Below are 50,905 nucleotides of genomic sequence, written 5' to 3'. Positions count from 1 at the left end.
TCTCCTTCTTTTGGGACAAATGGAAATTCAAGAATATTTGGAAGTTCTAATGGAAGTACTTATTGGGATTTATCGACGGGGAATTTGGAATTTAGAGATGGCACTACAAATAGATTTACTTTTGGTAGAACTACAGGGAATATTATTTGGACTGGAATTGCTTCAGGCAACGGATCAGGAATAACAAACGTCAACGCTGATTTATTAGATGGAATCAATTCTACAAACTTCGCTAGAACTGATATATCAAATGAAACATTCTCAGGCACAATTACAGCTACAAACTTCATCCTTTCAAGTGATAAACGATTAAAAGAAAACATAGAGTCGATAGGTAACGGTTACTATACGTTTAATTACAAATCTGATAGCACTAAAACTAAACGTTACGGAGTTATTGCGCAAGAAGTTGAGAAATATGCTCCTAGCTTAGTAGTAGATGGAGAGGATGGATATAAGAAAGTAGCATACATTGATTTATTAATTCTTAAACAGGCTAAACTAGAAAAAAGAGTAGCTATGTTAGAAGCTGAAAAGAATAGTGATTATTATATGTATGGCGTTATTGTGTTATTATTTGGATTTATAATTTATTCAAAATTGAAGAAATGAAAAAGTATTTATTAATATTATTTTGCATTCCGTTATTTGGGCAAGTACCAAATACTAATACGTTTTCATTGCAGGATGTTAAGACAGAGGTGGAGAAGGGTTGCGAATGTGACATAGAATCATTAATTGGGTCTTTTGAAGTTTCTTTTGAAGATGGGTTTGATCCCACATACAAAGGTAGTAAGGATAGACAAAATAACTTTAGAAATTATGAATCTCCAGAATTTACAGCTATACCAAAAATTCATGGCTGGCCATATCAAGATTTGTATGAAGTAGAAGATTGTAATGGAGATGGAATTGACGAATCACCGCAAGGGGATGTGTATTGGATATGCTCAACAGTATGCGAAGGTACTATTTATGTAAAAAATGGAGAAACTTTTTTAAGTGCTGACAAAATATATGTAAAATCTCCAGTTGTAAATGGAACTGGAGATAAATTTATAGCGTATAAAGGATATTTATCAGATGAAAATGTTATAAGACACTTTGATTCTAATGGTGATTTTGTAGAAAATTTTAATTGCGGAGAACCAAAAACATCTATAGATTTAGGTTTTTCGGGAACAGAGTCAGGTGCTTGTAGTGATTTCTCAACAAATCCTAATCAATTGTATATAAACAATGGGGCTACTTTTGTTGGAGCTACAGAACTATTTATTAATGAATATGGTTCAACATATGCGGATTCTGGTTATTATTCAGACGGAAATAGAGTTAGATTTTGGAATGGAACAGCATTTACTTCATCAGTATTTTGCTCTACTTTATAAATTTATAAATATAAATAACTATGCTAAAAGAAAAATCAAAAGCAGACAAGATTGAAATACTAATAAGATGGTCGGCTTATGCGGTTGTATTACTATATGTAATATTTAGAATTGGTGTGCCAGTTGTAAAAGGAGATCCTATTTACCTAGATAAGAATGACGGTTATGTTATGGGTGGATCTTTAGCTTTGGCTTTAGTAATGGAAAGTGTGAAAGCCTATTTAAAAAAGAAAACTGAAAAGTAAAAAAATGCATAATGAAGCTATGATAAAATTAGTAGCCCCAACGCTGTTTACATTTTACACAGCGATATCTTTTACGTCAATACTTAGCTTTATACCTATTATTCTTGCTTCGTTCTACTGGGTATATTTAATTAAAAAAAATATCGTTAACAGACATCATAAAAGAAGTTGGAAGCGATTTATTAAATCGATTAAAAAAGATTTATTGACATGAAACCAACACTAACAGATAACGACTACCAATGGGCAGCCGATAAAATAGGCTGCGAGCTTGCCGTAATAAAGGCAGTAGCGCACGTGGAAAGTGCTAAGACTGGTTTTTTATCAGATGGAAGCCCTAAGATTCTTTTTGAAGGCCATATATTCCATCAAGAAACTGAAGGGAAGTATTCCAAAAGAGAGATTTACAAAGATATTTCGTATAAAAATTGGACTACTAAATATTACGGAAATGGTTTCGAGGAATATGAACGTTTTAAACGTGCCTTTGAATTAGATACTATTGCCGCTATAAAATCGGCTAGTTGGGGGAAGTTTCAAATTATGGGTTTCAATTATAAGCGCGCAGGATTTGATACTCCTGAAGCTTTTATGTTTGCTATGGATATATCGGAGAGAAAGCACCTAGAAGCTTTTGTAAACTTTATCTTTTCCGTAGGCTTAGACGATGAATTAAGAAGAAAAGACTGGCAAGGTTTTGCTCGTGGATATAATGGTCCAGGTTATGCAAAAAACCGTTATGATGAAAAGATGCTGAAAGCATATAAAATGTATTCGAGATGAAAAAAATAATCTTAATCGTTTTGCTGATATCGGGAATATGTTCCTGCGGCTCAAAAAAGAAAACCGTTGACCTACAAAAAGAAGAAACTGCTTTTTCTGAAAAAAAAGACGTTGACACCAATATTAAAAATGATATAACTTCTAATGTGCTCACAACAAAAAAAGGCGTAAAAACAACGATTGAGCCTAAGGACGCAAGTAAGGAATCACATTACAACGGCATACCATTTAAAAACGCTAGAATAACGGAAGAGGAAACCGAGGAAGCTACGGAAAGAGCTTTACAAGATAATTCCGAAATAAACCTTTCTGATAATTCCGAAACCGATTTTAAGAGTGAAAAGCAGTCTAAAAACTTAAATCTAGACAAAGACACCTCTTTTAATTTATTCGATTGGCTGTGGTTATTTCTAGCTATTGCAGTAGTATTATTTATTATTAGGCTATGCGTTAAGAAGATAAACCCGATTACATGGCTTAAAAATCGAGTTGTAAAGTAATACTTGATAACTGAAATTGTAAAAAATTTAACTATATTCGCGCACGATTTTTACATTAAAAACGTTATATTAGAACAGAAAAAAGGAGGAAAACTCCCTTTCCTCCTTTAATCGAGTTGCTACTTGCTTACTCTCGTTGTAACTCTAACACGTCTAGTAATGGTAATCCTTGTAGGGATTCTTACCGTTCTAGTACGGCGAGTTATTCTAACAGCCATATATAATGGTTTTTAAGTAGAGAGATAATATTAAAAAGCACGTCTCTCTATCGTGTTAAAAAAAGGGCGCTCTAACCAGCACCCTTTTTCTATTTTAAAGCCTAATTTCTTTTAAATTATTCATAAGTAAAGTTTCCACCATATTCGAAAAATTTCGATTTTGTTGTTGAGCCATTTTTTCCACCTTATCAATCACTTCAGTGTTGAGGGTGATTGTTTTTGGTTTTGATGTTTTTTCACTCATATCTTTATATATTAAATTGGTTTATTATAAAATTATGTAAATTAAGTGATTATATGATAACATAATTCAATTATTATCAACAAAGTTTTTAACAATTAAATGAATATCAGATTGTTAAATAAAATTTAACTATCTTTATATTCGTTAATCTTCTTTTATAGTAGAATAATACTGAAACTTAAAAAGCCAACTCCTTAAAGTTGGCTTTTTCTATGTCCTTTTTTTCGTTCCTATTTACTGCCAAATTGCACAAAACAATTTAGCAATGAGGTTAAACGTTAAGGTACCAGATAATTGGAATGATCTTTCTAAAAAACAATTAGAAAATATTTCGGTGGCTATTTATAACAACCACCTACTGGTTAAAGACCTCGAAGATGAGCAAAAGCATCTGGAGGCAAATACAACCTTATATTATCAAGTAGCTAAAGAACTACTACGTGGAAATAATTTTTATAAAACATACCTCGCTTTAAAGCACATTCCAGTCCGAGCGTATATTCCATTTTCCAAATTTATTTTTGAAGGTATATCTCGTACCAAATTTATACCAAAGTATAAAATTGGCAGGAAGCACTACTACGCACCTCATTTTAGATTAAAAAATTGCACTATTGGCGAGTTTGCATTTGCCGATAGCGTTTACTACCAATGGAAAGAAACGAACAACGAAGTGTTTTTAAGCTTGCTTTGCTCTATTCTATATAGGGAGAAAGCCGACGTTCCCTCCGAAATAGACATCCGCAAACCTTTTAATAAAATCACCGCCGAAAAAGCAACCGACCAATGGCAAAAAGTATCTGTAAAAAAGAAACTCGCTATTGCCTATACGTTTGAAGGTTGCCGAAATCATATAGTATCTATTTACCCAAACATATTTCCGAAGCCGCCAAAACAAACAGGGAAGAAAAAATATAAAGCACGGTATGTGCCTTTTGGTGAGTTAATTTCTGCTAAAATAGATTACGACCCAAGTAAACTACACCTCGTACAAAACTTATTAGTAAATGAGTTTTTCAGCATTTATGAGCGTGAACTTATAGAAATTAAAAAACGCCCACGAAAATGAATATAACACACAAAGTAATAGCCGATTATATGGAGCAACTCCACGCGGCAAACGTACACACACAATCGTTTTTTAGATTCAATATTTCCGAAATACAAGGTAGTATACGTAGCAATATTGCCTATCCTGCAATGGCTTTAGAAAGTCCCGAAGGAAACTTTTCTGGCAGCTCTTCCAACAATTCTATAGATAATAAAGATTTTGCATTCTCAATACTTCAGAAACCAATCCAAGGCGATTATACCGATGAAGACACCAAGCTAGACGAATGCGAACGCATAGGTAAAGAATTTCTAGCACGTATGCGCTACGATGCCCGTTTACAGAACTCGGTATTGTACAATTTATTTCATATAGAGAATGTGCAATATCATAAAGTAGGTCCTATTTACACAGATAGACTTTTTGGATATCGGTTTGAAATTAAACTGAACAACATAAAAACTAACATGCAGCCTAATCCAGACAATTGGAACGATATCTCCTCCCCTTGCCCATAATAAAACCATAGTTGATTGCTTATTGGTTTTACCCACGCCCCGTAAGGCGTGGTTTTTTTGTGGTTACTCCTGTCAAATTCCGTGTCCTTTTTTTCATCCCTATTTCCCGCCAAATTGCATATAAATATATGCACCATGAGACTTGGAGATAACAATCGAAATCTTACCGAATTAGAAAAAAAAGCAGGTCAAAATGCTGCTAGAACCTTACGTAGAGATTTAAGAAAAGTATTAAAAGCATCCATCACTTCGCAAACAGGACAAATGATTAAGAGTGTTGGCGCAAGTGTACGCATGAGATACGATGCTTTAGATGCGATTGTTTTGAAAGCATCCAAAGCAACATTTATTCAACACTATGGCTTTGAAGGAATTAAAAAGAATAGAGTAGCAATGACTTTAAAATCTTACGGACACTTTGATGCACTGTTTGATAAAACAAATGCAATAGAAAAACTAGCTACCGAAGTAGCTGAATTACGAGGCGAAGAAGTAGAAACTAATGTTACCAATATAATTTCCGTTACCGATGGCAGACAAGGCAATAACTAGAAGGTTACATATTTATGTAAATGGTAAAGAGGTAGAGCGCACCCTTACCAATTTGCGAAAAGAATATGCAAAAGCGAAAGCACAAATGAATCGTGCTCCCATAGGTAGCGACGAATGGAAAGCAGCTTATAAACAAGTAGAACGCTTAGGCAAGGAGCTTGATTACGCACGTAAGGAGCAAACCGAATTTCTAGATAGTACCAAAAAAACAAATAAAGTCTTAGAGGAAGGGTCGTCCTCTTTAAATGAATATTCCGAAAGTATTTCTAATATCATCGGCGGTTTTAAAAGCGGAGATTTACTAGCAGTACAGGCAGGTTTTATAGGAATAAGCGCTGGTATTAAGAGTGCCGCTAGATCAGCTTTAGCATTTATAGCAACACCTATCGGCGCTACTATAGCTGCACTAGCTGCTGTTGGTGGAGTTACAAAATTATGGCTTAATTACAATAAAAGTATAGCTGAATCTACACGTCTAACTAAACAGTTAACAAGTTTAGAAGGGAGGGATTTAGAACAATATAGGGCGTCCGTTCAGGCTACTGCAGAAACTTTCGACAAAGAATTCAATGAAGTTTTAAGAGCATCAAATGCACTTTCTAAACAAATGAAAATTAGTCAACAGGAAGCGTTAGAATTAATAAATGATGGTTTTACAAGAGGAGCAGATGTTGGAGGTGATTTTCTCGATAAAGTAAAAGAATATCCTGTACAGTTTAAAAACGCAGGATTTAGCGCACAAGATTTTATTGATATCGCTACGCAAGAAGCAACAGGCGGCATTTATAACGACAAGTTATTAGATACTTTAAAAGAAGCTGACCTTGCTTTAAAGGAGATGACCAAAACACAACGGGATGCCTTAGAAAACGCCTTTGGCGAAAAGTTTGCAGAAGAAATCGCAGAAGGAGTAAAAACGGGAGAGGTAACGACTAAAGAAGCTATTTCTAGAATAATAGATGAGTCTAAAAAAATAGGGCTTAATTACCAACAGCAACAACAAATTGTTGCGGATGTTTTTAAAGGAGCGGGAGAAGATGCAGGTGGTTTTTCAGAAATAATACTACAATTAAATGAGGCTTTATCAGAAGAAAATAAGGTTTTAAATGATAACGAAAGAGCTACTAAAAGACTCTCGGATGCAAATACTGAATATGAGCAATCTTTAGCTGATTTATTTGATGCTTCAAGTAGTGGATTTCCTGCTATGCTTACAAATTTAAAAGCAATATCTACAGAAATCTTTACCAATGTACTTCGTGGTGTTAGAATTTTATTTACCTCTATCAATCAATTAAAACAAGAAGCAGCTGGAGAAGGTCAAAAGAAAGCATTCGAAACGGTTACAGAATATGCAAAATCTACTGGGAGAAGCGTAAAAGAAGAAGCCGATTTTTTAATACAATCCACGGAGAAGAATATTGAAAGACTTCAAGAAAAAATAAATAACACTGGAGCTTTCGGGAATATATTTGGAACTAAAGATGCGTTAGAAACAAAACTTGCTGAGAATGAAGCTTATTTAAAAGAATTACAACTCATTGCCAAGGGAGAGAGTGATGCTTTCGTTAAATATCAAGAAACATTAAAGAATGCTTCTTTAATAGAAAATAAGGAAAATGGGAATGGAGAAGGCAACGAATCTGATGCAGATTCTAAAGTAGATAATGAAGCTCAAAAGCGGATAGAAAAAGAAAAGGCTATTCGAGATAAAGTTAATCAAGCCTTGGATGAGTTTGAAAAGGAACGAGAAATCCAAGAAGAGTTAAACCGCTTTGAAAAAGATCAGCAAAAAGAAGAAGAGGAAGTTCTACGATTAGAAGAAAAGTTTGCCAAACTTGAAGAGCAAGCAGGAGAAGAAACTGCCTTACTATCTAGACTTGAAGAAGAAAAAGAGCTTCAAATACAGGACATTAGAGATAAATATGCAGAGGAAAGATTAGAAAAGGAAAAAGCTGCCGAGGCAAAGCGGATAGAAGAAAAGAAAAAGTTTCAATTAAAAGAATTCCAAGAGAAGAAGAAGTTTCAAAATGACCTTATTAATTCTAGCATCGATTTTGTTGGAAGAGAAAGTAGATTAGGGCAAGCTTTATTAGCCTATAAAGGTGTTTTAGCGGCTAAAGAATCATTACTTCAAATTGGAATAATAAAAAACAAAGTAATCGCAGATACTGCTAAGTCTACTTCTGATATTGCGGCTGGAACTGCAGCAACTGCGGCAGTTGGATTTCCTCAAAACATCCCTTTATTATTAGGATTTGCTGCTCAAGTAGCGGGAATAATTTCAGCAGTAAAAGGAGCTATAGGTATAGGTAGTGAAATAAAACCTCCTTCTGTAGATGTTCCCTCCTTCGCAACAGGAGGAGAAACGGGACGAGGCGATTTAGGACTCGGTAGAAATTCTGGGGGTTTTGTGCGTGGAACTATTGAAGAAGACGAATATGTTATTCCAAAATTTGTCCGTACAGACCCAGAAGTTCCGCAAGTAATAGATTACCTCGAAACGAAACGTCAAGAAAAACTATCTGGAATTCCTAGTGCCAATACCTCCAGTCAATCGAGTGTAGATGCAAATGCCATGTATGCATTTTCAAATGCTATATATGAACTTATAGATAAAGGTGTTTATGCAAAAAACATCTGGAACAACAGAGAACTCGATAAGTTTGATAAAGAGTATAACAAGCTTCAAAAAACAAAACAAACCGCTAAAATTAATTCGTAATGGCTTTATCTCCTACTAATCTTTCAAAAACATATAAGAAGAGTGTTTTAATTCCTTCAGACAATATAATTGTTACGCCAGCAGATACTTCTAATGGTCCGTTTGGAGATGGCCCTTGGGTAGAATCAAAACCAAATTGGCTAAAAGTAATATACGTATCTAAGCAACCTTATGGAGGTGGCAATCCAGACAGAGTAACTTATAATGTAACTATTAATGAATCGGTTGCCACAGGAATGGCTCCTGGTAATTATAGTGGTCAGATTATATTCAAGCATGCTGGGATTGTTGGTAAATTAAAGCGTCAATATTTTACGTATAATTTAGAAATTCAAGAAACGGTTACTCTTAAAGTCTCTCCCAATCCTTTAAATTTTAATAGTTATACCATTGGAGGTAATATTCCGCCTACTAAATTTTTAAGTATAACAACCGAGGGAAATTGGACAGCCAACACAGGCGAGAGTTGGATTGTTTTAGGAGAAACAAGTGGCAGTCAAAACGGACAATTGGAAGTTAATGCAGACGTTACAGGTTTGCCTCCTGGTAATCATACAGGAAAAATAATTATAACGGATAGTGCTGGTAACTCAGAAACCGTTAACGTATTACTCCCTGTGCAAGGAGAAGTAACTCCTACAGAATACTTAACCGTTACGCCAGCAGCCTTTGAGGTTTCCGAAAAATACCAAGAAACCCCCACCAAACAACGCGCTTTAAAAATAGATAGTTCGGAAGCATTTACTATTACCGATAGCGTTGGTTGGTTGTTGTACTCGGCAACCTCGGGAAGTGCTGGAATAACAAATATTACAGTAAGCACTGTCAGTACCGAGACCTTGCCAATTGGTGCTTATCCTGCTACGATTACCATAACAACTAATTCTTCTGTAAAAACAGTAAGTGTACTATTACGTATTACACGTGCCGAAGTAGTAGGTATTGCTAGTAATGGTTTTTATTATGCCGACGATCGTAATTTGTTAACCGTAACCAATGATCAAGACAACTCTGAAATTGTAGTAAACTTTAATACAGAAGCTTCCTCCGGAACGATTAAACCTTACACAAAAAAAGCGCCGTATGTAGAGAATATTGCATCAGTATTAATGGGGTTAGAAACCGTACGTTTATTACGTCCTAATCCATTTGTTTCAAACATAAATTCTCGTTTATTCTCTCCGATTACACCCTTAAAAATGGATTTTATTATTTATGATAAAATAATAGGGCAATCGGCACTAACACAACGATCTAATTTTAGCAATGTTCAATTTATAAATGGAAAAACGCCAAAAATTGCCAATAGGCTAACGTACATTCCAACAGAAATAACAACCGTAAAAGATGGTGTTGTTTCTTTTTCTTTTAAAACGGATACGGTTCCAACAGAAATAACAATTACTGGAGCAATAGAAGCCACTATTCCAGCTTCTGGATTGGCGGGAAATATATTTACTGCCTTTGTTAATTTAGCCGACTATTCCCTGTCTGTTGGAGATAAAATTACTATTTCATGCGATATAATATCAATAGATGTTTTCATCAAAAAAAGCGAAGCAGAACGCTCTCAACTTATTTGGCTTAACGAATGGCAACTGCCAGAAATATTTGATTTAACAGGGGTTTTGCAAATAGTAAAACCTCGAGAAGCCGAAGAAACTGTTATAAATCAAGAAGGAAAGCGATACACCAAGGTGCTTAAAACATCTCAACCATTAACGTATGCTGTAAACACAGGAAATGTTTATAGCCAAGAAGAGATCGATTGGTTGCTTACGGTTTTAGATGCTAAACAAATATTTTTAAAAGTGCGTGGAGAAACGTTTGAGGTAGTATGCACCAATAAGAATTTAACGCTTTACGAAACTAGAAATTACAACTTAAACAGAACCTTAACCTTTAAAAAAGCTATTCAGTAATGGTATACTTTCAAACAAGTAATTACAGAATCGATTTGAATAGTTATAAAATAACTTTCATTGAAAAGAGCAATCGATTTAACGATAGCATGGAAAAAAACTACTCATTGCCATTAAACATTTCGTTTGATGATATTGTTGTAGAAAAACTAGGTTTACCGAACATAGACAATGTAACCTCTTATGTAAGTAATGACTCTGGTATATTATACATGGACGACCGATATTTTTCGGCAGTATTATTGTTGGGAGATGTTGGAAGTAATAGCATAGAAATTACTATTTATTATGGAGACGAAACGCTCCCCGTTTACGACATAAATTTACAAGATCTTCCATGGCCAGTAACGGTTACGGACAGTTTTGCATCATTAGCCAAATCGATGTTAAACAAATCATGGCCAGAAGTATCGCACAACTGGCCTACTGTTTTTCGTAGAGAACTATCTGGCGATGGTAATTATGATGCTTTTTTAGGTTTGATTAATAATTATGACGGCACCAACTTTATTGAAAATGAAATAGTAAATGAAGAAGGCACTAATGTTGCTAAAAATTACAACGTTATGGCTCCATTTACCTATATGTTAGAAATTGTAAAGTTTGGTTTTGAAACGGAAGGCAAAAAAGTGAGAGGTAGTTTTTTTGAGCATGAAAAACTTAAAAAAACGGTGTATATCCCCGATAATTTTATTGAAAGCTTTAAAGGCAACACCTACGACTTTCATTCCTTTTCCACTCCAACGAGTAACTACCTACAAGGAAGTACTCGATTTGGAGTATATGAGCGAACTTATTTACCTACTGTAGAAGGGAGTTATAAAATAGAACTGAAATTAAACCTTCCGCCTGCTTACACGAAGTATTTCAAGCTTGAAATATATCAACAGGACACAACTACTGAAGTGAAGACTTACTATTACAATCAAACTTCTACTGCAGGAAACCGAGTGATTATATCGGAAAGCATGACTATAAATGTTGACGACCAGAATGTGGGAGATCGTATTTATGTAAAAATGACGCTCCGATACCTAACCACCGATTTAAGCGAATATAATTCTCTCGAATATTCGTTAAGCGGCGGTCAATTAAACACCTTCCCAATAAGCTATTCTTTAAACAAATACCTTCCAGACATGACGTTTGGTAATTATATAAACAACTTAAAGAACTGGCTTAATATAGATATATCAATAGAAGACGAATGGGTAACTATAAATTTTTTAGAAGAAATAATTCATAATTTCATTCCCGATAATCATACGCATCTGGAAGATCCAGACAAAGTTAAACGATCAAATAAGAATAAAGTATACAAACTTATCTATGAAGATGGAGCTAGTATTTTAATAGGCAGTAACGGACAATTATTTTCAGAAATTGACGGGAAAAATAAGGATGTTGTTGAGATAGAAATGCCGATCAGAAATATTTTAATTGAGCAAAACAACAACATTATTACAGGCTCTTACCCAGAGGAGCGCCCCGATTTGCTATTCGGACTGTATAACGGATTAAAAGAAGGAAGAAACCCTTGTGTACAATCAATAAACAATAGTAGCTTGTCTTTACAAGATACGTTTAATGATTTTTGGCAAACGTGGATAGGTATCCGTACTAACAACTTTACGTTTGAAGATACTTTTGAGGCACACATAACCGAGCCTTTAAGCTTAAACACCGTATCTTATAAGTACAATGAATTACATTTAATAAAAGAGATAAAGCGTACCCGACTGTCTGTTGACTATTGGGAAGTAGAAGTTGAGAGTGAGACGTTATAACACAATCGAATCCATTAACTGCACTTCATTATTTAAAATGGATTGCACCGTGTGTACATAGATCATTGTTGTTTTTATCTCTGCGTGCCCCATAAGCTTCTGTAGATTTTCTACTTTACCTCCAGAAATTAAATAGTTGGTTGCAAAAGTATGTCTGCTACTATGGTAGTAAACTCTCTTTTTAATTCCACATGCTTTTGCAATCAGTTTTAATTCTCTATTAATATACTCTCGGGAGTAGTATTCATTAAACATGGTATTCCCTTCAGAGATTAGATTTAAAGCTGTTTTATTGAGCTTAATTTTAATAAATGTGTTGGTTTTTACCATTGTAAAAGCCAATGTATCTCCTATAACATTATCCTTAGAAATACTTTCTATATCACTAATGCGCAAACCAGTAAAGCATGAAAATAAATAACGCTGCAAAATATTCTTCCAAGTAGGGTTAATATATTTATTGTTGTAGTATTCAAACAAAGCTTTCACTTCTTCAGGTAATAAAAAGGTAAAATTACCCTTCATGCTTCCCACTTTAATGTCGGAGTAGTCAACCTTTGTAATGATGCCACGCTTGTTTGCTGCATGAAGATATTTCTTAAAGTTTTTTAAAGTGCCATTTACGGTAGGTGTGGAATTCTTCAGTTTTGTTTTTAAATACAAAACAAACTCATCTATCAAAGAATTATCAATTTCCGAAAAGTAAAGAGGATCTTTAAATCTTTTAATTTTATTTAGAGCTCCATTTTGTTGCCTGTAAGTAGAAGGCTTTAATATTTCCTTCTGAGAATCTAAGTAGTTTTTAGCGAAAACATTAAAATCAATCCGTAAACTAGGTCGCTTTAAATCTTGAATAACCTTATCTAAGGTCATTATTTCATTTGCAAGTCTATAATTTACTTCGATAGCATTGATGTCTGCAAGTACTTTTTCAATCAATAAATTATAATCCTTACTATACTTATAACTTTTTTTAACCCGCTGCTTATTCTTATCAAAATGAATTTTAGCAACAGAAAGTCCCATAGGTAGTTTTTTTCTTTTGCTTTCTAAAGAGATATCCAAATACAAAGCACATGTGCCATCAGATCTAGTGTACTCATCTTTAATCCTAATCTTGTAACTTAATTTCCCATTCATATTTTGTGAGACAAATTGTGGGACAAAATCTTGAAAACTATTATTCACTATCATTTTAAAGAATTTAATGAAGTAGGTATAAAATACTAATGGCGAACAACTTACGGTGATTTCTCACTGTAAGCTATTCGCCTATTGTATCTCTACTTCTATGTTAGTGACCTCGCCAGGATTCAAACCTGGAACCTTCTGAGCCGTAATCAGATGCGCTATTCAGTTGCGCCACGAGGCCTTTTGTACATTTGTTATTACTCAAATGCGGGTGCAAATATAATATTTTTTATTAAAAACAACCCATGATTTTTAAAAAAATATAAAAGCTTACTTTTACTCTATGAAAAACATTCTTCAACAGAAACTTGCTTATCTTTTCCCTACAGCTCTCCTCCAAGAACTTTCTGAAGTAGGGAAATTAGCTCATTACACTAAAAATGATATCATTATGGATGTAAATCAAGAGTTACATTCGGTTCCTTTGGTTATAAGTGGTAGTGTAAAAGTGCTTCGAGAAGACATTAATGGAAACGAACTCCTCCTTTATTTTTTAGAAGAGGGAGATACTTGCGCCATGTCTCTTACCTGTTGCCTAAAACATTCTAAAAGTAAAATTAGAGCTATTGCAGATATAGATTCTGAAATTTTATTTATCCCTGCTGAAAAAATGAATGAATGGTTTGAAACAGAACCTAGTTGGCGGAATTTTATTTTGGAAAGCTACCAAATTAGATTTAACGAAATGCTCGAAACCATAGATACTTTAGCATTTTTAAAAATGGATGAACGACTGCATAAATACATAATAGACAAGATAAAGGTTCAAGGACACACATTATTACACATTACCCATCAAGAAATAGCGGAAGATTTAAACACCTCTAGAGTTGTTGTCTCAAGACTTTTAAAACAACTTGAAAATCAAAATCTCATAAAGCTCTTCAGAAATAAAATAGAGGTCTTAAAGTTTTAGTATTTGTACTTTTTTGATTTTTAAATCGCATATTTCCCAGTTCTAGGCTTTAAAATGTGCCACTAAGTAACATTCGTTACAAAGCCTCTTATGGAATAAAATTACCTTTGCTTAAATAATTAGTAACAAAATGGATCTTATATTACAACCTTGGCCGTGGTATATTACTGGCCCACTTCTGGCTATTGTTATGTTTTTACTTATTTACTTCGGAAAAACATTCGGTATGTCTTCTAATCTCAGAACTTTTTGTGCCATGGCTGGTGCAGGAAAGAAAAGCGACTTTTTCAAAATAGATTACAAAACCCAAAAATGGAATTTAATGGTGGTTTTTGGTGCTGTTATAGGTGGTTTTATAGCTCATTTTTTTCTTTCAAACGAAACTAATATTCAACTCAATCCACATACTATTGAAAAGCTTCAATCTTTTGGCTTCGAAAATATTGGGAAAGCTCTAGTCCCTCCAGAAATTTATAATTGGGATGCCGTTTTTTCTATCAAAGGAATATTAATTCTCGTTATTGGAGGTTTTTTAGTTGGTTTTGGCACTAGATATGCTGGCGGATGTACTTCTGGTCATGCTATAACAGGATTGAGTAATTTACAAATTCCATCGCTTATTGCCGTAATCGGTTTTTTTATTGGTGGGCTTATTATGACTCATTTTATTCTTCCCTTAATTTTTTAAACTGATAAAAATGAAATACTTAAAATTTATATTGACTGGAATTTTCTTCGGAATTGTACTGGTAAAATCTGAAGCTGTTTCTTGGTATCGGATTTTTGAAATGTTCAGATTTGAATCGTTTCATATGTATGGAATTATAGGAAGTGCTGTTATTACAGGCATTATCCTTGTCCAAATTGCTAAAAGAAAAAAAATTAAAAATATTGAAGGGGTTCCTATACATCCAACTCCAAAAGATAAAAGCATTACTCGCTACCTCCTAGGTGGTCTATTATTCGGTCTTGGTTGGGCACTTGCTGGAGCTTGCCCCGGACCAATGTACATTCTAGTTGGTACTGGTGCTTTCTCTATGTTAATTGTTATTATTGCAGCCACTTTTGGAACTTTTGTTTACGGATTGATTAAAAATAAACTCCCTCATTAACCTTATGGATAGTATTTTTGGATATTTTGGAGCTCTATTTATCGGACTAATTATTGGATTATTAGGTGGTGGTGGTTCTATTTTAACAGTACCTTTACTCGTTTACCTATTAGCCTATAATCCAGTAGTAGCCACTGCATATTCTCTTTTTGTTGTAGGTTCTTCCTCATTAATTGGCGCTATTCAGAAGTATAAAAATGGTAATGTAGCTATTAAAACAGGACTCGCTTTTTCTTTTCCTTCTTTTATAGCGGTATATGCTTCACGCAGGTTTTTAGTTCCAGCTATTCCCGATAAACTATTTACTACCCAAAACTTTATTTTCACTAAAGACATCCTCATTATGGTCTTTTTTGCAATTATTATGCTAATTGCATCTATTTCCATGATTAAAAAAAGAAAACGCAACTTAAAAAGTCTACATTATAAACAACCCTATTACAAAACTTTTTTACAAGGTTTGGCTATTGGTATTATAACGGGGTTAATAGGAGCTGGTGGCGGATTTTTATATGTACCTGCGCTCGTATTGTGGGCAAATTTACCCATGAAAAAAGCTGTTGGAACTTCGTTAGTAATTGTAAGTTTTAATTCGCTTATAGGTTTTACAGGAGATATGCAAACTCTAGAAATCGACTGGAATTTTCTTTGGTTATTCACTTCTCTTACAATAGTCGGGGTAATTATAGGTGGGCGTTTGTCTAATTTTATCCCTAATACAGTACTAAAAAAAGGTTTTGGCTATTTAATTTTACTGATGAGTTTTTATATTCTCTTAAAAGAACTTTATCAGTAATCCTTAGGTAGGATATGTAACATAGATCACATTTAGAAATGAAGTAGTTTCGTATCTTTGAACAAGAAATTTATACAATAATCTGATTTAAAATAAAATACTAAATCAGTAATAAAATAAATAATGAAAATAGAACAAATATATACTGGATGTTTAGCGCAAGGGGCTTATTATATAGAGTCTGAAGGAGAAGTTGCTATAATTGACCCTTTGAGAGAAACGGCTCCTTATCTAAAACGAATTGAAAAAGAAAATGCTAAAGTAAAATACATTTTTGAAACACATTTTCATGCTGATTTTGTTTCTGGACATGTTGATTTAGCTGAAAAAACAGGTGCTACCATTGTTTATGGTCCTAATGCAAAAACTAGTTACGATATTTACCAAGCTAAAGACAATGAAACCTTTAAACTTGGTAAGGTTACTATAAAAGCACTCCATACACCTGGACATACCCTTGAGTCTACCACGTATTTATTGATTGATGAAGATGGAAAAAATCATGCATTATTTACTGGAGATACGCTTTTCCTTGGAGATGTTGGTAGACCAGATTTGGCAATAAAACAAGATATTACTAAAGAGGATTTGGCAGCAATGTTATTCGATTCTTTACGCAATAAAATTATGCCTTTAGCAGACAATGTTATAGTATATCCTGCACATGGTGCTGGTTCTGCCTGTGGGAAAAACCTTAGTAAAGAAACCGTTGATACCCTAGGAAACCAAAAGAAAACAAACTACGCCCTCCGTGCCGATATGACTAAGCAGGAATTTGTAGATGAAGTTTTAGACGGAATAATGCCTCCACCTCAATACTTCTCTAAAAATGCAATGCTCAATAAAGAAGGGTATAGCACTTTTGATGATGTACTTGAAAAAGGAGACGTGCCACTTTCTCCAGAAAAATTTGAACTAATTGCAAATCAAGAAGTCGCCTTGGTGCTAGATGTACGCACACAAGATGAGTTTTTAAAAGAACATATTCCAAACTCAATCTTTATTGGACTCAATGGTTCTTTTGCTCCATGGGTAGGTGCTTTAATAACCGATTTAAAACAACCTATTCTTTTAATAGTTCCTGAAGGAAAATCCAAAGAAGCAGTTACCAGACTTTCAAGAGTTGGTTATGATAATACTTTAGGATATTTAGATGGCGGAATTGAAAATTGGAAAAAAGCTAGCAAAGAAGTAGCTACTATCAACTCTATAACTGCAGAAACTTTTCAAGAAGAGTACAACAATTCTTTAAATATATTGGACGTTCGTAAACCAGGAGAGTACGAATCGGAGCACCTAGAAAAAGGGATAACTTTTCCTTTAGATTTTATTAATGAACATATGGGCGAGTTAGATAAAAATAAAAAATATTATGTGCATTGCGCTGGTGGCTATCGTTCTGCAATTGCTGCTTCCATATTAAAAGCAAGAGGTTTTGAAAACCTAGTGGATATAAAAGGTGGTTTTGGTGCTTTAAAAAACACAGAAATCCCTAAAACAAATTATTCATGTCCAAACTCTTAAAGCTTAAAAAGCTATAAACTATTAAAGAACAAAGCCCAGAAATTTCTGGGCTTTGTTCTTTATTTATATTTTTATAAAAAATTTTATTATGAAGAAAAACATGAGTCAAAAAGACAAGCTTATCCGTGTAATTATTGCTTTTGGAATAGCTTTACTTTTTTACTTTCAAATTATAAAAGGCATTTTTGGAGTAGCGCTAATGCTATTTGCTATTGCACTTTTACTAACTTGTTTATTCCGCTTTAGCATACTTTACAAAATAATTGGCATAAATACCAATCTCGACAAAAAAGAGAATAAATAACTAAACTATTTCCGCACTTAGCCCAGCTTGTAATAATTTAGAGCAACGAGGCTTTAAATCATCATAATCTCCTGTTTTTACAGTACATTTTCCTTTATAATGTACAATAATAGAACACTGCTCAGCTTGTTCTGGGGTATGATCGCAGGTAGCTACGAGCATATCAATTACATAATCAAATGTATTTACCTCGTCATTATAAAGTACAATTTCGTTCTGTTTTAATACTTCTTCGTCAAGTAATAATTCTTCTAAAATTTCTTCCTTCGTACTCATATTCAGTATTTTAAGCTAATTTAAAAATTTTACAGCAACCCAATGGTTCTTTTCAAGATTTTCAATAAATTTTAACGAAAATTCCTCACATCGTTCCTGTATTTGAGGTATATCGTCTTTATAAAAACCACTTAACAATAAAGTTCCTCCTTCATTTAAACAATTTACATAGGTTGGAATATCTGCTAAAAGTATATTCCTATTTATGTTTGCTATAATAACATCATACTTGTTTCCTTCTAATAAAGAGGCATCTCCTTCTAACACTTTTATATGCTTACAGTTATTGCGTTCAACATTTTCCAATGAGTTTAGGTAGCACCAATTATCAATATCAATAGCATCTAAATCTATAGCACCTTCTTTTTCAGCTAAAATTGCTAAAACTCCAGTTCCACACCCCATATCGAGTACTTTTTTATCTTTCAAGTCATTTTTCAGTAGAAACTGAATCATCATATGTGTGGTTTCATGATGCCCTGTTCCAAAACTCATTTTAGGCTCAATAACAATATCATATTTGGTAGTAGGCTTTTCATGAAAGGGAGCTCTTACTGTACACAGGCCATCTACTTCTATAGGGTGAAAGTTTTTCTCCCACTCTGCATTCCAATTCTGCTGTTCTATTTCTTTAAAATCAAATGTAATTTCAAACAAATCACTCTCTAGAATTTGAATATCTTCAAGTATTTCTGGTTTCCATTCTCCTTTTTGGATATAAGCTAGAACCCCTTCTTCATTTTCAACAAAACTTTCAAAACCAGCATACCCCAATTCAGCAATTAAAATTTCATTTCCTTGCGCTATTGGTGCTACTTTAAAAGTGTACTCTAGATATATCTGATCCATATATTCAATTAAAAAATTATTAGAAAAAATGAAGTCGAAAACTGTACAAAAATACAATCTTACGACTTCATTTAAAATATTGAGTTTAATCAACTACCTCGAGGCAAGCCTACGAGGTAGTTAAAGGAAAATAATTTAATCCATTTCGACGTAGAACCATTCGATATACTCAGAACAGGCTCTAGAGAGTAAAGCCCTCAATGAGGGATTTAAACTTTTTCTATTTCCTAGAAATGTCTAAAATTTGTTTAGATAGCTTTTACTATCCCAATAAAATCTTCTGCTTTCAATGCTGCCCCACCAATCAAACCACCATCTACATCTGGCTTAGAAAAAATCTCTTCTGCATTTGCTGGTTTTACACTACCACCATAAAGAATAGAAATACTATCGGCTAAGTCTTGACTGTACTTGTCGGCTAATGTTTTTCTAATAAATTCATGCATTTCTTGTGCTTGCTCTGGACTTGCTGTTTCTCCTGTACCTATAGCCCATACTGGCTCATAAGCCAAAACAATACGCTTCCAAGCAGCTGCTTCTAAATGAAATAGAGCATTTTTTAACTGACTTTCAACTAATTTAAAGTGATTATCAGACTTTCTATCCTCTAATTCCTCTCCAAAACAAAAAATAATATCCATTTCGTGTTTTATAGCAGTATCTACTTTTTTAGCAAGTAAAGCATCGTCTTCTCCAAAATAAGCTCGACGTTCTGAATGCCCTAAAATAACCGTTTTAATCCCTACACTTTTAAGCATAGAAGCAGAAATTTCTCCTGTATACGCTCCATTTTCTTCTTGGTGCATATTCTGTGCTACCACTTCTATGGCGCTATCTTTAAGAGCTTCATAAGCTGGGTATAGATTTGTATATGTTGGCGCTATTTTTACTTCTGCATCGGTAGCTGGTAAACTTTTCTTCAAATCACTAATTAAGGTTTGTGTTTGAGCAAGATCGTTATTCATTTTCCAGTTTCCAGCAACTATTTTTTTTCTCATTTTATTTTTTTTAAGTTGAATTTTTATTTTCATAACAAAAATATTAATTAAAGCCTATTTAAACGACTTCTTAACATCTTGTTACAATTAAGTTCTTATTGTTAATTTTCAAACTCAAAATCATGTGCATCTTTAAAATGCAATTTTTGAGTAATTGTTCCTTTTTGCAATTCCAATATAGCTGGATTTGAACGTATTATTGTTTTTACCGTAGTTAAATCGCAGAAGTAAAAGTCAAAATTTAATTGATACTTTTCTTTAAAAGGGGCTAACTGCTCTTCATTTGAAGCAGATAAACCTATTATTTTATACCCTTTAGACCTAGCTTCTTTTACAACTTCCATTATAGCTGTTAAACCTTTGATATTTGCTTCTTCTATATTTCTAGAAACTACCACCAAAACTTTATCCCATTCCATTATCTCCGAAGTATAGTCTGTGCCATTCAATTCCATCGTAAAATCATGAATTGGAGGCTCATACCCTTCTTGGAGTAACGTAGTTTGAACATCAATAAACTCTCCATCAACCGTTGGATAATCTCCTTCGGTACTTATTATTTTTTCTTCTCCGTTTACATTAAATTTCCAATCGTATTGATACACTGCCTCAGGAGCTCCTTCTGGCACTTCCATCCCTTCTATAATATTTACCCCTATTTTATATGGGCGAAAATCTACAACTGGCAAATGGTTGTACACATAATAGGCATATCCAGAACAAAATATTATAGCTAAAAAAGTAGCAAACCCTGCAAAGCTAAACTTATTAATATATACTCTTTTAAAGAATAATATTAAAATAAGTAGCAATAAGGCCACATCTTTAAAGAACGACTCCCAAGGGGTTAATTTTATAGCATCTCCAAAACACCCACAATCGGTAACTTTATTAAAATATGCAGAATAAAACGTTAAGAATGTAAAGAATATAATCATAAGGAGTAAACTCCAAACTGTAAATTTACGTTTAAAACCCACTAAAAGCATGACGCCTAGAACGGTTTCAAAAATCACTAAAAATATAGCTATAGCAAGTGCATAAGGCGCTAAAAACTCTAAATTTAATACACTAGGACTAAAATATTCTTCCAATTTAAATGAAAACCCTACTGGATCGTTTAATTTTATAAGTCCACTTATAATAAACAAAAACCCAACTAGTATTCTTGCAATTGAAACTACTATTTTACCCATTCTTTACTTTTTCTATTATTTTTAAATTCAGTTTTTATATGAAACTCATTATTAACTTTTCAACTCTTCAAGATGAATCATTGCAAAAACTGCATAATTAATCATATCTTGATAGTTTGCATCAATCCCTTCACTTACCAATGTTTTCCCTTTATTATCTTCAATTTGCTTTACACGAAGTATCTTTTGTAAAATCAAATCCGTCAAAGAACTTACACGCATTTCTCGCCAAGCCTCTCCATAATCATGGTTTTTATTTAGCATTAAATTCTTTGTCTGCTCAATATAAAAATCATACAGTTTTACAGCTTCATCAGTAGTTAAATCTGGCTGTACTGCTATCCCTTTTTCTATCTGAATAAGCGCCATAACGGAATAATTTATAATTCCGATAAATTCAGATATTTCGTCTTCATCTACTTTTCTAACACTATTTTCTTGAAGGGAACGAATACGTTGTGCCTTTATAAATATCTGATCTGTAAGCGATGGCAATCGTAAAATACGCCACGCACTTCCATAATCTTTCATTTTCTTTTCAAACAATTCACGACAAACACTAACTACCTCATCGTATTGTTTTGATGTATTTTGCATAAGTTTGATACTATTTTGCGTAAATTTCGCTTAAAATTTTCAATTGTTCAAAGTTAGCCCTTTAAACTTTATATTTTAAGCCCTTTTTAATGACAATTAACTGCAACGGAACCCTTATCGATATTTCAAGCCCAAAAGTAATGGGCATATTAAATACCACTCCAGATTCATTTTTTGATGGAGGAAAATACACCAATGATAGTCACATTTTAAATCGTGTAGAATCGATGTTAAATGATGGCGCTACTTTTATTGATTTAGGCGCCTACAGTTCTAGACCTGGAGCAAAAGAAGTTTCTGTTCAAGAAGAACTAAAACGCAGTGTTCCTACTACAGAACTTATTCTGAAAAACTTTCCTGAAACCTTACTCTCTATAGACACCTTTCGTGCTGAAGTTGCAAAAGAAGCTATTGAAGCAGGAGCGTGTATAGTGAACGATATTTCTGGCGGAACATTAGATCCTAATATGATTCCGACTGTAGGAAAACTTCGAGTTCCATATATTTTAATGCATATGAAAGGGAATCCAGAAACAATGCAAACAAAAATAACCTACCGTAATTTTATGAGAGAACTTCTTTATTACTTTTCTGAAAGAATAGCAGAAGTCAATGCTCATAAAATAAACGATGTGATAATTGATCCTGGTTTTGGATTTGCTAAAAACTTAGACCAGAATTATGAGCTAATGGCTAAACTAGATGTATTGCACATTTTAGGATTACCTCTATTAGTAGGAATCAGTAGAAAATCTATGATTTACAAACTATTAGAAACTGATGCTTCTCAAGCCCTTAACGGTACCACAAGTTTAAATACAATTGCTCTAAGCAAAGGTGCTAATATTTTAAGGGTGCATGATGTAAAAGAAGCTATGGAGTGTATCAAAATTAAGGAAATGATTGCCAAAAATAATTTCAGTATCTAATTGCTCTCAATATTTTACTGCAAAAAACAAACAGTCTGAAATTCATAAAAACATTTTAACCTCACTTAGTGAGCAATTCTATTTTTTACTAATCTAAATTTTATATTTTTACATAAAACCGAAGTACTTTGGAAATATTCGATTTTGTTGAGCTTAAAATTGTAGATATCATAGATATCTTCCTTGTTGCCTTTCTTTTTTACTACTTATACAAGTTGGTAAAAGGAACTGTTGCCATTAATATCTTTATTGGTATCGTTATAATCTATGTTATCTATTTACTTACCGAAGCATTAGATATGCGTATTCTAAGTAACATTTTTGGTAAATTTATAGGTGCAGGATTTTTTGCTTTGATTGTAGTTTTTCAGCAAGAAATTAGAAAATTCTTATTAATGGTAGGCTCTACAAACTTTAGTAAAAGAGGGATTATGAAGCATCTCAATTTTATGAAACACGACGGTTTGGGGGTAGATACAAATGTAGATGCCATAATTTCTGCTTGTGAAAAAATGAGCTCGAAACTTACTGGTGTACTTATAGTTATTGAAAGAAATAACTCTCTAGAATTTGTAAAACATACTGGAGACCACATGAATATTGAAGTAAATCAACCTATTTTAGAAAGCATCTTTTACAAAAATAGTACCTTACATGATGGCGCTGTTATTATTGAAGGAAACCGAATTGTGGCAACACGAGCAATCCTACCTGTTTCAAACGAACGAAACATTCCGCTTCGGTTTGGGTTAAGACATCGAGCAGCTATTGGAGTTACCGAAAAAACTGATGCTGTTGCTTTGGTTGTTAGTGAAGAAAACGGGCAAGTTTCTTATATTAAGAATGGAGAATTTGTTTTGTATAATGAATTCAACGAACTTAAGAAAATTATTATAGACGATCTTACATAAGATTTTAGATTTTTATCCTTACTCCCTTATTTAGATAGCTTCTTCAGCTAAAAATTGAACTTCGTATAAATTACGATAGTATCCATTTTCTTGTTTTAATAAATCTTCATGTGTGCCAGACTCCACTATTTTCCCTGCTTCCATTACAATAATCCGATCTGCTTTTTTAATAGTTGCCAAACGGTGAGCAATTACAATAGAAGTTCTTCCTTTAGTTATCTTATCTGTTGCTTTCTGAATTAATTTTTCTGAATGCCCATCTACAGAAGAGGTTGCTTCATCCAACACCAATATACTTGGATTACTTACATACGCACGTAAAAAAGCAATGAGCTGACGTTGCCCACTAGAAAGCATACTTCCTCTTTCTTTTACATTATAATGATACCCTCCAGGCAAGCTTTTTATAAACTTATGAATTCCTATATCTTTTGCTGCTTGGACTACATCTTCTTCCTTAATTGAAGGGTCATTTAGTGTAATATTATTTAAAATTGTATCTGCAAATAAGAAAACATCTTGCAAAACAACTGCTATTTGAGAACGCAGGGATTGTATGGTAAATTCGTTAATATTAGTTCCATCTGCTAAAATTTCTCCTGAATTAATTTCATAAAAACGATTCAATAAATTAATAATAGTAGACTTCCCAGCTCCTGTTGCTCCAACAATAGCAATAGTTTCTCCAGGTTTTGCTTCAAACGAAATTCCGTGTAAAACCTCTTCATTTTCAATATATCCAAAACGGACATTCTTAAAAGCAAGTGCTCCTTTTAAGTTTTCTGCGGTAAGATTTCCTTTATTTTCAATCTTACTATCGGTATCCAAAATATCAAACACCCTATTTGCAGCAACCATTCCCATTTGTAGGGTATTAAATTTATCGGCTATTTGTCTAAGCGGTCTAAAAATCATTGTAGCCAACATAATAAACATAAAAATGTTCCCTAAATCGCTGGCACCATCCATTACTGCACGTAACCCACCATACCAAACAATTAAACCCGTTGTTATAGCCGACATAAGTTCTACAACCGCTATAAAAATGGAGTTATACCAAACCGTGTTAATCCAAGCTTTTTTGTGTTTTTCGTTTATTACTTTAAATTGTTCGTATTCCTCTTTTTCTCTTACAAAAAGCTGAACTATTTTCATTCCCGTTAACCGCTCCTGAACAAAAGAATTTAAGTTTGAAACCTCTTTTCTCACTTCAATAAATGCTTTCTTCATTGCTTTTTGAAACAATCTAGTAGCATATAACATTAATGGAAGTACTGCAAACACTATTAAAGATAATTGCCAATCAAAATAAAGCATTACTCCAGCCACAACTATCATTTTTAGCAAGTCACTAACAATCATAAAAAGTCCGTCGCTAAAAATAGCTGCAATACGCTCAATATCACTTACAGCCCTTGTTACAAGTATTCCTACAGAAGAACTATCAAAATACTTCATTCTAAAACTAAGCATATGCTTAAATAGTTTTACCCGAATATCTTGAATTACCGATTGTCCCAACCAATTGGCATAATAAATAAATGAAAGCTGACTAATAACTTCTAAAAATAGCACAATCGTCATGTAAATCACAAACATCAAGAGTCCGTGACTATCTTTTGAAAGTACGTAATCGTCTATGGTGTATTTTAATAATATAGGACGAACAGAAGAAAATACTGAAAGTGAGATTGCCGCAAAAGCAACCCCAATAAATGTTAATCGGTATGGCCTTGTGTAACGCATTAAACGCTTAAAAAGTCCTAAATCAAATGTATTACCTGCTTTATCTTTACTCATTAATTTTTTTAATTGAATTGGGGTAGACCACTTCTGTTAAATAAAGTCCATGTGCTGGAACCGAGGCTCCTGCATTACTTCTATCTTTACTTTTTATAATTTCTGTTACTTCCTCAAGAGATATTTTTCCTATTCCAACATCCAACAAAGTTCCTACAATAGCTCTTACCATATTACGTAAAAATCTGTCGGCTGTGATATGAAAAACTAACAATTCTCCTTCACAAATCCACGCTGCCCTTTTTACATCACAAATATATGTTTTTACATCTGTGTTTGATTTAGAGAAACATTGAAAATCTTTATAATTTAATAATTCTGCAGCGGCTTTATTCATGGCATCTACATCTAAATCTGCCTTTATAAAGTGTGCGTACTTATTAAAAAAAGGATTCTTTTCTTGAACCAACCAATATTCATAACTCCGTTGTGTAGCATCAAAACGAGCATGCGCTTCATCTACCACTAAAAAAATATCCTTTATAGCAATATCATTAGGTAAAAAGCTATTCAGTTTATGCTTTAATATGGCAGTTTCTATAGCTATATTAACATCAAAATGAGCAAACATTTGCTTTGCATGTACTCCAGAATCGGTTCTACCGGCGCCCATTATCTGAGTTTCTGTTCTTAAAAGTGTAGAAAGTGCTTTTTCTAAAACTTCTTGTACAGAAATTGCGTTAGGCTGATTTTGCCACCCATGGTATTGTTGCCCATTGTAAGAAAGCTCCAAAAAATATCTCAAATCAAAATGCTATTTTTGTAACAAGCTACAAAGATACTCATTTTGATGGGAGTATTTTATTTTGAAAGTCCATAATGGGCATTTAATAGGCAATGACCAATACCAATCGAAATAATTAAATTACTAGAAAGCAATTAATTGTAAAACCAACTACCTCGAGGCAAGCCTTCGAGGTAGTCAAAGGAAAATAATTTAACCAATTTCGACGTAGAGCCCTTCGATAAACTCAGGGCAAGCTCTGGGGAATAAAACCCTCAATGAGGGATTTAAATAGATGAAACATCCATGTCTAATTTTTAAACACTCAGCTGAATGATTATTTGGATGTTCCATATGAACATTTAAAGACAATAAAAAAAACATATAAAACCCCTCATAAAGGGATTTATTATAGATAAGGTAAATGCCTCCGCAAAGGGGATGAATAAATCAAAGACTTTTTAAAACGTAATTATTTTATGCGAAAAATTCTTTTACTTTCAGACACACATAGTTATATAGACGATGCTATTCTAAAATATGTAAATCTAGCTGATGAAGTATGGCATGCCGGAGATATTGGCGACCTCCAAGTTACCGATGCTTTAAAAAAACTAAAACCTCTAAAAGCTGTTTTTGGAAATATTGATAATGACAAAGCACGATTAGAATTTCCAGAAAATAACCGCTTCTTTTGTGAAGGGGTGGATGTTTGGATTACACATATTGGAGGATATCCTAATAAATACGACCGTAGAATTAGAGAGGAAATCAAGGTAAACCCTCCTAAACTCTTTATTTGTGGACACTCGCATATCTTAAAAGTAATGTGGGATAAAAAGCTGAATTTATTGCATATGAATCCTGGTGCAGCTGGGAAACATGGGTTTCATAAAGTTAGAACTATGTTACGCTTTGTAATTGACAACGAACAAATTAAAGACCTTGAAATTATAGAACTCGAAAAACGAGTATAAATAAAGGTTAATCCCTGCTATATATTACTTATTTTCTAAAAAGATATTACTTTTACACTCTTTAAAAAAAATCATATTATGATCAGAAAAATTTTAACGGTTGTTGTTCTTACAGCAACACTTTTATCTCTAAACAGCTGTGATACACTTAACACTGCTGGAAACACAAGTCAAAACAGCAATGTAGCTTTAAACACTGTACAATCTGTTTTAAATAACGGAACACAAGAAGCTTTTTCGGTATTTGGCGACTCCAATGAATTTATGACTAATGCTTTGATTGATGCTGCCATGCCTCAAAAATTAAAAGATATCAACAATAAATTAGAATCTTTAGGACTTTCTAGTGTTGTTGCAAAGGAAAAAGCACTAATTAGCGATATTGCAAATGCTTCTATTACCACCGCAAGACCTATAGTTACTAAAGCTATAAATGAAATGACTACTCAAGATGCAATTGCTATTATTTCTGGTGGAAAAGATGCTGCAACGTCCTACCTTAAGGATAAAACTTACAATGATTTAACTACTGCTATTGCTCCAGTTGTTACCGATAAAACAGAAAGCTTAGGCATCAACTCCTTATTAAACAATGCGCTTGGAGGTAATAATAGCTCATTAAATGGAGTTTTAGGCGCTGTTTTAGGAACAGGAAGTACCGCCAGTGGTTCCGAGCAGTTAAACGATGCAGTAACCAAACAATTAGTAGATGGTTTATTTAATATTGTAGAACAAACCGAAAATAACGTACGTTCAAATCCTTCTACTATTTTAAACTCTGTTTTGAGTAATTAAAGAAGGAGCTAAATGTATTTCTACTTCAAAGGCTAAGAATATAGTTGTTAATATCAATAATTAAGACATCTTAGCAATCGAACATTTATTATGTTTTTATAGCATAAAAGCATATAAAATGATGATTTTAATTATTTTTTAGAATATTTATTATGAAATAATGTTTTTTTTCACTATATTGGTATTATATACTATATAATTTTAATTATTTAAGAGCTCTACGTAAATGTTTAAAAATTCATTTATTAACACTTTAAATATTAGAAAACATGAAAAAAATAATTCTTTCTTTTGCGCTAATCACTATTGCATTTGTAGCATTCGCATTTGCACCTGCTGAGACAAATAATTCACTAACTGATGACTTTGAAATAACTGATACAGTTTTAGAAGCACAAGCTACATGTTCTACTAAATATCGAACTCAAGAGTCTTTTTCCGAATGTAATAATACACATACTGGAGAAGTACTTAAGCAATTTGAAGCTATGTCCAACATATTAGGTAAATACTAAATGCTCTATAGTATTGTTCTCTTTAATAGAGAGAGCAATACTTTTTCTATTTAAAAAAAAAAGATGATATCCATTCATAAATGTTTTCTTGCTCTTTTTTTAATTTACTGTACCATACAGGCAAAAGCTCAATCAGAAGCAAAAAATATTATCAAAGTAACCTATACAAGTACTCCCATCAGTCAATATAAAATGACGGAGTCACACATGCAGGACTCGCCAACGAAAGCGTCATTGCACGAATTTATGAAGGGAATAACAGATTATTATAGTTTTAATATTAATGTTAAAGATCGCTCATCTATCTATGTTTTGGATTCTACGGTACAAAAAAGACCGATAGGCTGGGAAAACCCTAGAACTACAGCAGCTCTTGCCGATACAGTTTTATTCTCTATAAAAACTACCGAAAACAAGACCTTTAAACATGAGTGGATAATGAATCAAACCTTTTACACCGAAGGTGAAGTTGGGAATATAGAATGGGTTTTAACCAATGAGCAAAAGAAGATAAAAGGGCTAAATTGTTTCAAGGCAAAATCGAAATCAAGTGATTACCCTATGTTAACGGTCTGGTACACCAAAGAACTACCCGTATCAAACGGGCCCTCTGTGTACCAAGGACTCCCAGGACTAGTAGTAGTTGCAGAAGACTATTTTCGAACTATACAAATCCAAAAAATTGAATATAATAATGAGATTGATTTTTACGAAACCCTTTATAAAACGAAGTATAATATTTTTATAGAAGAAAAGAAAAAGAAAAAGCACTACGATATAGAACCCATATTACTTATTAAAAAAGGAGATCTTGCAACAGGTCTCTATGAATATTATCATAAAAAGCCATATAAAAGATAAACTATTTTTCCTTTATAAAAGGTCTTGATATCGTTGTTTTATCCATTTAAAAACACCAGTAAAAATGTATTATGAAAAAAACATTGTTAGTACTCTTCTTTACTGGGCATTTATTACTTATTTTTTTTCAATCGACTTGGACTACAATTGACGGATATTGGGGTTTCCACTATAATAAAAAACCATCCATCTTTATTTTTAACTTTTTAAAACAGAACCAATACACCGAGCCATATTATTTATTGACAGGTATAAATACAGGTTATGGGTTTTATGGCATCCATGCCGCTACAGAAAAATACTTAAGGGCAACTTATTATGATTCTCTGGATCAGGTGCTAAAAAAAGACCGCTACTTTAACTTCTCAAGTACCAATGGTATTTCACGGTTGGAAGGGTATGCATCATTTTTAGCAAATTATGTAGCAAAAACAAAAAATGCAATAGATGCTGATTCTCTCTCAATAGCTAATAACGATCCAGATGTTCTAAGTTTAAGGAATGATTATAAGTTCAAAAAAGACTACGTAGTTAAAACCTTAAAATGGTTAGGAAAAAAAGAAGCCTTAAAGCGCTCCGAATGTGCTTCATATAAAATAGAATTACTTACTATAGTTCCCGAAAATATTTGGGAAAGGAAGGAACGTCAAGCTAAACCTAATATATATGTTATTCAAGAAGGTAGATTTCCTGTACAATAAATTAGAAGGCTTATTCAAAATAGATGGTAGTGAAAAACTCTTTTTAATTTTTTTTCGCTTAACAATTAGTACCATTGCGCTTATCGAAATTGCTAGTTTAATAAAGGATTTACCCTTATTATTTTCTTCTGCAGAAACTTTAATCCCTCAAGAATTAATTTATTTAGAATCTGGATATTTTAAATACTTCCATCCATTATATCAATTTATAGAAACCAACGGGATCTCAAACATCTTTTTTCCAACAGTAACAAGAATCTATATAGGAGCTTTAATTTTTCTTTTATTGGGCTTTTTCACACGTTATGCCGCTGGAATAGCTTTGGTTTTTCAGCTAATCATATTTAGAAGTTTTACTCCTTTCAACTACGGCTATGATTTTTTTTTAACCATGTCTTTATTTTACTGTTTGGTGTTTCCGGTAGGATATTTTTTTTCAATCGACAAAAAATTATTTAACCCTGTATTAAATTTAGGTTTCAACTACAGGCGGGTAATTCAAATTCACTTAGCTATGGCGTATTGTTTTTCAGGAATTGCCAAAGGGCTTGATAGTGGGTGGAGGAATGGCAACTCCGTTTGGAAAGCACTAGCTTCAGCAGATAATAATTATCATACATTCCCCTCAGAAATTTTCATAATAATAGGAATAGGTACAATATTACTTGAATTCTTTTATCCATTTTTAGTTATTCAAAAATTAACTAGAAGATATACTGTTTTTGCTATTATTCTTATGCATATGGGAATAGCAATCACAATGGACTTATATGCTTTTTCAGCAATGATGATTGCATGGAACATAGCTGCATATGGTCGATTTTCTACAAAAAAATAGTTCTTAATGCTAAAATCACTTAAATATATTATTTATTTTTTTTGTGGCTACATAGCATATGGACAGCAAATAGAAATTTCTGGAACTGTTAAAAGTAATGATGGAGGTTTTGTACCTCATGCTAACGTTGTAATAAATAACACATCCTCTTCAGAAAACATAAATTATGGTTATACTGATGAAAAAGGGAGCTTTTCTATTGAAATCCCTTCTGAAATCCAAACTATTACTATTAACGTCTCCGCCATAGGCTATCAAGAAAAAACTGTTTTTATACAACTTAACAACAATTATAATATTGAAATCTACTTAGAAGAGCGGGTCACTCAACTGCAAGAAGTCATTGTAGAAGTAAAAAAAAACGAAGATATTTTAGATTTGGATATTAATAACATGAGCCTTCGTAAAGAAAGTACTCTTCGGGAGATTCTAGATAAAACAGAAGGTATCATTATGGGTGAAGAGGGGACAATTTCATATCAAGGAAAACAAATTAATAAAATACTCATCAACAGCAAAGAAGTATTCATCAATCAAAATAAGGTTGCCTTAGACAACTTGGATTATGAGATAATGGATAAAGTTCAAATTATAGACAACTATAAAGATAAATTTACATTAGATTTTGATCGGATAAGAGATCCTGTTATCAACATTGATACAAAAAGCGAATTTAAAGGAATTCTTAAAACCGAAGTAAGTGTTGGATACGGGTTTAAAAATAAATATAGCCTTTTAGGTAAAGGATTCTTTTTTTCAGATGAGTTCAACTCCTTTGTTACAACTCATACCAATAATACTGGCAAAAAAGAGTTTAGCCAACAAGATGTTTTATCTTCTGTTACAAATTATGCAACAACTACACTTGAGAAAACCTTTCAGTCCTTTTTTATTGATAATGTACAAACCAAAAAAAACTTTGTAAGTAATAGCAACCTCACTTTCCGATGGCAGGGAGATAAAAGTAAAACAGGCATTGTAGTTTATCACGGGAATATTCATACTGAACAAGAGATTAATTACAATACATTTATTGCCGACACCTTAATAGAAAAAAGTTATTCTGAAAACATTGAAAAAGGGAATTTTGTATCTGCAACAGCTAACTATAATTATTTCATTTCATCAAGTACTGTGCTTCAAAATAATTTAAATGCTTTAATAGTGAAATCTAAAAAAAATGAAGTTAGCATGGATACATTGCTTATCCCTGATCAGAACTACTTTATGCAACAAAACCTAAACACCCCTAAAGATATAGCTATATCTAATGTTATGAAGCTTACACATATGTTGGGAGACAGTGCAATTTTCGATTTGGATATGGATTATTACTATGAAAATTTTTCACGAGATTACAAAACCCAATTATCAAATATTGAAGCTCCTGATATCTTTCAAGAAGAATCATTCTCTAAAAGTTTTTTTTCGACTCAAGGTAATTTTAAATTTAGACTTGAAAAATCTGCTCTAAATATAGGTATTAATTCCACTAATAATATTGAATTAGGGAAGCTATACAGTCGGAGTAATTCTAATAATACCGACCTCAAAAGAAATGTTTCCACCATTGGAATCCCATTTTATCTTAGTGGAGGTGTCAAAAAATTCGATTATAAAATATCAATATCTCCCACCTTGATTTTTAAAGAACAAAGTGGTAATCGGAGATTTCTAAAGATGTCACATAGTTTGACATATAATATCGAATCACAGAATAAATTAGGATTGGGGTATAGTCATAATTACAAATTTTATAATCTCAATTCATTATACGATACTATTGTGAAGGATTATAATCACATTATAATTAATCAAAACGAAAGCAATCTTGAAAAATTCTCAACCAATGATGAACTTGCATTAAGTTGGTTTAACAATAATGTTGCAAGATCTAAAAGTCTACATATTATTTATCGATATAATCGCAAACAGGACTTTTTACAAAGTGTTTTAGATTCTATTTCCAACAATAGGTTTTTTTACTCCAACCTTATCTTTGACAATAAGCAAACACATACTTTAAATACTGGTGCTAAAAAAGGTTTCTATGTAGGGAAAGTTTATCATCGTCTCACTATAGGTGGTAATTTTAACTTAAAGTATAGCTCCTACCCTACCATTGTCAATAATGTAAAAGCCTTAGCAGAAGTAAATTCATGGAATCCAGAGGCAAAAATTACATTTGCTCCCCGTAATTTTTTCATGAGCGAAATGGGCAATCGTTTTGAGTGGAGCGAACTTTCTTTTAATCTTGACGGCAAAGAAACCAACAGACAATCTGTCTTTACCAATACATTTTCCATAAAAGGTTTTGGAGATAAAGTCAGCTGGAATCTTGATTTCATATATCGTAAATATAATACAAATGACGAAATATTTGATGTTCCTGATACTCATCTTGAATTTAAATATGATCTATCTGAAAAATTATCATTTTCAATCAAAGGACAATCTCTACTCACTTTATTCAATTTAAATAACTACAGCTTTATAAATACAGTTTCAGATGGAAATACAGTAATCCAAACTAAAACCAGTAATAATCTAGGTTATCTTATTTTATATACATCCATAAAATTCTAAGCCTCTCCAGTAGGACCAAAATTTAATGGGATTGGTGGCTGTTCATAATCCTTTATTTCGCCATGTGCTTGTTCAAAGCGTTGTACATTATCTGCTAATGCTTTTAAAAAGCGCTTAGCATGTTGAGGAGTAAGTATAATTCTACTTTTTACTTTAGCCTTAGGTCTCCCAGGCATAATACTTACATAATCCACTACAAACTCAGATACAGAATGATTTATAATAGCAAGATTGGCATATGTCCCTTCTGCTGTTACATCGTCTAATTCTATGTTTATTTGGTTCTTGTTTTTGTCGTTTTGATCGCTCATCGTATAATTTTAAAAGTTGAAAGTTTGTAAAGTCTAAAGTTGCAATAACTTTTTATTAATCTTCTTCAAACTTTTGTAAAAATAGCATTTTAAAAAAGAAAACCCCAAAGGAAAATTCCTTTGGGGTTTTACTATATAATTTTAAGTATTCTTAAAAGTTAACGTGCTGTTGTTTACTAGCCATAATCTCATTGTACTCTTCTTTAGATCCTACAATAATATTATCATAGTCTCTCATTCCAGTACCAGCTGGGATTCTGTGTCCAACAATTACATTCTCTTTTAATCCTTCAAGATCATCTATTTTACCGCTTACAGCAGCTTCGTTCAGTACTTTTGTAGTTTCCTGGAACGATGCAGCAGAGATAAACGATTTTGTTTGTAACGATGCTCTTGTAATACCTTGAAGTATTGGCGTAGCTACTGCCGGAACAGCATCTCTAGCCTCAACAAGTTGTTTGTCATTTCTTCTTAAGATAGAATTCTCATCTCTCAACTCACGTGGAGAAATAATTTGTCCTGCTCTTAAAGTATCTGAATCTCCTGCATCCTCGATAACTTTCATTCCAAAGATTCTATCATTTTCTTCAATGAAATCGTCTTTATGAACTAATTGTTGCTCTAAGAAAGTAGTATCTCCAGAATCTTGAATATTAACTTTACGCATCATTTGACGTACTACTACTTCAAAGTGCTTATCGTTAATTTTCACCCCTTGTAAACGGTATACCTCTTGTACTTCGTTTACTAAGTATTGCTGTACCGCAGATGGGCCTTTAATTCTTAAAATATCTTCTGGTGTAATAGAACCATCAGAAAGAGGCATTCCGGCACGAACATAATCGTTTTCCTGAACAAGAATCTGGTTAGATAATTTAACCAAGTACTTTTTAATGTCTCCTAATTTAGATTCTACAATAATCTCACGATTACCTCTTTTAATTTTCCCGAAAGAAACTACACCATCAATTTCAGATACTACAGCTGGATTAGATGGGTTACGTGCTTCGAAAAGCTCGGTAACTCTAGGTAGACCCCCTGTAATATCCCCTGCTTTAGAAGATCTTCTAGGAATCTTAACCAATACTTTACCTTCTGCTATCTTCTCCCCATTGTCCACCATAATGTGTGCACCTACTGGTAAGTTATAAGAACGTAAAGTTTCTCCTTTAGCATCTTTAATCAATAAAGTTGGAATAAGCTTTTTGTTTCTAGATTCAGAAATTACTTTCTCTTGGAAACCAGTTTGCTCATCAATCTCTACTTGGTAAGTAACCCCTTGATCAATATTTTCGTAAGCAATTTTTCCTGAGAATTCAGAAACAATTACTGCGTTATATGGATCCCATTGACAGATTACAGCTCCTTTTTCTACTTTTTGTCCTTCTTTCACAAAAATTTGCGAACCATAAGGAACGTTATTTGTAGCTAAAACAATACCTGTTTTTTCGTCAACAAATTTAACTTCGGCAGTTCTAGAAATTACAACATCAACCTCATTTCCTTCAGCATCTGTTCCCTTAACTGTTTTAAGGTCTTCTATTTCTAACTTACTATTAAATTTAGCAATTACTTTATTTTCTTCTGAAATGTTTCCTGCAATACCTCCTACGTGGAATGTACGTAGCGTAAGCTGTGTACCTGGTTCCCCAATAGACTGTGCAGCAACAACTCCAACAGCTTCTCCTCTTTGAACCATCTTACCAGTTGCAAGATTACGTCCGTAACATTTCGCACAAATACCTCGTTTTGCTTCACAAGTAAGTGGCGAACGTACTTCAATTTTCTCAACAGGAGATGCATTAATTTTCTTAACGATTGCTTCTGAAACTTCCTCTCCAGAACGAACTAATAATTCTTCTGTTAACGGATCGTAAACATCGTGTAAAGAAACACGTCCTAAAATACGTTCTCCTAAAGATTCTACTATCTCATCATTCTTCTTCAATGCTTCAACTTCTACACCACGTAAAGTTCCGCAGTCTTCTGTATTCACAATAACATCTTGAGAAACATCCACCAAACGACGTGTTAAGTAACCCGCATCGGCAGTTTTTAACGCCGTATCCGCAAGTCCTTTACGCGCACCGTGAGTAGAAATAAAGTACTCAAGAATCGATAATCCTTCTTTAAAGTTAGAAAGAATTGGATTCTCAATAATTTCTCCACCACCAGCGGTAGATTTTTTAGGTTTTGCCATTAATCCACGCATTCCTGTAAGCTGACGAATCTGTTCTTTAGATCCCCTTGCTCCAGAGTCAAGCATCATAAATACCGAGTTAAATCCTTGGTTATCTTCACGAATACGCTTCATTGCAAGTTCAGTAAGCATTGCATTGGTAGAAGTCCAAACATCAATTACCTGATTATAACGCTCATTATTAGTAATAAGTCCCATGTTATAATTGGCCATAATTCCGTCTACCTGAACATTTGCCTCATCAATCATTGGTCCTTTCTCTTCAGGAATAATAATATCTCCTAAACTGAATGATAAACCTCCTTTAAATGCGAAGTTATACCCCATACTCTTGATTTTGTCCAAGAAGTCTGCAGTTGTAGGAACATCTGTAGCCTTTAAGATTTCTCCAATAATATCTCTAAGCGACTTTTTAGTCAATACTTCATTAATATATCCCGCCTTTTCTGGAACTACTTGGTTGAATAAAATTCTACCTACTGTAGTTTCAATAATTTGGTACACTAATTCTCCTTCTTCATTAAAGTCCTTAGCACGAACCTTTACCATTGCATTTAAGTCAACTTTTTTCTCATTAAAAGCAATTGTTACTTCATCTGCAGAATAAAAAGTCAAACCTTCTCCTTTAATAGGATGCTCTGGTGTAGATCTTCTAGCTTTAGTCATATAGTACAGCCCCAAGACCATATCCTGAGAAGGTACTGTAACTGGCGAACCATTTGCTGGGTTCAATATGTTGTGAGATGCCAACATTAACATTTGTGCCTCTAAAATAGCTTCTGGCCCAAGAGGTAAGTGAACCGCCATCTGGTCACCATCGAAATCGGCGTTGAATGCCGTACATACCAATGGGTGTAACTGGATAGCTTTCCCCTCAATTAATTTAGGCTGGAATGCTTGGATACCCAAACGGTGAAGCGTAGGGGCACGGTTAAGTAGTACTGGGTGTCCTTTAAGAACGTTCTCAAGAATATCCCAAACTACTGGCTCTCTTTTGTCTATAATCTTTTTGGCAGATTTTACCGTTTTTACAATCCCTCTTTCAATTAGTTTTCTAATTACAAAAGGTTTGTATAGCTCTGCTGCCATGTTTTTAGGAAGACCACATTCAAACAATTTCATTTCTGGTCCAACAACAATTACCGAACGTGCCGAATAATCCACACGTTTACCTAGAAGGTTTTGACGGAAACGTCCTTGTTTACCTTTTAATGAATCTGAAAGCGATTTTAATGGTCTGTTAGATTCTGTTTTAACTGCAGAAGACTTACGGGTATTATCAAATAATGAATCTACAGATTCTTGAAGCATACGCTTCTCGTTACGTAAGATAACTTCTGGAGCTTTAATCTCCATTAATCGTTTTAAACGATTGTTTCTGATAATTACCCTACGGTAAAGATCATTTAAATCTGATGTTGCAAAACGACCTCCATCCAATGGAACTAATGGACGTAATTCTGGTGGAATAACCGGAATTACTTTCATAATCATCCATTCTGGATTGTTTTCTCTATTCTTTTGAGATTCACGAAGTGCTTCAACAACTTGAAGACGTTTTAAAGCTTCTGTTTTACGTTGTTTAGAAGTTTCAGTATTTGCTTTATGTCTAAGCTCGTAAGAAAGTTCGTTAAGTTCTATTCTTGACAATAACTCTATAAGACATTCAGCTCCCATTTTAGCAATAAACTTATTAGGGTCTGTATCTTCTAAATATTGATTTTCTGAAGGAAGCGATTCTAGAATATTTAAATATTCTTCTTCCGTTAAGAAATCCATTTTTTGAACAGGTTCTCCATCAGCATTTTTTGCATTACCCGGTTGGATAACAACATAACGCTCATAGTAGATAATCATATCCAATTTCTTAGATGGTAATCCAAGAAGGTATCCTATTTTGTTTGGTAAAGAACGGAAATACCAAATATGTGCAACAGGAACTACTAAATTGATGTGTCCTACTCTATCTCTACGTACCTTTTTCTCGGTAACTTCAACACCACATCGGTCACAAACAATTCCTTTATAACGTATTCTTTTATATTTACCACAAGCACATTCGTAATCCTTTACCGGACCAAAAATACGCTCACAGAAAAGACCGTCACGCTCTGGTTTGTGCGTACGGTAATTAATGGTTTCCGGCTTTAGCACTTCTCCTCTAGACTCTGCTAAAATGGATTCTGGAGACGCTAAACCAATAGAGATTTTATTAAATCTCTGTTGTACTGTATTCTTATCTTTATTTCTAGCCATAATATATGGTGATAATGAATTAAGTGTAATTACCCTCTTTGAGGTTTTAATTCTTCAACCTTATGTTGAAATGAATTAAATTGTTTTACTATAAAAACCTTTAGGACTTTCCCCGCAGGTAGTTGGTTATAACTTTTTTAGTGAAGGCACTCCGTATCATACCGAGTGCCTCTACTAAAATTATTATTCTTCTAATCTGATATCTAAACCAAGACCTTTCAACTCATGCATTAATACATTGAAGGATTCTGGTAATCCTGGTTCTGGCATCATCTCTCCCTTAACGATAGACTCGTAAGTTTTAGCTCTACCAATAACATCATCAGATTTTACAGTTAAGATTTCTCTTAGTGTACTTGATGCACCGTATGCCTCAAGTGCCCAAACCTCCATCTCACCAAAACGCTGACCACCAAATTGTGCTTTACCTCCTAAAGGCTGTTGCGTAATTAATGAGTATGGTCCAATAGAACGTGCATGCATTTTGTCGTCTACCATGTGGCCTAATTTAAGCATGTAAATTACACCTACTGTAGCCGCTTGATCAAAACGCTCTCCAGTTCCACCATCATAAAGGTATGTATGACCAAATCTTGGAATTCCAGCTTCATCTGTAAGCTCATTAATTTGATCTAATGATGCACCATCAAAGATTGGAGTTGCAAATTTTCTACCTAAGTTTTTACCTGCCCATCCTAAAACGGTTTCATAAATCTGCCCAATGTTCATACGAGAAGGTACCCCAAGTGGATTTAATACAATATCTACTGGTGTTCCATCTTCTAAGAATGGCATATCTTCTTGACGTGTAATTCTAGCTACAATACCTTTATTACCGTGACGACCTGCCATCTTATCTCCTACTTTAAGCTTACGTTTTTTAGCGATATACACTTTAGCAAGTTTCATAATTCCTGCTGGTAATTCATCCCCAACAGAAATAGTAAACTTATCTCTACGTAACGCTCCTTGAAGGTCGTTTAATTTAATTTTATAATTATGAAGAAGATCGTTGATTGATGCATTAGTCTCATCATCTGTTGTCCAAGTTCCGCTTACTAAGTGTGCGAAATCGTCTACAGCATTCAACATCTTTTGTGTGTATTTTTTACCTTTAGGGAATACTTCTTCTCCTAAATCGTTAAATACTCCTTGTGATGTTTTTCCGTTTACAATTGAGAATAATTTTTCAACCAATACATCTTTAAGTCCAGTGAATTTTGTCTCAAATTCTAACTCTAACTTAGCAATATCTTCTTTATCTTTTGCTCTCTTACGCTTATCTTTAATAGCTCTTGAGAACAATTTCTTATCAATAACTACTCCATTTAATGATGGAGAAGCTTTTAATGAAGCGTCTTTTACATCTCCTGCTTTATCTCCAAAGATTGCACGAAGTAATTTTTCTTCTGGAGTTGGATCTGATTCTCCTTTTGGAGTAATCTTACCAATTAAAATATCTCCAGGTTTTACTTCAGCTCCAATACGAATCATTCCGTTTTCATCCAAGTCTTTTGTAGCCTCTTCAGATACGTTAGGAATATCATTTGTTAATTCTTCAGCTCCTAATTTTGTATCTCTCACTTCAAGAGAATACTCATCAATATGGATAGATGTAAAGATATCTTCTCTAACTACTTTTTCAGAAATTACAATTGCATCCTCAAAGTTATACCCTTTCCAAGGCATAAAGGCTACTTGTAAGTTTCTTCCTAAAGCAAGTTCTCCTTGTTGTGTAGCATAACCTTCACAAAGTACTTGTCCTTTTTTAACTTTATCACCTTTTCTTACAATAGGTTTAAGGTTAATAGAAGTTCCTTGATTTGTTTTTCTGAATTTAACTAGGTTGTATGTTTTGAAATCATCATCAAAACTTACCAATCTATCATTTTCAGTTCTATCGTACTTAATTGTAATTTTAGACGCATCTACATAATCTATTACTCCATCTCCTTCTGCGTTAATTAATACACGAGAATCTGAAGCCACCTGACGTTCTAGACCTGTCCCTACAATTGGAGATTCTGGTCTTAATAAAGGAACTGCCTGGCGCATCATGTTAGATCCCATCAATGCACGGTTGGCATCATCATGCTCCAAGAATGGAATTAAAGATGCAGAAATAGATGCAATCTGGTTTGGTGCAACATCCGTGTAATGAATCTCTTCTGGATCTACTACTGGGAAGTCACCTTCCATACGTGCAATTACTTTATCAGTATCAATAGTTCCATTATCTGATAAAGGAATATTTGCTTGTGCAATTTTCTTTTCTTCTTCTTCTTCAGCACTTAAATAAAGTATTTCAGAAAGATCTACTTTACCTTCAGTTACTTTTCTATATGGAGTTTCAATGAATCCCATTCCGTTTACTTTCGCAAACACACTTAATGAAGAAATCAAACCAATGTTTGGTCCCTCTGGTGTTTCAATAGGACAAAGACGTCCGTAATGCGTGTAGTGAACGTCACGAACCTCGAATCCTGCTCTCTCACGAGAAAGACCTCCTGGTCCTAATGCAGATAAACGACGTTTGTGTGTAATCTCTGCCAATGGATTTGTTTGATCCATAAACTGAGATAACTGATTTGTACCAAAGAATGAGTTAATAACCGATGATAATGTTTTAGCATTAATCAAATCGATAGGTGTAAACACCTCGTTATCACGTACATTCATACGCTCACGAATGGTTCTAGCCATACGTGCTAAACCTACTCCAAACTGAGAAGACAATTGCTCTCCTACTGTTCTAACACGACGGTTAGATAAGTGATCGATATCATCAATCTCTGCTTTAGAGTTGATTAACTCAATAAGATATTTAATAATTGTAATAATATCTTCTTTTGTTAAAACTTGTTTATCCATTGCGATATCCAAGCCTAACTTTTTATTCATTCTGTAACGACCAACTTCTCCTAAGTTGTAACGTTGATCTGAGAAGAATAATTTGTCTATAATACCTCTTGCCGTTTCTTCATCTGGCGGTTCAGCATTACGTAATTGACGGTATATATGCTCTACAGCCTCTTTTTCTGAGTTTGTAGGGTCTTTTTGTAATGTGTTATAGATAATAGCATAATCTCCTGTTTGGCTATCTTCTTTATGCAATAAGATAGTTTTAACATCGGTATCTACAATTTCATCTATATGATCTTTTTCAAGAATCGTGTCTCTGTCTAGAATGATTTCATTTCTTTCGATAGAAACCACCTCGCCTGTATCCTCATCAACGAAATCTTCATGCCAAGTTTTAAGCACACGTGCCGCTAACTTTCTGCCCAACACTTTTTTCAAGCCACTTTTTGAAACTTTAACCTCTTCAGCAAGGTCAAAAATTTCAAGAATATCTTTATCGCGCTCAAATCCGATAGCACGGAAAAGTGTTGTAACAGGTAATTTTTTCTTTCTATCGATATATGCGTACATAACGCTATTAATATCGGTAGCAAATTCTATCCAAGAACCTTTAAAAGGAATTACTCTGGCAGAATACAATTTTGTTCCATTCGCATGGAATGATTGACCAAAGAATACACCTGGAGATCTGTGTAATTGCGATACAACTACGCGTTCCGCTCCGTTTATAACAAAGGTACCACTAGGTGTCATGTAAGGAATTACCCCAAGATAAACATCCTGTACTATGGTTTCAAAATCTTCGTGCTCAGGATCTGTACAATAAAGTTTTAGTCTAGCCTTTAATGGTACACTGTACGTTAATCCTCTTTCTATACACTCTTGAATTGAGTATCTAGGAGGATCGATAAAGTAGTCTAAAAATTCAAGTACAAATTGATTACGCGTATCAGTAATGGGGAAGTTCTCCAAGAAGGTGTTATAAAGACCTTCGTTACCTCTCTCTTCAGATTTTGTTTCCAGTTGAAAGAAATCCTGGAATGACTTAATCTGAATGTCCAAGAAATCCGGGTATGCCGGAGTATTCTTTGCAGAGGCGAAATTAATTCTTTCAGTCTGATTTGTGAACATCAATGGACAATATTTTGATTAAAGTGAAAATTAAAAAAACGTATACATTTATATACGCAAAAAGGGTTTAGGTCACTACCCGTAATATTCGGGAAGGACCTAAACCGTATCTTACAGCTAAGCGCTGTAGGGTGGAATTAGTTTAATTCTACCTCTGCACCAGCTTCTTCTAAAGATGCTTTAAGCGCTTCCGCTTCATCTTTAGCTACTCCTTCTTTGATAGCTTTAGGAGCTCCGTCTACCATTTCTTTAGCTTCTTTAAGTCCTAAACCAGTTAATTCTTTAACTAATTTTACTACAGCTAATTTAGAGGCTCCAGCAGCTTTAAGGATAACATCAAATTCTGTTTTCTCCTCAGCAGCTTCACCACCAGCAGCAGCTCCACCAGCAACAGCAACAGCTGCAGCAGCTGGCTCTATACCGTATTCTTCTTTTAAGATATCAGCTAATTCGTTTACTTCTTTAACTGTTAAATTAACTAATTGTTCTGCAAAATCTTTTAAATCTGCCATTTTCTATCGTTTTAATAAATTTTTAAAAATATAATTGTTTAAGTGCGTACTACTTTATGATTCCCTTTCTGATAAGGTTTTAAGGATACCAGCTAATTTACCACCACCTGATTTAAGTCCGCTAATAACATTCTTAGCAGGCGACTGTAACAATCCGATGATATCTCCAATAACTTCCTCTTTAGATTTGATACTAACAAGGGCATCTAATTGGTTATCTCCAAGGTAAACTGCTTCTTCTATAAAAGCACCTTTTAATAAAGGTTTATCAGATTTTTTACGGAAATCTTTGATAAGTTTCGCAGGACCGTTTCCAGTTTCAGAAAACATTAAAGATGTATTACCTTTAAGTACTGTTGGAAGATCTCCGAAATCTTTATCAGAAGCCTCCATTGCTTTTGCAAGCAATGTATTTTTTACAACTGCAAGTTTGATGTTTGCTTTAAAACAAGCTCTACGTAAGTTAGAGGTTGTCTCGGCATCCAATCCTGAAATATCTGCTAAATAGATATTTCCATTATCACCTAACTGCGCAGTCAAATCTTCTATTACCGTTAACTTTTCTTCTCTAGTCATGATTAAAAAATTTATACTGCCAATTAAACTGCCTTAGGATCTACAGGAATACTAGGACTCATTGTACTAGATATAAAGATACTCTTTACGTAAGTTCCTTTGGCCGCAGTTGGCTTCAGTTTTAATAATGTTTGTAATAATTCGTTTGCGTTATCAGCAATTTTGTCTGCTGAAAAAGATGCTTTACCTACTGCTGCATGAACGATCCCTGTTTTATCAACTTTAAAGTCAATTTTACCAGCTTTCACCTCACTTACAGCTTTAGCTACATCCATAGTAACTGTACCTGTCTTTGGGTTTGGCATTAAACCTCTTGGTCCTAGAACACGTCCTAAAGGCCCCAATTTACCCATTACGCTTGGCATAGTGATTATTACATCAACATCTGTCCAACCGTCTTTTATCTTTTGTAAGTACTCATCTAACCCTACGTAATCTGCTCCAGCTTCTTTAGCTTCGGCTTCCTTATCTGGAGTAACCAATGCTAAAACTTTTACATCTTTACCAGTTCCATGCGGAAGTGTAACTACCCCTCTTACCATTTGATTAGCTTTACGTGGATCTACTCCTAAACGTACTGCTAAGTCAACAGATGCATCAAACTTAACGTTAGTGATATCTTTTACTAGTTGAGAAGCCTCTTGAACAGAGTATAATTTACTCTTGTCGATTTTCCCAACTGCTTCTTTTTGCTTTTTTGTTAATTTTGCCATTTCTAGATTCTTTTAAGATTTAAAAAGGCTTATCACCTGAAACCGTTAATCCCATAGATCTTGCTGTTCCTGCAACCATGCTCATAGCAGATTCTACAGTAAACGCATTAAGATCTTGCATTTTGTCTTCTGCGATAGCTTTTACTTGATCCCAAGTAACGCTAGCAACCTTTTTACGGTTTGGCTCTCCAGAACCCTTTTTAACCTTAGCCGCTTCCATTAGCTGAACTGCCGCTGGCGGTGTCTTAATTACAAAGTCGAATGATTTGTCTTTGTAAACGGTGATAGCAACAGGTAATACTTTACCTTGTTTGTCCTGTGTACGAGCATTAAACTGCTTACAGAACTCCATGATGTTAACACCGGCAGCACCTAGAGCGGGTCCAACCGGTGGCGACGGATTCGCAGCACCTCCCCTAACTTGTAGCTTAACTACTTTACTAACTTCTTTTGCCATTGTTTTTGTTCAATTTAAAATTTGAATCGCCTTATCTAATGGAAGCAAGACGAATCTATATAATGTGTAACAATTATACTTTCTCTACCTGCATATAACTCAACTCTAATGGTGTTTTTCTTCCGAAAATCTTAACCATTACCTCAAGCTTACGCTTCTCTTCATTTACTTTTTCAACAGTTCCATTAAATCCATTAAAAGGACCATCTATAACTTTTACTGTTTCTCCTAAAACATAAGGAATAGCAACATTATCTGTTTTAACAGATAACTCATCCACTTTTCCTAACATTCTATTTACTTCAGATTTTCTCAATGGAACAGGATCTCCTCCTTTTACTTCACCAAGAAAACCTATAACTCCAGTTATAGATTTAATAACATGAACTATTTCCCCTCCTAAATTAGCTTTCACCATTACATAGCCAGGGAAGTAAACTCGTTCTTTATTTATCTTTTTACCATTACGTATCTGAATCACCTTCTCTGTAGGCACTAATACTTCATCTACATAATCTGAATACCCAAGGCGAGCTATATCTTGTTCTATGTAGCCTTTAACTTTATTTTCCTGACCACTCACAGCCCTTACTACATACCACTGTTTTGCCAACGCTTCTGCCATTGCAATACTCGTCTTTAAATATTATTAATTAATTGCACCGAAATAAAGCTTGATAAGCTTAGCTAAAGCTGTATCAACGCCCCAAACAGCTAACGAAAAAAGTATAGAGAAAACAGCAACAACAACCATTAGGTTCTGTCCCTCAGCCCATGATGGCCAAGTAACATTCGCTCTTAACTCTTCGAATGATTCCTTTATATAATTTACCATTTTTACTCTATATATTTTTTTTGCACGGGTGGAGAGATTCGAACTCCCATCAACGGTTTTGGAGACCGGTATTCTACCCTTGAACTACACCCGTTTATTCAAGTTCAAAGGCGTCTAGCTTATAAAAACTAGACACCCTTAAAACTTGTATATTATAATGAAATTAGTCTAAAATTTCAGTAACCTGTCCAGCTCCTACTGTTCTACCTCCTTCACGGATAGCGAAACGTAGACCTTTGCTTAATGCAATTGGCTGAAGTAATTCAACTGTAATAGTTAAGTTATCACCAGGCATAACCATCTCAACTCCATCAGGTAAAGAAATAGTACCTGTTACGTCAGTTGTACGTACGTAGAACTGTGGACGGTAGTTGTTATGGAATGGAGTGTGACGTCCACCTTCTTCTTTTTTAAGAACGTAAACCTCTGCTTTAAATTTAGCGTGAGGAGTTACAGAACCTGGCTTACAGATAACCATACCTCTTTTGATATCAGTTTTCTCAATACCTCTTAAAAGAATACCTACGTTATCTCCAGCTTCACCTCTATCTAATATTTTACGGAACATCTCAACCCCTGTAATAGTAGAAGTTAATTTTTCAGCTCCCATACCGATAATATCAACACCTTCTCCAGTTTTAGCAACTCCAGATTCGATACGTCCAGTAGCAACTGTACCACGACCTGTAATTGTAAATACATCCTCGATTGGCATTAAGAAATCTTTATCGATATCTCTAACTGGTAATTCAATCCACTCATCAACAGCTTCCATCAACTTCATTACAGAGTCAACCCATTTTTGCTCACCATTTAAAGCACCAAGAGCAGAACCTGGAATTACAGGACCATTATCTCCATCATACTCGTAGAAAGAAAGTAATTCTCTTACCTCCATATCAACAAGCTCTAAAAGCTCCTCATCATCAACCATATCAACTTTATTCAAGAAAACAACGATTCTAGGAACTCCTACCTGACGTCCTAAAAGGATGTGCTCACGAGTTTGTGGCATTGGACCATCTGTAGCAGCAACTACCAAAATAGCACCGTCCATTTGAGCAGCACCTGTCACCATGTTCTTTACGTAATCCGCGTGACCAGGACAGTCAACGTGAGCGTAGTGACGATTAGCAGTTTGGTACTCTACGTGAGAAGTATTAATTGTAATACCTCTTTCTTTTTCTTCAGGAGCGTTATCGATAGAATCGAATGAACGTGCATCAGAAAGACCAGCATCTGCCAATACTTTAGTGATAGCAGCAGTTAAAGTAGTTTTACCGTGATCTACGTGTCCAATAGTACCTATATTTAAGTGTGGTTTGGAACGATCAAAAGTTTCCTTTGCCATGATTTAATAATTTTAATCTTAGTTATATATTAGTGTTCAAATTTAAACGCAACAAGAGCCAATGACGAGAATTGAACTCGTGACCTCTTCCTTACCAAGGAAGCGCTCTACCCCTGAGCTACACCGGCTTGAAAATTCAAGCTTCAAGTTTAAAAATTGCTTTTTAAAAAATCACCTCAATCAACAACCATAAACTCAAAGTACTAGAATAAGAGAGGAGAACACACCTTATTTTCTTAAGATTAGTCTCATCTCTATTTTTAAACTTAAGCCTAAACTCAAGCCATTCTGTTTTGAGCGGGAGACGAGGTTCGAACTCGCGACATTCAGCTTGGAAGGCTGACGCTCTACCAACTGAGCTACTCCCGCATTCACAATTCTAAAATAAATAAGAATCGATTTGCATTTTTTGTGGGGAGAGCAGGATTCGAACCTGCGAAGACATAGTCAGCAGATTTACAGTCTGCCCTCGTTGGCCGCTTGAGTATCTCCCCAATAAAGCATTTTGAAATTAAAAAGAAGTTAATCACAACCACTTTTTATTTAAAATTCCGAGCGCAAAAGTAATTAATTCTTTTCAATTAATCACTATTTTTTTATCTTTTTTTTGAAGATAAATTTTACGCTTCTAAAAATCATCAAGTTATCAAAAAACTAAAACTTTTTGAGCCGATGGAGGGACTCGAACCCACGACCTGCTGATTACAAATCAGCTGCTCTAGCCAGCTGAGCTACATCGGCTTTTCAGTAAAAAAGTCCGCTATTTCTAACGGACTGCAAATGTATATAAATTATTCTTTTTACAAAACAAATTACGAAAAATTTTTACTTATATATAAGCACGTAATTTTTGCTTTCTTTTTTTTAACGACCTTTCTAAGGAACTAGCAGCACTATCTACTGCTTCTTCAAAAGTTTTACACTGTTTCTTTACTATGTATTCATCCCCAGGAACATGCACTTTAATCTCGGCTATTTTATTCTCCTTAACACTTGTGTTTTGAACCTTTAAATACACGTCTGAATGGACGACTTTGTCATAATAGTGGTCTAATTTATCCAATCTCTTTTGAATAAAATTTAACAATTTTTGATCCACATTAAAGTTTACAGATTGTGTGTTTACTTCCATTTCCTTTAAAATTTAAGGTTAAACAATACTCCCAATTAAATGGGCTCTACAGCTTCGATGATTTTCATCGAACATCAAACTAACTCATAATATATAATTATGTTTCTCACTAAGTGAGATTAGAATACTCCAAAGCTTGCTTCGAAATGTTTTCTTTTGGTTTTTCCTCCCTACATCTCTTGAGCTTGCTCTGAGGTAATTTATTTTTTTCTATTTCGCGGATGCGCCTCTCCGTATTGTTTTTTCAATTCTGCTATACTATTATGTGTATAAACTTGTGTTGAAGCTAAACTAGAATGTCCTAATAATTCTTTTACTGAATTTAAATCTGCTCCATCATTCAATAAATGTGTTGCAAATGTATGCCTAAGAATATGCGGACTCTTCTTTAGTTTTGTTGACGCCTTACTAAAGTACTTATTTATTGTTCTATAAACAAGACTTTCATATATTTTATCACCACTTTTAAGAAGAAATAAAGAGTCTTTTGTATCCTCATTAACATAATCGTTTCTTACCGCTATATATTTTTTTATTGAAGATTCTATTGACACCATAAGCGGGATAAATCTTTCTTTATTACGCTTCCCTAAAACCTTAATGGTTTTATTGGCAAAATCTATATCCTGAAGTTTCAAATTAACCAATTCAATACGCCGCATTCCTGTGGCATAAAAAAGCGCTATCATTAATTTATCTCGAATCCCTTCAAAATCTTCTCCAAACTCCATTTCATCTAAAACCTGTGTCATCTCATTTTTAGAAAAAGGAACTTCAATTTTTTTTGCAGTTTTTAAAGCTTTGTGTTTTGCTAACGGATTAACCGTAATCTGATTTGTTTTCAACAGAAATTTATAATACGCCTTAAGCGATGCTACTTTTCTATTTATACTCCTATTATTTAAACCACTATCTACTAATAGAACAATCCAAGAACGGATTTGGGAGTAATTTACATTTTCAAGCGTATGCCCCTCAAAAGTAGAAATGCAATAATCTAAAAAAGACTGAAGATCATTTTTATATGCCAACACTGTATGCTTTGAATAATTTTTTTCAAGCTGAAGATAATCGAGAAATTTAGCAAATGGCATTACTTATGAGTTTATATCAAAGATACAAATTTTGAATCACGCATTCACCAAAGCTAGCACTACTCATAAAAAAGATACATTGCCAAACAATAGAAACCATACTATTGCCCCTATCCCTCCTCCTAGTATACCTGACGCTATAAATAGTATTCTATTACTTTTCTTTATAAAAATCAAAAAAGACATACATGATATTACACCGCCTAACACACCCAAAACAATAGGAAAGACTCCCAATGAAACTCCTGATGATATAGACAATTTTAATTCATCTCCTCCATAAATAAAATTAGTAATCCCTAATCCATATAGCATTATAGACAAGCAAAGATTAAAAGGCATTCTTAGCCAGAAAAGGCTTAAATAAAAAAAAATAATAGTATATGGTTTCGACTTAAAAAATAAAACAACTAAAAAACCTAAGGTTCCAATCATAGCTGTTGTAAAAACTCCAGAAGAAACTATTAAAAAACGCTCTTTATTTAATTTACGCATCAATTCAATTCGGCGTTCTTTTAACGGGAAGTCTGCTCCTTCAATTATCTCATCCTTATACTGCTCATAAATATTTTCAAATTCCTTATGAAATTCTGTTGTATCATAAGAAACATAACTAAAATGAAATTTAGGATTATACCCTAAAAATTTAGCCATTACATAATGCCCATATTCATGCGTCATCACTCCTATAATAAATGAAGCAACAAACATAAAAGCATTTTTAAAGAAAAAATACTTTCTTTCACCCTCTTTTAAATTGATATTAAACATAATAGTTGAATAAAAATAACTCTTTTAAGAACAATCTATTCAAATTCCAAACAAGCTTTTCGAATCAATCTTAATATAATCTATTTTTTCAATCAACTACCTCGAGGCAAGCTTATGAAATATTCAAAGGAAATAAATTAAACCCATTTCGATGCAGGGTACTTCGGCAAACTCAGTACAGGCTCTGAGGAATTAAACCCTCAATGAGGGATAAAAGTTAACGGAATTTATTAGACCCCACTACATCAAGGCTCAATGGAGGTTTTCAAAATAGGTTCCTCACTATTAATTAAAAAAGGATTTCAGTAATGTTATTTCTATTAAATGCTTCTTTTTTGATAGATAAGAATTAGTCTTAGTTCTTTTTTCTTACAGCGAAGCGGTCTTGTATTCTTACTCCGACATTAATGAATGTCCTTATACAAAACGTATAATCTATATGTTTTATATAAACAAAAAAATCCCGCTTCTAACGAAACGGGATGTATTTATTTTAAGTAGAAAAAAACCTTATACTTCTTCCTGATCTCTTAAATTTTGAACGTAAGCTGCTTTTTGAATTTGCGCTCTCTTCTCTACTGAAGGTTTTGTAAATTGCTTACGGCTACGTAGCTGACGCATCGTACCAGTTTTATCAAATTTACGCTTGTAACGCTTAAGCGCTCTGTCTATATTTTCTCCTTCTTTTATTGGTATAATTAACATAAGTTGACCACCTCCTTTCTTTTATGGCGGCAAAGATAAAAATTAATTTAAAATGAAAAATAAAAAAATAAAAAAATATCGCTCCTTAAAACCTGTTAATCAGAAATTAAACTACCTCGATATAGACTCACTATTACTTAAAAATAGAAAACCTCATTGTTACGCAAACGTCGGAATAGTTAAATCTCAATTATCGAGTAACAAAAATCAATAGCACCCTAAACAATTATTCTTGTTCATTTTTTTATACTGACATTGGTTTCACATTGATTTGTCCACCAATAGCTTTTAGCACTTTTATTATTGTTTCAAATTGTGATTTTGCTCCATCAGATAATGCTTTATACAGACTTGGTCTGCTCATTCCAGTTTTTTCCGCAATTTTAGTCATTCCAATTGCCTTTGCAATATGTCCGATGGCTACTATCAAATCAGAACTTTCTCCATCTTCAAGTACAGTGTTTAGGTATTCAGCAATCATTTCTTCGCTGTCAATATAGTCCGCAATATCAAATTTTATAATACTCCCCAAATTTAGGACAGGAAATTAAGTTGTAATTTTAACCCTGTCAATATGAAAACATCAAGAAGAAAATTCAGCGCATCCTTTAAGGCCAAAGTAGCCATTGAAGCGATAAAAGAGCAGACAAGTATACCTGAACTTGCTGCC

The 50,905-nt window shown here is 33.7% G+C and carries 50 protein-coding genes and 6 tRNA genes; 26 read left to right on the top strand and 30 right to left on the bottom strand.

Annotated elements, in window-relative coordinates; translation table 11 throughout:
• From AC13CQ_RS17885 to AC13CQ_RS17865, 5 genes are all read left to right on the top strand, one after another.
• Positions 1–612: tail fiber domain-containing protein (locus AC13CQ_RS17885; RefSeq protein WP_482882988.1), on the top strand; the 612-nt coding region annotated here is incomplete at its 5' end.
• Positions 609–1,388, top strand: coding sequence for a hypothetical protein (locus AC13CQ_RS17880; RefSeq protein WP_482882987.1), 780 nt, complete (start codon positions 609–611; stop codon positions 1,386–1,388). The genes AC13CQ_RS17885 and AC13CQ_RS17880, both read left to right, overlap by 4 nt.
• Before the next feature lie 20 nt (positions 1,389–1,408).
• Positions 1,409–1,633, top strand: coding sequence for a hypothetical protein (locus AC13CQ_RS17875; RefSeq protein WP_482882986.1), 225 nt, complete (start codon positions 1,409–1,411; stop codon positions 1,631–1,633).
• 210 nt (positions 1,634–1,843) lie between these two features.
• Entirely contained in the window at positions 1,844–2,416 is a 573-nt protein-coding gene (locus tag AC13CQ_RS17870; RefSeq protein ID WP_482882985.1) for an N-acetylmuramidase family protein, read from the top strand.
• Positions 2,413–2,916 carry a hypothetical protein gene (locus tag AC13CQ_RS17865; protein WP_482882984.1) on the top strand — a complete coding sequence of 168 codons (504 nt, stop codon included), beginning with the start codon at positions 2,413–2,415 and terminating at the stop codon, positions 2,914–2,916. The genes AC13CQ_RS17870 and AC13CQ_RS17865 overlap by 4 nt, the downstream gene beginning before the upstream one ends.
• A 312-nt stretch (positions 2,917–3,228) precedes the next feature.
• Here the strand turns inward: AC13CQ_RS17865 and AC13CQ_RS17860 are convergent, their stop codons facing one another.
• Positions 3,229–3,378, bottom strand: a complete 150-nt coding sequence (locus tag AC13CQ_RS17860) for a DUF6364 family protein (protein ID WP_482882983.1) — start codon at positions 3,376–3,378, stop codon at positions 3,229–3,231.
• Positions 3,379–3,643: 265 nt separating this feature from the next.
• Between AC13CQ_RS17860 and AC13CQ_RS17855 the strand changes: the two genes are divergently transcribed.
• The 6 genes from AC13CQ_RS17855 (at position 3,644) to AC13CQ_RS17830 (ending at position 11,933) form a co-directional block, all read left to right on the top strand.
• Positions 3,644–4,447 carry a hypothetical protein gene (locus AC13CQ_RS17855; protein ID WP_482882982.1) on the top strand — a complete coding sequence of 268 codons (804 nt, stop codon included), beginning with the start codon at positions 3,644–3,646 and terminating at the stop codon, positions 4,445–4,447.
• Positions 4,444–4,947 carry a hypothetical protein gene (locus AC13CQ_RS17850; protein ID WP_482882981.1) on the top strand — a complete coding sequence of 168 codons (504 nt, stop codon included), beginning with the start codon at positions 4,444–4,446 and terminating at the stop codon, positions 4,945–4,947. The genes AC13CQ_RS17855 and AC13CQ_RS17850 overlap by 4 nt, the downstream gene beginning before the upstream one ends.
• A gap of 135 nt (positions 4,948–5,082) precedes the next feature.
• Complete coding sequence (locus AC13CQ_RS17845; protein ID WP_482882980.1) at positions 5,083–5,499, top strand: hypothetical protein; 417 nt, start codon at positions 5,083–5,085, stop codon at positions 5,497–5,499.
• Positions 5,477–8,224 (top strand): phage tail tape measure protein, encoded by a 2,748-nt coding sequence (locus AC13CQ_RS17840; RefSeq protein ID WP_482882979.1) that lies wholly within the window; start codon positions 5,477–5,479, stop codon positions 8,222–8,224. The genes AC13CQ_RS17845 and AC13CQ_RS17840 overlap by 23 nt, the downstream gene beginning before the upstream one ends.
• Positions 8,224–10,146, top strand: a complete 1,923-nt coding sequence (locus tag AC13CQ_RS17835; RefSeq protein WP_482882978.1) for a hypothetical protein — start codon at positions 8,224–8,226, stop codon at positions 10,144–10,146. The genes AC13CQ_RS17840 and AC13CQ_RS17835 overlap by 1 nt, the downstream gene beginning before the upstream one ends.
• Entirely contained in the window at positions 10,146–11,933 is a 1,788-nt protein-coding gene (locus tag AC13CQ_RS17830; RefSeq protein WP_482882977.1) for a hypothetical protein, read from the top strand. Before AC13CQ_RS17835 ends, AC13CQ_RS17830 begins: the two co-directional genes overlap by 1 nt.
• Here AC13CQ_RS17830 and AC13CQ_RS17825 read toward each other — a convergent pair.
• Together AC13CQ_RS17825 and AC13CQ_RS17820 are read right to left on the bottom strand one after the other, a co-directional pair.
• On the bottom strand, positions 11,928–13,127 hold the full coding sequence (locus AC13CQ_RS17825; protein ID WP_482882976.1) for a site-specific integrase: 1,200 nt from the start codon (positions 13,125–13,127) through the stop codon (positions 11,928–11,930). The genes AC13CQ_RS17830 and AC13CQ_RS17825 overlap by 6 nt on opposite strands.
• A 104-nt stretch (positions 13,128–13,231) precedes the next feature.
• A tRNA-Arg gene (locus tag AC13CQ_RS17820) sits at positions 13,232–13,305 on the bottom strand.
• 102 nt (positions 13,306–13,407) lie between these two features.
• Between AC13CQ_RS17820 and AC13CQ_RS17815 the strand changes: the two genes are divergently transcribed.
• The 6 genes from AC13CQ_RS17815 (at position 13,408) to AC13CQ_RS17790 (ending at position 17,776) form a co-directional block, all read left to right on the top strand.
• Complete coding sequence (locus AC13CQ_RS17815; RefSeq protein WP_008613286.1) at positions 13,408–14,040, top strand: Crp/Fnr family transcriptional regulator; 633 nt, start codon at positions 13,408–13,410, stop codon at positions 14,038–14,040.
• Between the two features lie 130 nt (positions 14,041–14,170).
• Positions 14,171–14,728, top strand: a complete 558-nt coding sequence (locus AC13CQ_RS17810; protein WP_008613287.1) for a YeeE/YedE family protein — start codon at positions 14,171–14,173, stop codon at positions 14,726–14,728.
• 10 nt (positions 14,729–14,738) lie between these two features.
• Entirely contained in the window at positions 14,739–15,152 is a 414-nt protein-coding gene (locus AC13CQ_RS17805; protein ID WP_474507519.1) for a DUF6691 family protein, read from the top strand.
• Between the two features lie 4 nt (positions 15,153–15,156).
• On the top strand, positions 15,157–15,948 hold the full coding sequence (locus tag AC13CQ_RS17800) for a sulfite exporter TauE/SafE family protein (protein ID WP_008613289.1): 792 nt from the start codon (positions 15,157–15,159) through the stop codon (positions 15,946–15,948).
• A 123-nt stretch (positions 15,949–16,071) separates the two neighbouring features.
• Positions 16,072–17,472, top strand: a complete 1,401-nt coding sequence (locus tag AC13CQ_RS17795; protein ID WP_474507520.1) for an MBL fold metallo-hydrolase — start codon at positions 16,072–16,074, stop codon at positions 17,470–17,472.
• Between the two features lie 88 nt (positions 17,473–17,560).
• Positions 17,561–17,776, top strand: coding sequence for a YgaP family membrane protein (locus tag AC13CQ_RS17790; RefSeq protein ID WP_008613291.1), 216 nt, complete (start codon positions 17,561–17,563; stop codon positions 17,774–17,776).
• Here AC13CQ_RS17790 and AC13CQ_RS17785 read toward each other — a convergent pair whose 3' ends face one another.
• From AC13CQ_RS17785 to AC13CQ_RS17765, 5 genes are all read right to left on the bottom strand, one after another.
• Positions 17,777–18,052 (bottom strand): ATP-dependent Clp protease adaptor ClpS, encoded by a 276-nt coding sequence (locus AC13CQ_RS17785; protein WP_008613292.1) that lies wholly within the window; start codon positions 18,050–18,052, stop codon positions 17,777–17,779. It abuts the gene before it with no gap.
• 15 nt (positions 18,053–18,067) lie between these two features.
• Positions 18,068–18,901: a 50S ribosomal protein L11 methyltransferase gene (gene prmA / locus AC13CQ_RS17780; protein ID WP_474507208.1), complete on the bottom strand. Its 834-nt coding sequence runs from the start codon at positions 18,899–18,901 to the stop codon at positions 18,068–18,070.
• 248 nt (positions 18,902–19,149) lie between these two features.
• Positions 19,150–19,899, bottom strand: coding sequence for a triose-phosphate isomerase (gene tpiA, locus AC13CQ_RS17775; protein ID WP_008613295.1), 750 nt, complete (start codon positions 19,897–19,899; stop codon positions 19,150–19,152).
• A gap of 101 nt (positions 19,900–20,000) precedes the next feature.
• Positions 20,001–21,095, bottom strand: coding sequence for a BT_3928 family protein (locus AC13CQ_RS17770; RefSeq protein ID WP_474507207.1), 1,095 nt, complete (start codon positions 21,093–21,095; stop codon positions 20,001–20,003).
• Between the two features lie 51 nt (positions 21,096–21,146).
• Positions 21,147–21,692 (bottom strand): DUF1599 domain-containing protein, encoded by a 546-nt coding sequence (locus AC13CQ_RS17765; protein ID WP_008613299.1) that lies wholly within the window; start codon positions 21,690–21,692, stop codon positions 21,147–21,149.
• A gap of 89 nt (positions 21,693–21,781) precedes the next feature.
• Between AC13CQ_RS17765 and folP the strand changes: the two genes are divergently transcribed.
• Together folP and AC13CQ_RS17755 are read left to right on the top strand one after the other, a co-directional pair.
• The gene (folP, locus tag AC13CQ_RS17760; RefSeq protein WP_474507206.1) at positions 21,782–22,621 is read left to right on the top strand and encodes a dihydropteroate synthase; all 840 of its coding nucleotides are present in this window, start codon (positions 21,782–21,784) and stop codon (positions 22,619–22,621) included.
• Positions 22,622–22,749: 128 nt separating this feature from the next.
• Positions 22,750–23,532 (top strand): diadenylate cyclase, encoded by a 783-nt coding sequence (locus AC13CQ_RS17755; protein ID WP_008613303.1) that lies wholly within the window; start codon positions 22,750–22,752, stop codon positions 23,530–23,532.
• 30 nt (positions 23,533–23,562) lie between these two features.
• Here AC13CQ_RS17755 and AC13CQ_RS17750 read toward each other — a convergent pair whose 3' ends face one another.
• Positions 23,563–25,332 (bottom strand): ABC transporter ATP-binding protein, encoded by a 1,770-nt coding sequence (locus AC13CQ_RS17750; protein WP_335587381.1) that lies wholly within the window; start codon positions 25,330–25,332, stop codon positions 23,563–23,565.
• Positions 25,325–26,077, bottom strand: coding sequence for a tRNA pseudouridine(38-40) synthase TruA (gene truA, locus AC13CQ_RS17745; protein ID WP_456867641.1), 753 nt, complete (start codon positions 26,075–26,077; stop codon positions 25,325–25,327). The genes AC13CQ_RS17750 and truA overlap by 8 nt, the downstream gene beginning before the upstream one ends.
• A 458-nt stretch (positions 26,078–26,535) precedes the next feature.
• Here truA and AC13CQ_RS17740 point away from each other — a divergent pair, with 458 nt between their 5' ends.
• The 7 genes from AC13CQ_RS17740 to AC13CQ_RS17710 all read left to right on the top strand — a co-directional run bounded on the left by AC13CQ_RS17740 (position 26,536) and on the right by AC13CQ_RS17710 (position 33,329).
• Entirely contained in the window at positions 26,536–27,033 is a 498-nt protein-coding gene (locus AC13CQ_RS17740; RefSeq protein WP_008613308.1) for a metallophosphoesterase family protein, read from the top strand.
• A 78-nt stretch (positions 27,034–27,111) separates the two neighbouring features.
• Entirely contained in the window at positions 27,112–27,828 is a 717-nt protein-coding gene (locus AC13CQ_RS17735) for a DUF4197 domain-containing protein (RefSeq protein ID WP_008613315.1), read from the top strand.
• A gap of 269 nt (positions 27,829–28,097) precedes the next feature.
• Positions 28,098–28,343: a hypothetical protein gene (locus AC13CQ_RS17730; protein ID WP_474507205.1), complete on the top strand. Its 246-nt coding sequence runs from the start codon at positions 28,098–28,100 to the stop codon at positions 28,341–28,343.
• A 63-nt stretch (positions 28,344–28,406) separates the two neighbouring features.
• Entirely contained in the window at positions 28,407–29,204 is a 798-nt protein-coding gene (locus tag AC13CQ_RS17725) for a GLPGLI family protein (protein ID WP_474507204.1), read from the top strand.
• A 71-nt stretch (positions 29,205–29,275) separates the two neighbouring features.
• Positions 29,276–29,905: a hypothetical protein gene (locus AC13CQ_RS17720; protein WP_474507203.1), complete on the top strand. Its 630-nt coding sequence runs from the start codon at positions 29,276–29,278 to the stop codon at positions 29,903–29,905.
• A complete protein-coding gene (locus AC13CQ_RS17715; RefSeq protein ID WP_474507202.1) occupies positions 29,871–30,743 on the top strand; it encodes a hypothetical protein in 873 nt (290 codons plus the stop codon). Before AC13CQ_RS17720 ends, AC13CQ_RS17715 begins: the two co-directional genes overlap by 35 nt.
• Positions 30,744–30,749: 6 nt before the next feature.
• A complete protein-coding gene (locus tag AC13CQ_RS17710; RefSeq protein WP_474507201.1) occupies positions 30,750–33,329 on the top strand; it encodes a carboxypeptidase-like regulatory domain-containing protein in 2,580 nt (859 codons plus the stop codon).
• Here the strand turns inward: AC13CQ_RS17710 and AC13CQ_RS17705 are convergent.
• From AC13CQ_RS17705 to AC13CQ_RS17610, 20 genes are all read right to left on the bottom strand, one after another.
• Entirely contained in the window at positions 33,326–33,640 is a 315-nt protein-coding gene (locus tag AC13CQ_RS17705; protein WP_008613325.1) for a DUF3467 domain-containing protein, read from the bottom strand. The two genes, AC13CQ_RS17710 and AC13CQ_RS17705, sit on opposite strands and share 4 nt — an antisense overlap.
• Positions 33,641–33,791: 151 nt before the next feature.
• Positions 33,792–38,096 (bottom strand): DNA-directed RNA polymerase subunit beta', encoded by a 4,305-nt coding sequence (gene rpoC / locus AC13CQ_RS17700; protein ID WP_008613327.1) that lies wholly within the window; start codon positions 38,094–38,096, stop codon positions 33,792–33,794.
• Between the two features lie 183 nt (positions 38,097–38,279).
• The gene (gene rpoB / locus AC13CQ_RS17695; protein WP_008613329.1) at positions 38,280–42,089 is read right to left on the bottom strand and encodes a DNA-directed RNA polymerase subunit beta; all 3,810 of its coding nucleotides are present in this window, start codon (positions 42,087–42,089) and stop codon (positions 38,280–38,282) included.
• Between the two features lie 137 nt (positions 42,090–42,226).
• Positions 42,227–42,601, bottom strand: coding sequence for a 50S ribosomal protein L7/L12 (gene rplL / locus AC13CQ_RS17690; protein ID WP_008613330.1), 375 nt, complete (start codon positions 42,599–42,601; stop codon positions 42,227–42,229).
• Between the two features lie 54 nt (positions 42,602–42,655).
• Positions 42,656–43,177 carry a 50S ribosomal protein L10 gene (gene rplJ / locus AC13CQ_RS17685; RefSeq protein WP_474507200.1) on the bottom strand — a complete coding sequence of 174 codons (522 nt, stop codon included), beginning with the start codon at positions 43,175–43,177 and terminating at the stop codon, positions 42,656–42,658.
• Positions 43,178–43,200: 23 nt separating this feature from the next.
• The gene (gene rplA, locus AC13CQ_RS17680) at positions 43,201–43,890 is read right to left on the bottom strand and encodes a 50S ribosomal protein L1 (protein WP_335587390.1); all 690 of its coding nucleotides are present in this window, start codon (positions 43,888–43,890) and stop codon (positions 43,201–43,203) included.
• Positions 43,891–43,909: 19 nt separating this feature from the next.
• Entirely contained in the window at positions 43,910–44,347 is a 438-nt protein-coding gene (gene rplK / locus AC13CQ_RS17675; RefSeq protein ID WP_008613347.1) for a 50S ribosomal protein L11, read from the bottom strand.
• A gap of 73 nt (positions 44,348–44,420) precedes the next feature.
• A complete protein-coding gene (gene nusG, locus AC13CQ_RS17670) occupies positions 44,421–44,972 on the bottom strand; it encodes a transcription termination/antitermination protein NusG (protein ID WP_008613358.1) in 552 nt (183 codons plus the stop codon).
• Between the two features lie 24 nt (positions 44,973–44,996).
• Positions 44,997–45,182 (bottom strand): preprotein translocase subunit SecE, encoded by a 186-nt coding sequence (gene secE / locus AC13CQ_RS17665; RefSeq protein ID WP_008613363.1) that lies wholly within the window; start codon positions 45,180–45,182, stop codon positions 44,997–44,999.
• Between the two features lie 23 nt (positions 45,183–45,205).
• Positions 45,206–45,276, bottom strand: a tRNA-Trp gene (locus tag AC13CQ_RS17660).
• A 69-nt stretch (positions 45,277–45,345) separates the two neighbouring features.
• Positions 45,346–46,533 carry an elongation factor Tu gene (tuf, locus tag AC13CQ_RS17655; RefSeq protein ID WP_008613365.1) on the bottom strand — a complete coding sequence of 396 codons (1,188 nt, stop codon included), beginning with the start codon at positions 46,531–46,533 and terminating at the stop codon, positions 45,346–45,348.
• A gap of 56 nt (positions 46,534–46,589) precedes the next feature.
• A tRNA-Thr gene (locus AC13CQ_RS17650) sits at positions 46,590–46,661 on the bottom strand.
• Between the two features lie 168 nt (positions 46,662–46,829).
• A tRNA-Gly gene (locus AC13CQ_RS17645) sits at positions 46,830–46,902 on the bottom strand.
• Between the two features lie 43 nt (positions 46,903–46,945).
• A tRNA-Tyr gene (locus AC13CQ_RS17640) sits at positions 46,946–47,027 on the bottom strand.
• A gap of 173 nt (positions 47,028–47,200) precedes the next feature.
• Positions 47,201–47,274 (bottom strand) — tRNA-Thr (locus tag AC13CQ_RS17635).
• An 88-nt stretch (positions 47,275–47,362) separates the two neighbouring features.
• Positions 47,363–47,665 carry a ribosome hibernation-promoting factor, HPF/YfiA family gene (gene hpf / locus AC13CQ_RS17630; protein WP_008613366.1) on the bottom strand — a complete coding sequence of 101 codons (303 nt, stop codon included), beginning with the start codon at positions 47,663–47,665 and terminating at the stop codon, positions 47,363–47,365.
• Between the two features lie 200 nt (positions 47,666–47,865).
• Positions 47,866–48,759, bottom strand: a complete 894-nt coding sequence (locus tag AC13CQ_RS17625; RefSeq protein ID WP_335588377.1) for a tyrosine-type recombinase/integrase — start codon at positions 48,757–48,759, stop codon at positions 47,866–47,868.
• A 63-nt stretch (positions 48,760–48,822) separates the two neighbouring features.
• Positions 48,823–49,470, bottom strand: coding sequence for a hypothetical protein (locus AC13CQ_RS17620; protein WP_335588376.1), 648 nt, complete (start codon positions 49,468–49,470; stop codon positions 48,823–48,825).
• Positions 49,471–50,040: 570 nt separating this feature from the next.
• Positions 50,041–50,235 carry a 30S ribosomal protein S21 gene (gene rpsU / locus AC13CQ_RS17615; RefSeq protein WP_008613369.1) on the bottom strand — a complete coding sequence of 65 codons (195 nt, stop codon included), beginning with the start codon at positions 50,233–50,235 and terminating at the stop codon, positions 50,041–50,043.
• Positions 50,236–50,479: 244 nt separating this feature from the next.
• A complete protein-coding gene (locus AC13CQ_RS17610; protein ID WP_474507603.1) occupies positions 50,480–50,767 on the bottom strand; it encodes an addiction module antidote protein in 288 nt (95 codons plus the stop codon).
• Positions 50,768–50,905 lie beyond the last annotated feature (138 nt).

The sequence above is a fragment of the Galbibacter sp. L-19 genome (assembly GCF_056857615.1).
This window is presented reverse-complemented; position numbering and strand designations above follow the sequence as displayed.

What these genes read in the sequence shown, in the direction of transcription:
- AC13CQ_RS17800 (WP_008613289.1), top strand. Translation starts at nt 15,157, where the DNA reads ATGGATAGTATTTTTGGATATTTTGGAGCTCTATTTATCGGACTAATT.
- folP (WP_474507206.1), top strand. Translation starts at nt 21,782, where the DNA reads ATGACAATTAACTGCAACGGAACCCTTATCGATATTTCAAGCCCAAAA.
- AC13CQ_RS17825 (WP_482882976.1), bottom strand. Translation starts at nt 13,127, where the DNA reads ATGATAGTGAATAATAGTTTTCAAGATTTTGTCCCACAATTTGTCTCA.
- nusG (WP_008613358.1), bottom strand. Translation starts at nt 44,972, where the DNA reads ATGGCAGAAGCGTTGGCAAAACAGTGGTATGTAGTAAGGGCTGTGAGT.
- AC13CQ_RS17725 (WP_474507204.1), top strand. Translation starts at nt 28,407, where the DNA reads ATGATATCCATTCATAAATGTTTTCTTGCTCTTTTTTTAATTTACTGT.
- rplJ (WP_474507200.1), bottom strand. Translation starts at nt 43,177, where the DNA reads ATGACTAGAGAAGAAAAGTTAACGGTAATAGAAGATTTGACTGCGCAG.
- hpf (WP_008613366.1), bottom strand. Translation starts at nt 47,665, where the DNA reads ATGGAAGTAAACACACAATCTGTAAACTTTAATGTGGATCAAAAATTG.
- AC13CQ_RS17770 (WP_474507207.1), bottom strand. Translation starts at nt 21,095, where the DNA reads ATGGGTAAAATAGTAGTTTCAATTGCAAGAATACTAGTTGGGTTTTTG.
- AC13CQ_RS17715 (WP_474507202.1), top strand. Translation starts at nt 29,871, where the DNA reads ATGTTATTCAAGAAGGTAGATTTCCTGTACAATAAATTAGAAGGCTTA.
- AC13CQ_RS17620 (WP_335588376.1), bottom strand. Translation starts at nt 49,470, where the DNA reads ATGTTTGTTGCTTCATTTATTATAGGAGTGATGACGCATGAATATGGG.
- AC13CQ_RS17850 (WP_482882981.1), top strand. Translation starts at nt 4,444, where the DNA reads ATGAATATAACACACAAAGTAATAGCCGATTATATGGAGCAACTCCAC.
- AC13CQ_RS17785 (WP_008613292.1), bottom strand. Translation starts at nt 18,052, where the DNA reads ATGAGTACGAAGGAAGAAATTTTAGAAGAATTATTACTTGACGAAGAA.
- AC13CQ_RS17880 (WP_482882987.1), top strand. Translation starts at nt 609, where the DNA reads ATGAAAAAGTATTTATTAATATTATTTTGCATTCCGTTATTTGGGCAA.
- rpoC (WP_008613327.1), bottom strand. Translation starts at nt 38,096, where the DNA reads ATGGCTAGAAATAAAGATAAGAATACAGTACAACAGAGATTTAATAAA.
- AC13CQ_RS17830 (WP_482882977.1), top strand. Translation starts at nt 10,146, where the DNA reads ATGGTATACTTTCAAACAAGTAATTACAGAATCGATTTGAATAGTTAT.
- rpoB (WP_008613329.1), bottom strand. Translation starts at nt 42,089, where the DNA reads ATGTTCACAAATCAGACTGAAAGAATTAATTTCGCCTCTGCAAAGAAT.
- prmA (WP_474507208.1), bottom strand. Translation starts at nt 18,901, where the DNA reads ATGGATCAGATATATCTAGAGTACACTTTTAAAGTAGCACCAATAGCG.
- AC13CQ_RS17805 (WP_474507519.1), top strand. Translation starts at nt 14,739, where the DNA reads ATGAAATACTTAAAATTTATATTGACTGGAATTTTCTTCGGAATTGTA.
- AC13CQ_RS17790 (WP_008613291.1), top strand. Translation starts at nt 17,561, where the DNA reads ATGAAGAAAAACATGAGTCAAAAAGACAAGCTTATCCGTGTAATTATT.
- rplA (WP_335587390.1), bottom strand. Translation starts at nt 43,890, where the DNA reads ATGGCAAAATTAACAAAAAAGCAAAAAGAAGCAGTTGGGAAAATCGAC.
- AC13CQ_RS17835 (WP_482882978.1), top strand. Translation starts at nt 8,224, where the DNA reads ATGGCTTTATCTCCTACTAATCTTTCAAAAACATATAAGAAGAGTGTT.
- AC13CQ_RS17840 (WP_482882979.1), top strand. Translation starts at nt 5,477, where the DNA reads ATGGCAGACAAGGCAATAACTAGAAGGTTACATATTTATGTAAATGGT.
- AC13CQ_RS17730 (WP_474507205.1), top strand. Translation starts at nt 28,098, where the DNA reads ATGAAAAAAATAATTCTTTCTTTTGCGCTAATCACTATTGCATTTGTA.
- AC13CQ_RS17795 (WP_474507520.1), top strand. Translation starts at nt 16,072, where the DNA reads ATGAAAATAGAACAAATATATACTGGATGTTTAGCGCAAGGGGCTTAT.
- AC13CQ_RS17860 (WP_482882983.1), bottom strand. Translation starts at nt 3,378, where the DNA reads ATGAGTGAAAAAACATCAAAACCAAAAACAATCACCCTCAACACTGAA.
- tuf (WP_008613365.1), bottom strand. Translation starts at nt 46,533, where the DNA reads ATGGCAAAGGAAACTTTTGATCGTTCCAAACCACACTTAAATATAGGT.
- AC13CQ_RS17810 (WP_008613287.1), top strand. Translation starts at nt 14,171, where the DNA reads ATGGATCTTATATTACAACCTTGGCCGTGGTATATTACTGGCCCACTT.
- AC13CQ_RS17815 (WP_008613286.1), top strand. Translation starts at nt 13,408, where the DNA reads ATGAAAAACATTCTTCAACAGAAACTTGCTTATCTTTTCCCTACAGCT.
- AC13CQ_RS17625 (WP_335588377.1), bottom strand. Translation starts at nt 48,759, where the DNA reads ATGCCATTTGCTAAATTTCTCGATTATCTTCAGCTTGAAAAAAATTAT.
- AC13CQ_RS17735 (WP_008613315.1), top strand. Translation starts at nt 27,112, where the DNA reads ATGATCAGAAAAATTTTAACGGTTGTTGTTCTTACAGCAACACTTTTA.
- AC13CQ_RS17875 (WP_482882986.1), top strand. Translation starts at nt 1,409, where the DNA reads ATGCTAAAAGAAAAATCAAAAGCAGACAAGATTGAAATACTAATAAGA.
- rplL (WP_008613330.1), bottom strand. Translation starts at nt 42,601, where the DNA reads ATGGCAGATTTAAAAGATTTTGCAGAACAATTAGTTAATTTAACAGTT.
- AC13CQ_RS17740 (WP_008613308.1), top strand. Translation starts at nt 26,536, where the DNA reads ATGCGAAAAATTCTTTTACTTTCAGACACACATAGTTATATAGACGAT.
- rplK (WP_008613347.1), bottom strand. Translation starts at nt 44,347, where the DNA reads ATGGCAAAAGAAGTTAGTAAAGTAGTTAAGCTACAAGTTAGGGGAGGT.
- AC13CQ_RS17845 (WP_482882980.1), top strand. Translation starts at nt 5,083, where the DNA reads ATGAGACTTGGAGATAACAATCGAAATCTTACCGAATTAGAAAAAAAA.
- AC13CQ_RS17855 (WP_482882982.1), top strand. Translation starts at nt 3,644, where the DNA reads ATGAGGTTAAACGTTAAGGTACCAGATAATTGGAATGATCTTTCTAAA.
- AC13CQ_RS17750 (WP_335587381.1), bottom strand. Translation starts at nt 25,332, where the DNA reads ATGAGTAAAGATAAAGCAGGTAATACATTTGATTTAGGACTTTTTAAG.
- AC13CQ_RS17865 (WP_482882984.1), top strand. Translation starts at nt 2,413, where the DNA reads ATGAAAAAAATAATCTTAATCGTTTTGCTGATATCGGGAATATGTTCC.
- tpiA (WP_008613295.1), bottom strand. Translation starts at nt 19,899, where the DNA reads ATGAGAAAAAAAATAGTTGCTGGAAACTGGAAAATGAATAACGATCTT.
- AC13CQ_RS17720 (WP_474507203.1), top strand. Translation starts at nt 29,276, where the DNA reads ATGAAAAAAACATTGTTAGTACTCTTCTTTACTGGGCATTTATTACTT.
- AC13CQ_RS17710 (WP_474507201.1), top strand. Translation starts at nt 30,750, where the DNA reads ATGCTAAAATCACTTAAATATATTATTTATTTTTTTTGTGGCTACATA.
- rpsU (WP_008613369.1), bottom strand. Translation starts at nt 50,235, where the DNA reads ATGTTAATTATACCAATAAAAGAAGGAGAAAATATAGACAGAGCGCTT.
- AC13CQ_RS17705 (WP_008613325.1), bottom strand. Translation starts at nt 33,640, where the DNA reads ATGAGCGATCAAAACGACAAAAACAAGAACCAAATAAACATAGAATTA.
- secE (WP_008613363.1), bottom strand. Translation starts at nt 45,182, where the DNA reads ATGGTAAATTATATAAAGGAATCATTCGAAGAGTTAAGAGCGAATGTT.
- AC13CQ_RS17870 (WP_482882985.1), top strand. Translation starts at nt 1,844, where the DNA reads ATGAAACCAACACTAACAGATAACGACTACCAATGGGCAGCCGATAAA.
- AC13CQ_RS17765 (WP_008613299.1), bottom strand. Translation starts at nt 21,692, where the DNA reads ATGCAAAATACATCAAAACAATACGATGAGGTAGTTAGTGTTTGTCGT.